General features: G+C 74.2%; 51 protein-coding genes (1 of these 51 running past the window's edge). 23 read left to right on the top strand and 28 right to left on the bottom strand.

Annotated features, from left to right (window positions below; all coding sequences use genetic code 11):
- Positions 1 to 169, top strand: partial view of a citrate synthase 2 gene (locus tag ABZ135_RS15630; RefSeq protein WP_356695874.1) — the 3' portion only. 932 nt of this gene lie to the left of the window's left edge; only the last 169 of its 1,101 coding nucleotides appear in the window; its start codon lies beyond the left edge, outside the window; the stop codon is at positions 167 to 169.
- Positions 170 to 200: 31 nt separating this feature from the next.
- Here ABZ135_RS15630 and ABZ135_RS15625 read toward each other — a convergent pair whose 3' ends face one another.
- The 4 genes from ABZ135_RS15625 to ABZ135_RS15610 all read right to left on the bottom strand — a co-directional run bounded on the left by ABZ135_RS15625 (position 201) and on the right by ABZ135_RS15610 (position 4,404).
- Positions 201 to 1,265, bottom strand: coding sequence for a 2-oxoglutarate and iron-dependent oxygenase domain-containing protein (locus tag ABZ135_RS15625; RefSeq protein ID WP_356695872.1), 1,065 nt, complete (start codon positions 1,263 to 1,265; stop codon positions 201 to 203).
- 219 nt (positions 1,266 to 1,484) lie between these two features.
- Positions 1,485 to 2,102 carry a TetR/AcrR family transcriptional regulator gene (locus tag ABZ135_RS15620; RefSeq protein ID WP_356695870.1) on the bottom strand — a complete coding sequence of 206 codons (618 nt, stop codon included), beginning with the start codon at positions 2,100 to 2,102 and terminating at the stop codon, positions 1,485 to 1,487.
- Positions 2,090 to 2,812: an enoyl-CoA hydratase family protein gene (locus ABZ135_RS15615; RefSeq protein ID WP_356695868.1), complete on the bottom strand. Its 723-nt coding sequence runs from the start codon at positions 2,810 to 2,812 to the stop codon at positions 2,090 to 2,092. Before ABZ135_RS15615 ends, ABZ135_RS15620 begins: the two co-directional genes overlap by 13 nt.
- Complete coding sequence (locus ABZ135_RS15610) at positions 2,809 to 4,404, bottom strand: 4-coumarate--CoA ligase family protein (protein ID WP_356695866.1); 1,596 nt, start codon at positions 4,402 to 4,404, stop codon at positions 2,809 to 2,811. The genes ABZ135_RS15615 and ABZ135_RS15610 overlap by 4 nt, the downstream gene beginning before the upstream one ends.
- Positions 4,405 to 4,622: 218 nt before the next feature.
- Here ABZ135_RS15610 and ABZ135_RS15605 point away from each other — a divergent pair, with 218 nt between their 5' ends.
- Genes ABZ135_RS15605 through ABZ135_RS15595 form a run of 3 tightly spaced genes read left to right on the top strand, consistent with a single transcriptional unit; the run spans position 4,623 to position 8,787 of the window.
- Entirely contained in the window at positions 4,623 to 6,131 is a 1,509-nt protein-coding gene (locus ABZ135_RS15605; protein WP_356695864.1) for a hypothetical protein, read from the top strand.
- Between the two features lie 56 nt (positions 6,132 to 6,187).
- Positions 6,188 to 7,462 (top strand): AAA family ATPase, encoded by a 1,275-nt coding sequence (locus tag ABZ135_RS15600; RefSeq protein WP_356695862.1) that lies wholly within the window; start codon positions 6,188 to 6,190, stop codon positions 7,460 to 7,462.
- Positions 7,459 to 8,787 (top strand): VWA-like domain-containing protein, encoded by a 1,329-nt coding sequence (locus ABZ135_RS15595; RefSeq protein ID WP_356695860.1) that lies wholly within the window; start codon positions 7,459 to 7,461, stop codon positions 8,785 to 8,787. The genes ABZ135_RS15600 and ABZ135_RS15595 overlap by 4 nt, the downstream gene beginning before the upstream one ends.
- 20 nt (positions 8,788 to 8,807) lie before the next feature.
- Here ABZ135_RS15595 and ABZ135_RS15590 read toward each other — a convergent pair whose 3' ends face one another.
- Positions 8,808 to 9,263 (bottom strand): nuclear transport factor 2 family protein, encoded by a 456-nt coding sequence (locus tag ABZ135_RS15590; RefSeq protein WP_356695858.1) that lies wholly within the window; start codon positions 9,261 to 9,263, stop codon positions 8,808 to 8,810.
- Between the two features lie 140 nt (positions 9,264 to 9,403).
- Between ABZ135_RS15590 and sigJ the strand changes: the two genes are divergently transcribed.
- Positions 9,404 to 10,339, top strand: a complete 936-nt coding sequence (sigJ, locus tag ABZ135_RS15585; protein WP_356695856.1) for an RNA polymerase sigma factor SigJ — start codon at positions 9,404 to 9,406, stop codon at positions 10,337 to 10,339.
- On the opposite strand, the gene ABZ135_RS15580 is transcribed toward sigJ, so the two are convergent.
- From ABZ135_RS15580 to ABZ135_RS15545, 8 genes are all read right to left on the bottom strand, one after another.
- A complete protein-coding gene (locus ABZ135_RS15580) occupies positions 10,302 to 10,859 on the bottom strand; it encodes a hypothetical protein (protein WP_356695854.1) in 558 nt (185 codons plus the stop codon). The two genes, sigJ and ABZ135_RS15580, sit on opposite strands and share 38 nt — an antisense overlap.
- 154 nt (positions 10,860 to 11,013) lie before the next feature.
- Positions 11,014 to 12,147, bottom strand: a complete 1,134-nt coding sequence (locus ABZ135_RS15575; protein ID WP_356695852.1) for an acyl-CoA dehydrogenase — start codon at positions 12,145 to 12,147, stop codon at positions 11,014 to 11,016.
- On the bottom strand, positions 12,144 to 14,063 hold the full coding sequence (locus ABZ135_RS15570) for a biotin carboxylase N-terminal domain-containing protein (protein ID WP_356695850.1): 1,920 nt from the start codon (positions 14,061 to 14,063) through the stop codon (positions 12,144 to 12,146). The genes ABZ135_RS15575 and ABZ135_RS15570 overlap by 4 nt, the downstream gene beginning before the upstream one ends.
- Before the next feature lie 7 nt (positions 14,064 to 14,070).
- Entirely contained in the window at positions 14,071 to 15,675 is a 1,605-nt protein-coding gene (locus tag ABZ135_RS15565) for a carboxyl transferase domain-containing protein (protein ID WP_356695848.1), read from the bottom strand.
- Positions 15,672 to 17,363: an acyclic terpene utilization AtuA family protein gene (locus ABZ135_RS15560; RefSeq protein WP_356695846.1), complete on the bottom strand. Its 1,692-nt coding sequence runs from the start codon at positions 17,361 to 17,363 to the stop codon at positions 15,672 to 15,674. The genes ABZ135_RS15565 and ABZ135_RS15560 overlap by 4 nt, the downstream gene beginning before the upstream one ends.
- On the bottom strand, positions 17,360 to 18,166 hold the full coding sequence (locus ABZ135_RS15555; protein ID WP_356695844.1) for a TIGR03084 family metal-binding protein: 807 nt from the start codon (positions 18,164 to 18,166) through the stop codon (positions 17,360 to 17,362). The genes ABZ135_RS15560 and ABZ135_RS15555 overlap by 4 nt, the downstream gene beginning before the upstream one ends.
- Before the next feature lie 171 nt (positions 18,167 to 18,337).
- Entirely contained in the window at positions 18,338 to 18,517 is a 180-nt protein-coding gene (locus ABZ135_RS15550; protein WP_356695842.1) for a DUF1272 domain-containing protein, read from the bottom strand.
- A gap of 53 nt (positions 18,518 to 18,570) precedes the next feature.
- A complete protein-coding gene (locus ABZ135_RS15545) occupies positions 18,571 to 19,506 on the bottom strand; it encodes an EamA family transporter (protein WP_356695840.1) in 936 nt (311 codons plus the stop codon).
- A gap of 167 nt (positions 19,507 to 19,673) precedes the next feature.
- On the opposite strand from ABZ135_RS15545, the gene ABZ135_RS15540 reads away from it, so the two are divergent.
- Together ABZ135_RS15540 and ABZ135_RS15535 are read left to right on the top strand one after the other, a co-directional pair.
- The gene (locus ABZ135_RS15540) at positions 19,674 to 20,576 is read left to right on the top strand and encodes a LysR family transcriptional regulator (RefSeq protein ID WP_356695838.1); all 903 of its coding nucleotides are present in this window, start codon (positions 19,674 to 19,676) and stop codon (positions 20,574 to 20,576) included.
- Between the two features lie 95 nt (positions 20,577 to 20,671).
- Complete coding sequence (locus tag ABZ135_RS15535) at positions 20,672 to 21,280, top strand: DUF4232 domain-containing protein (RefSeq protein WP_356695836.1); 609 nt, start codon at positions 20,672 to 20,674, stop codon at positions 21,278 to 21,280.
- 64 nt (positions 21,281 to 21,344) lie between these two features.
- Here ABZ135_RS15535 and ABZ135_RS15530 read toward each other — a convergent pair whose 3' ends face one another.
- Positions 21,345 to 24,212, bottom strand: coding sequence for an FAD-binding and (Fe-S)-binding domain-containing protein (locus tag ABZ135_RS15530; RefSeq protein ID WP_356695834.1), 2,868 nt, complete (start codon positions 24,210 to 24,212; stop codon positions 21,345 to 21,347).
- 51 nt (positions 24,213 to 24,263) lie between these two features.
- On the opposite strand from ABZ135_RS15530, the gene serC reads away from it, so the two are divergent.
- Positions 24,264 to 25,382 (top strand): phosphoserine transaminase, encoded by a 1,119-nt coding sequence (gene serC, locus ABZ135_RS15525; protein WP_356695832.1) that lies wholly within the window; start codon positions 24,264 to 24,266, stop codon positions 25,380 to 25,382.
- Between the two features lie 93 nt (positions 25,383 to 25,475).
- On the opposite strand, the gene ABZ135_RS15520 is transcribed toward serC, so the two are convergent.
- Positions 25,476 to 25,841: a hypothetical protein gene (locus ABZ135_RS15520; protein ID WP_356695830.1), complete on the bottom strand. Its 366-nt coding sequence runs from the start codon at positions 25,839 to 25,841 to the stop codon at positions 25,476 to 25,478.
- 127 nt (positions 25,842 to 25,968) lie between these two features.
- Entirely contained in the window at positions 25,969 to 26,967 is a 999-nt protein-coding gene (locus ABZ135_RS15515; protein ID WP_356695828.1) for a WD40 repeat domain-containing protein, read from the bottom strand.
- 114 nt (positions 26,968 to 27,081) lie between these two features.
- Here ABZ135_RS15515 and ABZ135_RS15510 point away from each other — a divergent pair, with 114 nt between their 5' ends.
- A complete protein-coding gene (locus ABZ135_RS15510; RefSeq protein WP_356695826.1) occupies positions 27,082 to 27,813 on the top strand; it encodes a GDSL-type esterase/lipase family protein in 732 nt (243 codons plus the stop codon).
- A 1-nt stretch (position 27,814) separates the two neighbouring features.
- Here the strand turns inward: ABZ135_RS15510 and ABZ135_RS15505 are convergent, their stop codons facing one another.
- The 3 genes from ABZ135_RS15505 to thpR all read right to left on the bottom strand — a co-directional run bounded on the left by ABZ135_RS15505 (position 27,815) and on the right by thpR (position 30,051).
- On the bottom strand, positions 27,815 to 28,207 hold the full coding sequence (locus ABZ135_RS15505) for a RidA family protein (protein ID WP_356695824.1): 393 nt from the start codon (positions 28,205 to 28,207) through the stop codon (positions 27,815 to 27,817).
- A 59-nt stretch (positions 28,208 to 28,266) separates the two neighbouring features.
- On the bottom strand, positions 28,267 to 29,256 hold the full coding sequence (locus tag ABZ135_RS15500; RefSeq protein WP_356695822.1) for an aldo/keto reductase: 990 nt from the start codon (positions 29,254 to 29,256) through the stop codon (positions 28,267 to 28,269).
- Between the two features lie 210 nt (positions 29,257 to 29,466).
- The gene (thpR, locus tag ABZ135_RS15495) at positions 29,467 to 30,051 is read right to left on the bottom strand and encodes an RNA 2',3'-cyclic phosphodiesterase (protein ID WP_356695820.1); all 585 of its coding nucleotides are present in this window, start codon (positions 30,049 to 30,051) and stop codon (positions 29,467 to 29,469) included.
- A 32-nt stretch (positions 30,052 to 30,083) separates the two neighbouring features.
- On the opposite strand from thpR, the gene ABZ135_RS15490 reads away from it, so the two are divergent.
- Positions 30,084 to 30,608 carry a GNAT family N-acetyltransferase gene (locus ABZ135_RS15490; protein WP_356695818.1) on the top strand — a complete coding sequence of 175 codons (525 nt, stop codon included), beginning with the start codon at positions 30,084 to 30,086 and terminating at the stop codon, positions 30,606 to 30,608.
- A 36-nt stretch (positions 30,609 to 30,644) separates the two neighbouring features.
- Here the strand turns inward: ABZ135_RS15490 and ABZ135_RS15485 are convergent, their stop codons facing one another.
- The 3 genes from ABZ135_RS15485 to ABZ135_RS15475 all read right to left on the bottom strand — a co-directional run bounded on the left by ABZ135_RS15485 (position 30,645) and on the right by ABZ135_RS15475 (position 33,126).
- Positions 30,645 to 31,142 carry a lamin tail domain-containing protein gene (locus tag ABZ135_RS15485; RefSeq protein WP_356695816.1) on the bottom strand — a complete coding sequence of 166 codons (498 nt, stop codon included), beginning with the start codon at positions 31,140 to 31,142 and terminating at the stop codon, positions 30,645 to 30,647.
- Between the two features lie 155 nt (positions 31,143 to 31,297).
- The gene (locus ABZ135_RS15480; RefSeq protein ID WP_356695814.1) at positions 31,298 to 32,656 is read right to left on the bottom strand and encodes an MFS transporter; all 1,359 of its coding nucleotides are present in this window, start codon (positions 32,654 to 32,656) and stop codon (positions 31,298 to 31,300) included.
- Between the two features lie 26 nt (positions 32,657 to 32,682).
- Complete coding sequence (locus ABZ135_RS15475) at positions 32,683 to 33,126, bottom strand: MarR family transcriptional regulator (RefSeq protein ID WP_356695812.1); 444 nt, start codon at positions 33,124 to 33,126, stop codon at positions 32,683 to 32,685.
- Between the two features lie 131 nt (positions 33,127 to 33,257).
- Between ABZ135_RS15475 and ABZ135_RS15470 the strand changes: the two genes are divergently transcribed.
- Complete coding sequence (locus ABZ135_RS15470; RefSeq protein ID WP_356695811.1) at positions 33,258 to 33,458, top strand: ribbon-helix-helix protein, CopG family; 201 nt, start codon at positions 33,258 to 33,260, stop codon at positions 33,456 to 33,458.
- Here the strand turns inward: ABZ135_RS15470 and ABZ135_RS15465 are convergent.
- Positions 33,451 to 34,881: an NCS2 family permease gene (locus ABZ135_RS15465; RefSeq protein ID WP_356695939.1), complete on the bottom strand. Its 1,431-nt coding sequence runs from the start codon at positions 34,879 to 34,881 to the stop codon at positions 33,451 to 33,453. The genes ABZ135_RS15470 and ABZ135_RS15465 overlap by 8 nt on opposite strands.
- Positions 34,882 to 35,075: 194 nt before the next feature.
- Here ABZ135_RS15465 and ABZ135_RS15460 point away from each other — a divergent pair, with 194 nt between their 5' ends.
- From ABZ135_RS15460 to ABZ135_RS15450, 3 genes are all read left to right on the top strand, one after another.
- Positions 35,076 to 35,348 carry a DUF2530 domain-containing protein gene (locus tag ABZ135_RS15460; RefSeq protein ID WP_356695809.1) on the top strand — a complete coding sequence of 91 codons (273 nt, stop codon included), beginning with the start codon at positions 35,076 to 35,078 and terminating at the stop codon, positions 35,346 to 35,348.
- Between the two features lie 88 nt (positions 35,349 to 35,436).
- The gene (locus ABZ135_RS15455; protein ID WP_356695807.1) at positions 35,437 to 37,938 is read left to right on the top strand and encodes an HAD-IC family P-type ATPase; all 2,502 of its coding nucleotides are present in this window, start codon (positions 35,437 to 35,439) and stop codon (positions 37,936 to 37,938) included.
- Positions 37,939 to 38,044: 106 nt separating this feature from the next.
- Positions 38,045 to 40,555: a hypothetical protein gene (locus ABZ135_RS15450; RefSeq protein ID WP_356695805.1), complete on the top strand. Its 2,511-nt coding sequence runs from the start codon at positions 38,045 to 38,047 to the stop codon at positions 40,553 to 40,555.
- Positions 40,556 to 40,654: 99 nt separating this feature from the next.
- Here the strand turns inward: ABZ135_RS15450 and ABZ135_RS15445 are convergent, their stop codons facing one another.
- Together ABZ135_RS15445 and ABZ135_RS15440 are read right to left on the bottom strand one after the other, a co-directional pair.
- Positions 40,655 to 43,867, bottom strand: a complete 3,213-nt coding sequence (locus ABZ135_RS15445; RefSeq protein ID WP_356695803.1) for a molecular chaperone Hsp90 — start codon at positions 43,865 to 43,867, stop codon at positions 40,655 to 40,657.
- 699 nt (positions 43,868 to 44,566) lie between these two features.
- Entirely contained in the window at positions 44,567 to 45,490 is a 924-nt protein-coding gene (locus ABZ135_RS15440) for a DUF3027 domain-containing protein (protein WP_356695801.1), read from the bottom strand.
- Between the two features lie 356 nt (positions 45,491 to 45,846).
- Here ABZ135_RS15440 and ABZ135_RS15435 point away from each other — a divergent pair, with 356 nt between their 5' ends.
- From ABZ135_RS15435 to ABZ135_RS15420, 4 genes are all read left to right on the top strand, one after another.
- Entirely contained in the window at positions 45,847 to 47,226 is a 1,380-nt protein-coding gene (locus ABZ135_RS15435; RefSeq protein WP_356695799.1) for an MFS transporter, read from the top strand.
- A gap of 73 nt (positions 47,227 to 47,299) precedes the next feature.
- The gene (locus ABZ135_RS15430; RefSeq protein ID WP_356695797.1) at positions 47,300 to 47,776 is read left to right on the top strand and encodes a DUF2771 domain-containing protein; all 477 of its coding nucleotides are present in this window, start codon (positions 47,300 to 47,302) and stop codon (positions 47,774 to 47,776) included.
- 1 nt (position 47,777) lies between these two features.
- Entirely contained in the window at positions 47,778 to 48,533 is a 756-nt protein-coding gene (locus ABZ135_RS15425) for a futalosine hydrolase (RefSeq protein WP_356695937.1), read from the top strand.
- Entirely contained in the window at positions 48,530 to 49,381 is an 852-nt protein-coding gene (locus ABZ135_RS15420) for a 1,4-dihydroxy-6-naphthoate synthase (RefSeq protein ID WP_356695795.1), read from the top strand. Before ABZ135_RS15425 ends, ABZ135_RS15420 begins: the two co-directional genes overlap by 4 nt.
- Positions 49,382 to 49,386: 5 nt before the next feature.
- On the opposite strand, the gene ABZ135_RS15415 is transcribed toward ABZ135_RS15420, so the two are convergent.
- Complete coding sequence (locus tag ABZ135_RS15415) at positions 49,387 to 49,770, bottom strand: cold-shock protein (RefSeq protein ID WP_031073201.1); 384 nt, start codon at positions 49,768 to 49,770, stop codon at positions 49,387 to 49,389.
- Between the two features lie 165 nt (positions 49,771 to 49,935).
- On the opposite strand from ABZ135_RS15415, the gene ABZ135_RS15410 reads away from it, so the two are divergent.
- Positions 49,936 to 50,214 (top strand): hypothetical protein, encoded by a 279-nt coding sequence (locus tag ABZ135_RS15410; protein ID WP_356695793.1) that lies wholly within the window; start codon positions 49,936 to 49,938, stop codon positions 50,212 to 50,214.
- Here the strand turns inward: ABZ135_RS15410 and ABZ135_RS15405 are convergent.
- Positions 50,202 to 50,825, bottom strand: a complete 624-nt coding sequence (locus tag ABZ135_RS15405; protein ID WP_356695791.1) for an HAD family hydrolase — start codon at positions 50,823 to 50,825, stop codon at positions 50,202 to 50,204. The genes ABZ135_RS15410 and ABZ135_RS15405 overlap by 13 nt on opposite strands.
- Positions 50,826 to 50,916: 91 nt before the next feature.
- Here ABZ135_RS15405 and ABZ135_RS15400 point away from each other — a divergent pair, with 91 nt between their 5' ends.
- From ABZ135_RS15400 to ABZ135_RS15390, 3 genes are read left to right on the top strand one after another with little or no spacing between them, the layout of a single operon-like run.
- Positions 50,917 to 51,930 carry an iron ABC transporter permease gene (locus ABZ135_RS15400; protein WP_356695789.1) on the top strand — a complete coding sequence of 338 codons (1,014 nt, stop codon included), beginning with the start codon at positions 50,917 to 50,919 and terminating at the stop codon, positions 51,928 to 51,930.
- Positions 51,927 to 52,982 (top strand): iron chelate uptake ABC transporter family permease subunit, encoded by a 1,056-nt coding sequence (locus ABZ135_RS15395; RefSeq protein WP_356695787.1) that lies wholly within the window; start codon positions 51,927 to 51,929, stop codon positions 52,980 to 52,982. The genes ABZ135_RS15400 and ABZ135_RS15395 overlap by 4 nt, the downstream gene beginning before the upstream one ends.
- Positions 52,979 to 53,803 (top strand): ABC transporter ATP-binding protein, encoded by an 825-nt coding sequence (locus tag ABZ135_RS15390; protein ID WP_356695785.1) that lies wholly within the window; start codon positions 52,979 to 52,981, stop codon positions 53,801 to 53,803. Before ABZ135_RS15395 ends, ABZ135_RS15390 begins: the two co-directional genes overlap by 4 nt.
- Before the next feature lie 191 nt (positions 53,804 to 53,994).
- On the opposite strand, the gene ABZ135_RS15385 is transcribed toward ABZ135_RS15390, so the two are convergent.
- Positions 53,995 to 54,987: a zinc-binding dehydrogenase gene (locus ABZ135_RS15385; RefSeq protein WP_356695783.1), complete on the bottom strand. Its 993-nt coding sequence runs from the start codon at positions 54,985 to 54,987 to the stop codon at positions 53,995 to 53,997.
- A gap of 104 nt (positions 54,988 to 55,091) precedes the next feature.
- On the opposite strand from ABZ135_RS15385, the gene ABZ135_RS15380 reads away from it, so the two are divergent.
- On the top strand, positions 55,092 to 55,433 hold the full coding sequence (locus ABZ135_RS15380) for a transcriptional regulator (protein WP_356695781.1): 342 nt from the start codon (positions 55,092 to 55,094) through the stop codon (positions 55,431 to 55,433).
- The last annotated feature ends 28 nt before the right edge of the window (positions 55,434 to 55,461 follow it).

Genomic DNA, 55,461 nt, shown 5'->3' with positions numbered 1-55,461 from the left:
GGCGCACATGTTCACCTCGATGTTCACCTGCGCCCGCACGGCCGGCTGGTCGGCGCACATCCTGGAGCAGAAGCGCACCGGCCGCCTGGTCCGCCCGTCCGCGCGCTACGTGGGTCCCGGCCAGCGCGACCCGCGCGAGATCGAGGGCTACGCCGACATCGTCGGCTGACCGCACGGGTCACGACGCCGGCCGCCGGCGGTCAGTGCGACATCGCCGGCCGGCCCGCCGCCGCGAGCAGGTCGGCGTGGTGGCGGGCCGCCGCCAGCGGATGGGCGCGCAGCTTGCCCTTGAGCTCGTTCCGGCCGTACTCGGCGAACAGCGGGTTCGCCGGGTCGGCCGTGACGCCGGGCGCGGCGGCGGCGTACGGGAACTCCAGCGGGGCGATCCTGGCGTCGAGCCGCGGGTTGTAGAAGAACGGGACGGAGAACCGTTCCGTCGCCCCGGGCGGCGACACCACGCGGTGGTGGGTGGCGACGAGGTAGCCGTTCGTCGCCACCTCCAGCAGCTCGCCCAGGTTCACCACGAACGCGCCCGGCAGCGGCGGCACGTCGTGGAAGATCCCGTCCTCCCGCTCCACCTGCAGCCCGCCGACCTGGTCCTGGAGCAGCAGTGTGAGGAAGCCGTAGTCCTTGTGCGCGCCGACGCCCTGGTCGTCGCCCTCGCCGCTGCTGCCCGGGTAGCGGACCAGTTTGAGCTGCGGGTGGGCGCGGGAGCCGAAGGCGTCGTCGTAGAAGTCGGGCCGGGCGCCGATCGAGGCGAGCAGCTCGTGCAGCAGCCGCTCGGCCACCCCGGAGAGCCGCTCGATCCAGTTCAGCGCGGCGAGCCGCAGCTCCGGCAGGGCCTCGGGCCACTGGTTCGGGCCCTGGAGCCACCAGTAGGGCGGCTCCCCGGGCCCCGGGATGTGGGCCGGGCGCTCGGCCCCGATGTCGAGCTGGTCGCGCCAGTCCCGCGCCCCGCCGGTCCGCTCGTCGCCGATCCGGGTGTAGCCGCGGAAGTGCGGCGAGTTCGTGGTGTCCAGGGCGAGCCGCTCGGCCTCCGGCAGCGCGAAGAAGGCCCGCATGGCGCTGGTGAGCGCCCGCGTCTCGGCCTCCGTGACCCCGTGCCCGACGAGCTGGAAGAAGCCCACGTCATGGGCGGCGGAATGCAACTGCGCGTGCAGCAGACGACGGGCCCGGGGCCCCCGGTCGGCGGCGGAGAGGTCGACGATGGGGAGCTGGGAGGCGTACGACGGATACGGCGAGGGGGGCTGCGTCGGATGGCTCATGGCGTGCGTCCGCGAAGGTGTACGAAGGTGTACGAAGGTTCGAGGAAGGTGTACGGGAAGGGGCCGGGCGACGGGCTCAGAGGCGGCCCGTACACCCCATGCTCGCGACGCGGAGCAGGTCCACGTGGCGGCGACGTACGAGCGCAGGCATGCGACCAGCGTACTGCGGGGCCCTCGGCTCCGCCCCGGAGCGGGAGGCCCCGGCCCGGAGCGCGGGGCTCAGCCCAGGGCCTCGTCCAGGAGGGTCGCCCACTGGGCCACCACCCGCTCGCGGCGGGCCCGGTCGTCGGTGAGGAGGGTGGCCAGGCCCAGGCCGCGGGCCATGTCGAGCAGGCCCTGGACGCACTCCCGGACGCCCGGCCGGGACTCGTCCGCGCCCAGCAGCTCGACGGCGATGTGGTGGGACTCGCGGCCCACCTTGGCCTCCAGCTCCGTGACGCGGGGGCGGAGCTGCTCCTCGTTCGAGGCGGCCACCCACAGGTGGAGGGCGGCGCGGAACAGGGGGCCGGTGTAGAGGCCGACCAGGGCCGCGACCACCGAGCGGCGGTCCTGCGTGGGCAGGGTGCGCAGCGCCTGGGAGCGTTCCTCGGCGACGTACTCGACGGCGGCCGTGAACAGGTCCTCGCGGGTCGGGAAGTGGTGCTGGGCGGCGCCGCGCGACACCCCGGCCCGCTCGGCGACCACCGCGACGGTGGAGCCCGCCCAGCCGCGCTCGGCCAGGCAGGCCACCGCCGCCTCCAGGAGCCGCTGCCGGGTGGCGCGGCTCCTGTCCTGCTTGGGGCCGGCCTTGGCGCCGCCGTTCCTGGCGCCGTCCTGAGGGCCGGTCACATCCGCCATGCTGGGTCCCGTCGTTCGAGGAAGGCCGTCATCCCTTCGCGTGCCTCGGCCGAGGCGAACAGCGAGGCGGACAACTGGACCAGTTCCTCCGCGTCCCGCTCGAAGGCTGCCAGGACTTTAGCCGTGACCAGCCGCTTCGCCTCGCGCAGCCCCTGCGGGGAGGCGGCGCGCAGACCGTCGAGGATGTCCGGCAGGTCGGCCGCGCCGGCCGTGACGAGGCCCATCGCGCGGGCCTCCGGGACGCCGAAGCGCTCGCCGGTCAGGTAGTAGCGGGCTGCCGCGCGGGGCTCCAGCTTGGGCAGCAGGGTCAGCGAGATCACGGCGGGGGCGACCCCGATCCGTACCTCCGTGAGCGCGAAGTCGGAGCCGTCCGCCGCGAGGACCACGTCGCACGCCCCGAGCAGCCCGAGGCCGCCGGCGCGGGCGTGGCCGGAGACGAGGCCGACGACCGGCTTGGGCAGCTCGACGATCTGCCGGAGCAGGTCGACGAAGGCGTACGGGCCGGGCGGTGCCTTCAGGTCGGCGCCGGCGCTGAAGGTGGAGCCGGTGTGGGTGAGCACCAGGGCCCGGACCGACGGGTCCTTGGCGCAGGCGGTGAACGCCTCGGCGAGCTCGGTGACGAGCGGCGCCGACAGCGCGTTGCGGTTGGCCGGGGAGTCCAGGGTCAGGGTGGTGATCCCGCGGTCGGATTCCGTACGGACGAGGCTCATGCGCGGTTCCTCAGTTCCCGGCGCAGGATCTTGCCCGACGCCGCTCGGGGCACGGTGTCGACGAACTCCACCTGCCGGATCTTCTTGTACGGGGCGACCCGCTCGGCGACGTGGGCCATGACGTCCTCGGCGGTGAGCCCGGCCGCCGCCGGCTGGCGCACCACGAACGCCTTCGGTATCTCGGTGCCGTCGGCGTCCCGCACGCCGATGACGGCCGCGTCGGCGACGCCGTCGTGGGTGAGGAGCAGGGCCTCCAGCTCGGCCGGGGCGACCTGGAAGCCCTTGTACTTGATGAGTTCCTTGACCCGGTCGACGACGAACAGCCAGCCGTCCTCGTCGACGCGCCCGATGTCGCCGGTGTGCAGCCAGCCGTCCGCGTCGACCATGGCGGCGGTGGCCTCGGGCCGGCCGAGGTAGCCCTTCATGACCTGCGGGCCGCGGATCGCGATCTCGCCCTCCTCGCCGGGGGCGGCGTCCGCCGCCGGGTCGGCGAGCGAGACCAGCCGCATCTCGGTGCCGGGCAGCAGCTTGCCCACGGTGCCGGGCGGCGGGTTCTTCGCGGCGAGCGGCACGAGGTGGGTGGCCGGGGAGAGTTCGGTCATCCCGTACGCCTGGAGGATCGGCGGCAGCCCGAGGCGCGCCGAGCACGCCTCGGCGAGCGCGGCGTCCAGCGGGGCGGCGGAGCAGACGATGTACCGCAGCGAGGACAGGTCGTAGGCGGCGACCGCCGGGTGCTTGGCGAGGGCGAGGACGATCGGCGGTGCCACGTACAGGGCGGTGATGCGGTGCCTCTCGACGGCGGCGAGGAAGCCGTCGAGCTCGAAGCGGGGCAGGACGACGACGGTGGCGCCGCGCCGCAGCGGGGCGTTCATCAGCGCCGTCAGGCCGTAGACGTGGAAGAACGGCAGGACGGCGAGGATCCGGTCGCCGGGGCCCATCGGCATGAGGGGTTCGAGCTGGGCGAGGTTGGTGGCGACGGAGGCGTGGGTGAGCATCACGCCCTTGGGGGTCCCGGTGGTGCCGGAGGAGTACGGGAGGGCGGCGACGTCCGTGGCGGGGTCGATGTCCGGGGCCGGGTCGGGCGCGGTCGAGCCGAGGAAGCTCTGGAGCGAGCGGACGCCGTCGCCCTCGGGCCCGGCCGGCGGCTGGTCGCAGACGAAGATCTCCCGGATCCCGCCCACGAGTCCGGCGGCGGCGCGGGCGGTCGCGAGCAGCGGGGACACGGTGACGATCCAGCGGGCGGAGGAGTCGCGCAGTTGCCGGGCGAACTCCTCGGGCGTGGCCAGCGGATGCACGGTGGTGACGGACGCCCCTGCGCGCGTGGCGGCGTAGAAGGCGATTGGGAACAGCACGGTGTTGGGGCTGTGCAGGGCGAGGACGTCGCCCTTGCGGACACCCGCCTCGGCGAGCCCGGCGGCGACCCGCCGGTGGAAGGCGTCGACCTGCGCGTACGTGAGGGTGAGCGCCCCCTCCCCGCCGGTGCCGTCGATCAGGGCCGGGGTGTCGCCGCGTTCGGCGGCGCGGCCGAGGACGGCGTCGTGGATGGGGAGGGACACCACGGGAACATCCGCGAACTCGCTCTGGAACACCATGCGTGTGGGCCCCCTGACTCTGGGTAGGTGGTGGCGACAGGATGGCTGGTGCGGGTGCGGCTTGGGGAGACCCTGGCAGCAGAGCGGGAAACAATCAAGCGTGCATGCATGGTTCGGGAATTGCCTGGCGCGGCCGCGCGGGCGAGGGCTACGATCGCCGCGATGACGACTCTTCCGCTGATCAGATTGGGGGACCCGTCCGCGCAAGGTGAGTGCTGATGGCCACTCGATCCTTCGCCGCGAACGGTGATTCCCGTTCCCTCTCCCGTCTCTCCTTCTGGCCGCGCGTACGCGAGTTCGCCGTGCCGGCCACCATGATCGAGACCGCGACCGCCCGCCGCCTCGCCGGCGACTGGGCCGGTGCGTGCGCCGCCGCGGGCTTCGACGTCGACCTGGACCTCACGTCGCTCGCCCGTGCCCGCGGGGCGGAGCTCGCCGCCCGCGTCCGTTCCGATCTCCGGCACCTGGCGCCCGACCTGCTGCGCTGGCACCTGCCGAGGATCGCCCCGGACGGACTCCTCCGCCCCGGCCTCACCGTGCCGCTGGCCCGCTACGGCGAGGTGCGCCTCGTGGTCCGCACGGCGCCCGCCTGGGCGGACGGCGGGCAACGGCTCAGCCTGGCCCTGTGGGACGGCACGCCCACGTTCCGGCCCCCGGGCCGGCACCCGCACCCCCGCCCCAGCCGCCGCTTCCGCCTCGACCTCCACCGCCACCTCTGGGACGCCCGCCGCACGAACGACCTGCGCGCCCGCTCGGGCGCGGACCGCGACCCGACGTGGTCGGAGCCGGAAGGACTCACCGGCCTCCAGGAGCGCGAAGAGCTCCCGGGCCTTGAGGGGCGCGGGGGTCTTGGGGATCTCGCGGCCCTCGCGGGCCCCGGGGATCTCGCGGTCCTCGGGGGCCCCGGGGGCCCCGGGGGCCTTCCGGGGCTCGGCGGGGCTTCGTACGGGTCGCGGGCGGCCGTCGGGCGGTGGGCGGAGGAGGCCCGGATCGTGCTCCGTGCCGAAGGCCGCTCCCACGGGACCGTGGCCGTACGGGCCGGGGCCCGGCGGCTCGTCCTCGACGTCGGACCGGACGGCGTACGGGTCGGCGCACCACCCGTGCCGCTCCCCCTCGCCCTGCCGCTGCTGCCCGACGCGGCGACCTGGGTCCCGCCCGACCTGGAGCTGCTGCGGGCCGGCGCGATCGAGCCCGGCCGGCTGCACCCGCTGGTCGCCGCCGCCCTCGTACCGGGGTACGCGCCGGACGCGGCCCCTCCCCCGGCGCCGTACGATCCGGGGCGCCCCCGGGCCGTCGAGTGCCGCGGGGCCCTGCACCGGATCGGCCTGGTCGACGGCGCCCTGGCCCCGCTGAACCACGACCCCGCCGAGATCCGGCGGGAGGAACTGCTGGCCGCCCTCTCCGGGTCCCCGCTGCCGTGTCTGCGGGCCATCGACGAGGCGCACCGCCGCCCCGACTGCCTCGCCGGTGTCCGCGAGCGCCTGGACCACGGCGACACCGCCGGGGCCCTGGCCGTCGTCGAGGGGCTGCTCGGCCCCGAGGCGGTGCTGCGGGACGGCGCGCTCCGGGAGGCCCTGGAGGCGGCGGCCCGCCGGCGGACCACGTACGGGCTGTACCGGGCGGGCCTCGTCGAGCCGCCGCGCGCGGCGCCGGGCCGCACCCGCCACAAGGACCACCGCCCGCGCCCCCGGCACGCCTACGCCCACCCGTACCGCCCCGGCCACTGACCGCGCCGGCACCTCCGTCTTCTCCCCTCTCCGCCTCACACCCTCAGGTGACCCTTATGACCACATATGCTCCCTCTGCTCCCGCGCCCGCGCCCGCTTCCGCCTCCACCTCGCGGCTCGACGTCGCCGCCGACCTGCTCGCCCTGCTGCGGGACACGACCACCGAACCCCGCCCCCACCCGCCGCTCGAAGCCCTGACCCTGGCCGTCGCCGCCGACCTTCCGGTGCTGCTGTGGGGCGAGCCGGGCATCGGCAAGACCGCCGCCCTGACCCAGCTCGCCGAGTCCCTGGACCTGCCGCTGACCACGGTGATCGCCAGCGTGCACGAGCCGTCGGACTTCTCCGGCCTGCCGGTCGTCGGCGACGACCCGGCGGAACAGGGCGTGCCGCTGGCCCCGCCGGACTGGGCCGTGCGGCTCGTCCGGGCCGGCCGCGGGCTGCTGTTCCTGGACGAGCTGTCCACCGCCACCCCGGCCGTCCAGGCGGCGCTGCTCCGCCTCGTCCTGGAGCGGCGCATCGGGTCGCTGCGGCTCCCGCCGGACGTGCGGATCGTGGCTGCCGCCAACCCGAGGGCCTCGGCCGCCGACGGCTGGGAGCTGAGCGCTCCGCTGGCCAACCGCTTCGTGCACCTGCAATGGACCCACGACCACGAGGTGGTGGTCCGCGGCCTCGGCGGCACCTGGCCCCGGGCCACGCTGCCGCGGCTCGACCCCGCGCGGCTGCCTGAGGCCGTGGACGTCGCCCGCCGGGCGGTGTGCGGGCTGCTCACGACACGGCCCGCGCTCGTGCACCGGCTGCCGGACGGCGAGACCCGCCGGGGCGGGGCGTGGCCGTCGCCGCGCAGTTGGGACATGGCCCTGTCGCTGATCGCCTTCGCCACCGCCGCCGGTGCCTCCCGGGACGTGCTCTCGCTGCTCGTACGCGGCACCGTGGGCGACGGCGCCGGGCTCGAACTCCTCGCCTGGCTGGACCGGATGGACCTGCCCGACCCGGAACTGCTGCTCGCCGACCCGGCGAACGCCGAGCTGCCCGAGCGGGGCGACCGCCGCCAGGCCGCCCTCGAAGGGGTGGTGGAGGCGGTCAAGGCACGCCCGGAGCAGGCGCGTTGGGACGCGGCCTGGCGGCTGCTGGTGCGGGCGCTGGAGACCGGGGCGCCGGATCTGGTGGTGGTGCCGGCCACGACCCTGGCGGCGCTGCGGCGGGAGGAGTGGGACGTCCCGGCGGAGATCGAGCGGCTGGCCGGCGTGGTGTCGCTGTCCCGGCGGACGGACCGCTCGGTGGCGCGCGCGGCGATCCCGGGCGCCACCGCCGGGAACGGGGCGGCCCGATGACCCCGGCGACGCCCCCCGCCCCGACGTCCCTTGACCGCCCGGACCCCGACCGCCCGGACCCCGACCGCCCGGGACCCGCCCGGACGTGCCCCACCCCCACCCCCCTCGACCGCGAGAAGCTGTTCGCCGCGCGCCTCCACGCCGTCCGCGTGCGGCCGTATCTGGCGACGGCGCTGTTCGCCCTGCACGTGGTGGAGTCGCGGCGGGTGCCGACGATGGCCGTCGACCGCCACTGGCGCTGTTACGTCTCGCCCGCCTTCGTCGCCCGCACGCCCGTCGAGCAGCTCGCCGGGGTGTGGGTGCACGAGGTGTCCCACCTGCTGCGGGACCACCACGGCCGGGGCGACCGGGTCGCCCGCGAGCGCGGGCTCGCCGGTGCGGGCGACCGGTTGCGCATCAACATCGCCGCGGACTGCGAGATCAACGACGACGTGTACGGGGAGGGTCTCGTACGGCCCGAGGGCGCGGTGCTGCCCCGGACGCTGGGCCTGCCCGACGGCGAGCTCATGGAGGACTACCTCCGGCTGTTCCGGCTCGGGGCGTGGCTGCCCGACGCGGCCGCCTGGCTGGACTGCGGCAGCGGCGCCGACGGCCTGGAGCGGGACTGGGAGCTCGGCCCCGACGGCGCGCACGGCCTGAGCGAGCAGGAGCAGGACGCGGTCCGATTCCGGGTCGCGCAGGGCATCACCGGCGCCCCGGGCGACACGCCCCGAAGCTGGCGGCGCTGGGCCGAGGAGGTGTTCCATCCGCCGCAGGCGTGGCGGCAGTTGCTGGGCGCGGCGGTGCGGTCGGCGGCCTCCGGGTCGGGGGCGGGCCAGGACCACAGCTTCGGCCGGCCGTCCCGCCGCCAGGTGGCCCTGCCCGGCGTCGTCCTGCCGAGCCTGCGCCGCCGGCCGCCCCGGGTGTCGGTGATCATCGACACCTCGGGGTCGGTCAGCGACGCCGAGCTCGGCAGCGCCCTGCTGGAGGTGGCGGCGATCTCCCGCGCCGTCGGCGGTCGCCGCGACCTCGTCAGCGTGCTGCCCTGCGACGCGTCGGCGAACGTGGTGCATCCGCTGTGCGCGGCGGAGGGCATCCCGCTGCTCGGCGGCGGCGGCACGGATCTGCGCACCGGTTTCGCCACCGCCCTGCGCGCCACGCCCCGCCCGGACGTGATCGTGGTCCTCACCGACGGGCAGACGCCCTGGCCGTCCTCACGTCCGCCGTGCCGGACGGTCGTCGGCCTGTTCCCCCGGCTCGGCCCGGCCCGCCGGGTGAACGAGGACGACCCGGACTACGTCCCGAAGGGCCCGCCGGACTGGGCCCGGGTGGTCCACGTCGGGTGAGGGCCCGTGGCGCGGGCGGCTCAGGACCAGGCGGGGGCGGGCTGGTCCTTGTCGGCCGGGAGCCAGACGCCCATCGTCGTGGGGTCGAGCGGGATCGAGATGTGCTCGTGCGTGATCGACCAGGTGCCGTCCTCCGACCGGCGCAGGCAGACGCTCTCCCGGACCCAGATCGACGCCTGGAGCCCGCCCTTGCGCTCCCCCGAGTCCAGGTGGAGCATGTGCGCGAACGCGGTGTCCGCGCCGGCCGCGAGGGTCAGGTCGTGGGTCTCCAGGCCGATGGGGCCGACGTATCCGTCGAACCAGCGCAGGAAGTTGCGGCGGATCTCGTCGGTTCCGGTGAACCGGAGCGGCGGGACGACGTCGTAGTAGACGGCGTCGGGGGCGTAGAAGGACATGAGCCGGTCGATGTCCTTCGTCCGCTGGGCGTCGGCGCGGCTCGCCAGGAGGGCCCGGATCTCGGTCTCGTGGGTGGTCATCGCGTAACTCCTTCGGTAGGGGTGTGCGGCTGTACGACGAGACGGCCCGGCGGGATGTGAGGCGGGGCGCCGGCCTCACATTCCGGGGCGCCGTCCCGTCGTAGGGGTGGGGGACGTTCCGACCGAGGGAGCCGCGAGACATGACGACCATCCCGTCCGCGCAGGACGACGGCCTGCTCGACCCGCGTACGGGCGCGGTCACCGGCGAACGGCGCCGGCTGATCAACCTCGCCTACCGGATGCTGGGGTCCCTGGCCGAGGCCGAGGACGTCGTCCAGGAGACGTACGCCCGCTGGTACGCGATGTCCCGGGAGCAGCGGGAGGCGGTGGCGTCCCCCGGCGGCTGGCTGACGAAGGTCGCCGGGCGCGTCTGCCTGGACGTGCTCCGCTCGGCCCGGGCCCGGCGGGAGCGCTACGTGGGGGAATGGGTGCCCGAGCCGCTGCCCGCGCGCGACGACTGGCCCGCCGGGGCGGCGGACGGCGGCACGGCCGATCCGGCGGACCGCGTCACGCTCGACGAGTCGGTCGCCATGGCCTTCCTGGTGGTGCTCGAATCGATGACGCCGGCCGAACGGGTCGCGTTCGTCCTGCACGACGTCTTCCGCTATCCCTTCGCCGAGGTCGCCGACATCGTCGGGCGCAGCCCGGCGGCCTGCCGCCAGTTGGCGTCCTCGGCCCGCCGCCGCATCGACGCCTCGCGTCCGCCCGCCGCGCCGCCGGCCCAGCGGGCCCGGGTCATCCGGGACTTCAAGCAGGCGTGGCAGGCCCAGGACATCGACGCCCTGATCGGTCTGCTCGATCCGGACGCCGTGGCCGTCGGAGACGGCGGCGGTCTCGTCACGGCCACGCCCCACCCGATCGAGGGCGCCGAGACGATCGCCCGCTTCTTCGCCTCCCGGACCGTCCCCGGCCGGCTGTCGGTCCACGAGTGCACGGTCAACGGCCAGCCCGGCCTGGCGGCCCGCCTCGACGGCGTCGTCGTGTCGGTCTACGCCTTCGACATCGCGGACGACCGGATCCGCCGCATCTGGGCCGTCCTCAACCCCGAGAAACTCCGCCCCTGGACGACGGCCTGACCCCGCCGCCGCCCGCCAGGCGCCGGTCCAGCGCCCGCTGGCCCTTCGCCAGCAGGCGGACCGGCCAGTGGAGGAGGACCGCGAGGCAGAGCAGCCAGCCGAGCGCGTGCACGGACCAGACGCCGGCCATGGTGGGGCCGCCCCACGCCTGGTGGTAGTCGGTGTCGAGGTACCACAGGGGATAGGCGAAGTTGCGGCCGGAGTTGAACAGGGCGTAGCCGATCAGGACGAAGGCCGCCGCGTCGAGGGGCAGGCCGAGCACCGTACGGGCGAGGGCACGGCCGCCGGTCCAGGCGGCGCCGCCGCCCGTGAGCCGGGCCCGCAGCCGGGCGGCCCGGGCGGGGCGGCCGAGGAGGACGAGGGCGGCCGCCGCGAGGCCGGCGGGGAGGGCCAGGAAGGCGTACCCGGCGGTACGGAGGTCGGCGCGGGCGGCACGGGCGACGCGGGTGACGCGGGTGACGCGGGCCGTACCGCCGGCGGCGGGGTGGGGGCCGGTGCTGGTGCTGGGGGCCGGGGACATCGGGGCTCCTCCTCGCTGGGCTGACACCGCGCACCGTCCCACCCGCACGGCCCCGCCGGCGTCGTACCAGGGAGCCAACCCCCGTCTCGTACCCCGGTATGAGCCCCTGCGGGCCGCGCCCGGTCGGCGCGGACCCGCGGCTCGAACCGCCGGTTCAGTACGACTTGGGCAGCCCCAGGGAGTGGATCGAGACGTAGTTCAGGATCATCTCCCGGCTGACCGGCGCGATCCGCGCCACCCGGGCCGCCGTGACGAGCCGGGCGAGGCCGAACTCCTTGGTCAGGCCGTTGCCGCCGAGGGTGTGCACGGCCGTGTCGACCGCCCTCACGCACGCCTCCGCCGCCGCGTACTTCGCCATGTTGGCGGCCTCGCCCGCGCCCGCGTCGTCCCCCGCGTCGTACAGGACGGCCGCCTTCCGCATCATCAGGCCGGCGAGTTCGAGTTCGATGTGGGCCTGGGCGAGCGGGTGCGCGATGGCCTGGTGGGCGCCGATGGGCGCCTTCCAGACCTGCCGCTCCTTCGCGTACGCCACGGCCCGGCCGAGGGCGTAGCGGCCCATGCCGATCGCGAAGGCGGCCGTCATGATCCGCTCGGGGTTGAGGCCGGCGAACAACTGGAGCAGTCCGGCGTCCTCGTCGCCGACGAGGGCGTCGGCCGGCAGGTGCACGTCGTCCAGGGTCAGCTCGAACTGCTTCTCGTGGGCGTCGAGTTCCATCTCGATGTGCCGGCGGCCGAAGCCGGGCGTGTCCGTGGGGACGATGAAGAGACACGCCTTGAGGCTGCCGGTGCGGGCGTCGGAGGTGCGGCCGACGATCAGGGTCGCGTCGGCGATGTCGACTCCGGAGACGAAGACCTTGCGGCCGTTCAGGACCCAGCCGTCCTCGGTGCGGGTGGCGGTGGTGGTGATGCGGTGGGAGTTGGAGCCGGCGTCGGGCTCGGTGATGCCGAAGGCCATCGTGCGGCTGCCGTCGGCGAGCCCGGGCAGCCAGGCGGCCTTCTGCGCGTCGGTGCCGAAGCGGGCGATCACGGTGCCGCAGATCGCCGGCGAGACCACCATCATCAGCAGCGGCGCGCCGGCCGCGCCGGCCTCCTCCAGGACAATGGACAGCTCGGCCATGCCGCCGCCTCCGCCGCCGTACTCCTCGGGCAGGTTCACGCCGAGGTAGCCGAGCTTGCCGGCCTCGGCCCACAGGGCGGCCCGGTCGAAGCCCGGTCCGTGGCGCCGGCCGAGGGCGGAGACGGCGGCGCGCAGGGCGGTGTGCTCCGGGGATTCCACGATCGTGCTCATGCGGGGGCTTCCTCCTGGGCTTCGGTCGGTACGTCGGCCCGTTCCCCGGGCTGGACGACGGCGAGCAGGGCACCGACCTCGACCTGGCGGCCGGGGGCGGCGTGGAGCGCGGTGAGCGTGCCGGAGGCGGGCGCGGTGACCCGGTGTTCCATCTTCATGGCCTCCAGCCAGAGCAGGGGCTGCCCGGCCTCGACCCGGTCGCCGACGGCGAGGCCCTCGGCGACGCGGACGACGGTGCCGGGCATGGGGGCGAGCAGGGAGCCGGGGGCGGTCTGCTCGCGCGGGTCGGTGAAGCGGGGGCGGGCGATGAGCCGGTGCGGGCCGGCGTGGACGGTGCCGTCGGGGTACGCGGTGACGTCGACGTCCCGGACGACGCGGGCGACTTCGAGGCGTACGCGGTCGGGGGCGGCCGCGAGGACCCGGACGCCCGGCGGGGAGGTCACCTCGTAGCCGCCGCCGCGCGCGGGCCGGTAGCGGACCTCGTGCGTGCCGTAGGCGCGGGTCTCGTCCTGGGAGCGGACGTTGCGCCAGCCGCCGCCGAACCGGCCCCGGCGGGCGGCGGCCCCGGCGAGCGCGGCGGCCACGGCGGCGTACTCCTCGCCGTCCCGGGGCCGGGTCAGCGCCTCCAGGTGGCGTCCGTAGAAGCCGGTGTCGAGCCGGGCGGGGTCCTGGACGTCGGGGTGGCGGAGCGAGGCGACGAGCAGGTCCCGGTTGGTGACGGGACCGTGGATGCGGGCGCGCTCCAGGACCCGGGCCAGCGTGCGCAGGGCGGCGGCCCGGGTGGGGGCGCTCACGACGACCTTGGCGAGCATGGCGTCGTAGTGCACGGGGACGGAGTCGCCGGAGGCGTAGCCGGTGTCGACCCGTACGCCCGGTCCGGCCGGGAACTCGAGGGCGTGCAGCACACCGGTCTGCGGGGTCCAGCCGGCGGCCGGGTCCTCCGCGTAGAGCCGGGCCTCGACGGCGTGGCCGCGGGGGGCCGGGGGCTCCGGGTCGAGGGCGGCGCCCTCGGCGACCGTGATCTGGAGGGCGACCAGGTCCACTCCGTGGATCTCCTCCGTCACCGGGTGTTCGACCTGGAGGCGGGTGTTCATCTCCAGGAAGTGGGCCCGGCCGTCGGCGACCAGGAACTCGACGGTGCCGGCGCCGACGTAGCCGACGGCCTTCGCGGCCGCCGCCGAGCGCGCGTACAGCTCGTCGACGAGCGCGGGCGGCAGGCCGGGCGCCGGGGCCTCCTCGACGACCTTCTGGTGGCGGCGCTGGAGGGAGCAGTCGCGGGTGCCGAGGGTCCACACGGTGCCGTGGGTGTCGGCGAGGATCTGCACCTCGACGTGGCGGCCGTTCTCCACGTACGGCTCGACGAACACCTCGCCGTCCCCGAAGGCGCTCGCCGCCTCGGCCGAGGCCGCCGCCAGCTCCCCTTCCAGGGCGGCGAGTTCGCGGACGACGCGCATGCCGCGGCCGCCGCCGCCGGCCGCCGCCTTCACCAGGACCGGCAGGTCGGCCTCGGTGACGTCGGTGAGCGGCCGGACGCCCATGAGCTCCTTCGCGCGGGTCTTCGACGCCATGGCCTCGATCGCCTCCGGCGGCGGCCCGATCCACACCAGGCCCGCGTCGATCACGGCCCGCGCGAACGCCTCGTTCTCGGAGAGGAATCCGTAGCCGGGGTGGACGGCGTCGGCGCCCGCCGCGAGGGCGGCCGCCACCACCAGGTCGCCCCGCAGATACGTGTCCGCGGGGGCCGTCCCCGGCAGGCGTACGGCCGCGTCGGCCTCCCGTACGTGCAGGGCCTCCGCGTCCGCGTCGGAGTACACCGCCACCGTCGCGATGCCGAGGTCACGGCAGGTGCGGAAGACCCGGCAGGCGATCTCGCCCCGGTTGGCGACCAGCACGCTGGAGATCGGTCGATCGGTCATCGGTGCCTCACATCCTGAAGACGCCGAAGCCGCCGCGCGCGCCTTCGACCGGTGCCGTGTGGATCGCGGACAGACAGAGCCCGAGGACGGTGCGCGTGTCGCGCGGGTCGATGACCCCGTCGTCGTACAACCGCCCGGACAGGAACAGCGGCAGCGACTCCGACTCGATCTGCGCCTCCACCAGGGCGCGCAGCCCCGCGTCGGCCTCCTCGTCGTAGGGCTGCCCCTTCGCCGCCGCCGAGGCGCGGGCGACGATCGACAGCACGCCGGCGAGCTGCTGGGGGCCCATGACGGCGGACTTGGCGCTCGGCCAGGCGAAGAGGAAGCGCGGGTCGTAGGCCCGGCCGCACATGCCGTAGTGCCCGGCGCCGTAGCTCGCCCCCATGAGGACGCTGAGGTGCGGCACCTTCGAGTTCGACACCGCGTTGATCATCATGGCGCCGTGCTTGATGATGCCGCCCTGCTCGTACTCCCTGCCGACCATGTAGCCGGTGGTGTTGTGCAGGAAGAGCAGCGGGATGTCGCGCTGGTTCGCGAGCTGGATGAACTGGGCGGCCTTCTGCGACTCGGCGGAGAAGAGCACCCCCTGGGCGTTGGCGAGGATGCCGACCGGGTAGCCGTGCAGACGCGCCCAGCCGGTCGTGAGCGAGGGCCCGTACAGCGGTTTGAACTCGTCGAAGTCGGAGCCGTCGACGATCCGGGCGATGACCTCGCGCGGGTCGAACGGGGTCTTGAGGTCGCCGGGGACGATCCCGAGCAGCTCCTCCTCGTCGTACTTCGGCGGCTCCACGAGCCCGGGGGCCGGATCGGGGTGCGCCTTGCGGTGGTTGAGGCGGGCGACGATCCGGCGGGCCTGGCGCAGGGCGTCCGGCTCGTCGAGGGCGTAGTGGTCGGCGAGTCCGCTGGTCCGCGCGTGCATCTCGGCGCCGCCGAGCGACTCGTCGTCGCTCTCCTCGCCCGTCGCCATCCTCACCAGCGGCGGCCCGCCGAGGAAGACCTTCGACCGCTCCTTGATCATCACGGTGTGGTCGGACATGCCGGGGACGTACGCCCCGCCGGCCGTCGAGTTGCCGAAGACGACCGCGATCGTCGGGATGCCGGCGGCGGAGAGGCGGGTGAGGTCGCGGAAGAGCGCGCCGCCCGGGATGAAGATCTCTTTCTGGGAGGGAAGATCCGCGCCGCCGGACTCGACGAGCGAGATGACCGGCAGCCGGTTGGCGTACGCGATCTCGTTGGCCCGCAGCGCCTTCTTCAGGGTCCACGGGTTGGAGGCGCCGCCGCGCACGGTGGGGTCGTTGGCGGTGATCAGGCACTCGACGCCCTCGACCACCCCGATACCGGTGACCAGCGAGGCGCCCACCGGGTAGTCGCTGCCCCAGGCGGCGAGCGGGGACAGCTCCAGGAACGGCGAGTCCGGGTCGACGAGCAGCTCGATCCGCTCGCGGGCGAGCAGCTTGCCGCGCCGCCGGTGCCGCTCCGTGTACTTCTCGCCGCCGCCGGCGAGCGCCTTGGCGTGCTCGGCGTCGAGCGCGGCCAGCTTCTCCAGCATGGCGTCCCGGGCGGCGGTGTAGTCGGGCCCGCCGGTGTCGAGGGCGGAGGGGAGGACGGTCACAGCAGTACCTCCGGAAGGTCGAGGTGGCGGGAGCGCAGCCACTCCCCGAGGGCCTTGGCCTGCGGGTCGAAGCGGGCCCGGGAGGCGACGCCCTCGCCGAGGATCCCGGCGACGGTGAAGTTCAGCGCCCTGAGGCGGGGCAGCACATGACGGGTGACCGGGAGTTCTCTCGTCTCGGGGAGCAGTTCCCGGAAGAGGTCGACGGTGAGGGTGTGGGCGAGCCAGCGCCACTCCTCGTCCGTGCGCACCCACACGCCGACGTTGGCGTCGCCGCCCTTGTCGCCGCTGCGGGCCCCGGCGATCCGCCCCAGTGGCAGCCTCCGGACCGGCCCGGGCGGCAGCGGCGGCGGAAGCTCCGGTTCGGGCACGGGATCCGGTACGGAGGCGAGGGCCCGGCTCCTCGGCGGCGGGGGGACGGGGACGCGGGTCCCGTCCGGCAGCACCGCCGTGTGCGGGACCTCGCCGACGGGCACGTACACGCTCTCGAAGACCCCGTAGGGGTCGCCCTTCCCGGGCGGGGCGGTGACGTGGAAGCCGGGGTAGCTCGCGAGGGCCAGCTCGATCGCGGCCCCGGTCAGGGTGCGGCCGACCTTCTCGGGGTCGGGGTCGCGGACCACCAGCCGCAGCAGGGCGCTCGCGGTCTCCTCGGTGGCCGCGTCCTCGCGGTCGGTGCGCACCAGCTCCCAACGCACGTCGCGCGGGGCCGCCTTGGCCAGGGCGTCGTCGACCTGGGCGCGCACCAGGGCCGCCTTCGCCTCGATGTCGAGACCGGTGAGCACGAAGACGACCTCGTTGCGGAAACCGCCGAGCCGGCACAGCCCCGCCTTGAGCGTCGGCGGCGGCGCCTCGCCCCGCACGCCGTCGATCCGGACCCGGTCCTGGCCCTCCTGCGTGAGCCGTACGGTGTCGAGCCGGGCGGTCACGTCGGGCCCGGCGTAGCGGGCGCCGGCCGTCTCGTAGAGGAGCTGCGCGGTGACGGTTCCGACGTCGACGAGACCGCCCGTGCCCGGGTGTTTGGTGATGACGGCGCTGCCGTCGGCGCGCAGCTCGGCGAGCGGGAAGCCGGGGCGGCGGAGGGCGGCCGGGTCGTGGCCGGTGAAGAAGGCGTAGTTGCCGCCGGTGGCCTGGGTGCCGCACTCCAGGACGTGCCCGGCGACGACCGCGCCCGCCAGCTCGTCGTACGCCTCCGGCCCCCACCCGAAGAACCACTGCGCGGGCCCGGTGACGAGCGCCGCGTCGGTGACCCGGCCGGTGACGACCACATCGGCGCCCGCGCCGAGGCAGGCGGCGATGCCGGCGCCGCCGAGGTAGGCGTTGGCGGCCAGGACGTCCGGCCCGGGCGGCAGCCGGTCGCCCTCCACGTGGGCGATCCGGGCGGGGACGCCCAGCCGGGCGGCGAGGGCGCGCAGGGCCTCGGCGAGACCGGCCGGGTTGAGGCCGCCCGCGTTGGCGACGATCCGCACCCCGCGCTCGTGGGCGAGGCCGAGGCCCTCCTCCATCTGGCGCAGGAAGGTCTTCGCGTAACCGGCGGACGGGTCCTTGAGGAGGTCCCGGCCGAGGATGAGCATGGTCAGTTCGGCGAGGTAGTCGCCGGTGAGGACGTCGAGCTCCCCGCCGGTGAGCATCTCGCGGACCGCGTCGAAGCGGTCGCCGTAGAACCCGGAGGCGTTGCCGATCCGCAGGATCACGACCGGGCCCCCTTCGGGGCGCGCCCCCGGCCCGCCGGACCGGCGAATGCCTGGGCGATGGCCAGCCACGCCTCGGCGTCGGGCCCGTGCGCGACGAGCGCGGTGTCGGCGCGGTGCACGCGCTGGGTGACCAGGAGGCAGAAGTCGAGGGCCGGTCCGGTGACCGCCTGCGGGGCGTCCTCGGGCCCGAACGACCAGACCGCGTCGCCGGACACCCCGTCGGGCGCGGTGAGTTCGAGGCGGAAGGGGTCGGCGGGCGGGGTGAGGCCGCGCACCAGATAGGCGTAGTCGCGGGCCCGCAGCCCGATCCAGGCCACGTGCCGCAGCCGCGCCGTCGGCGCCCGTACGACTCCGAGGGCGTCGGCCACGTCCTGCCCGTGCGCCCAGGTCTCCATGAGCCGGGCGGTGGCGAGCGACACGGCGCTCATCGGGGGCCCGTACCAGGGGAACCGGGTCCCGGGCGGCGCCTCCCGCAGCACCCGGTGCAGCCGCTCGCGGCCGTCCCGCCAGCGGGCGAGCAGCACACCGGGCGCGAGCGCCGCGCCCTCCTCGGCCCCCTCGTCGACGAAGCGGTCGGGTGCGGCGAGCGCCTTCTCGACCTCGACGGCGAACGCCCCGGGATCGGTCGCGGCCAGCAGCGCCGCCGCGTCGGTCCAGGCGAGATGCGCGATCTGATGGGCGACCGTCCACCCGGCCGCGGGCGTCGCCGCCGCCCACCGCTCCTCGCTCAACTCCCGTACGAGGAGGTCGAGCTCCTCGCTCTCGGCACGCAGGTCGGCAAGAACGCCGGCGGGGTCGGACACGGAGCGCTCCCCTCGGGGACGGGCGGGTCACGGACGTGCGTGAGGAGCATGGCAGCCGGGCCAGAAACAATCAAGCGTGCTTGCTTTAAAGATTCGGTGCGCGCGGGGGCGGGACTCCGAGCCGGAGCCGGCCGGGGTCCGAGCCCGGGGGACGCGCCGCGTTCTCCGGGGTCAGGCCGCGCGGCGGGGGCGGGCGACCAGTTCACCGCCGCAGTTGGGGCAGATGTCGGCCATCGCGTCGGCGCAGGGCACGCAGAAGGTGCACTCGTACGTACAGATCCGGGCGGGGGCGTCGACGGGCAGGGTGGTCGTCTCGCAGCGTTCGCAGCGTTCGCGCATCTCAAGGGCCATGCCCTCATCCTGCGGACGGCCCGCGCGCCGGGAAACCGGCTGCGGGCCAAAGATCAACGGGATCGGGACACCTGGGTCCGCACGGCCCCCATGCTGGCCGCGATGACCAGCGCGATCGCGAGCGCGTCCGTCAGACCCAGCGCCTGGTGGAGGACGAGGAAGCCGGCGGTGGCGGCGATGGCCGGTTCCAGACTCATGAGGATGGCGAAGGTGGGCGCCGGGAGGCGGCGCAGGGCGAGGAGTTCGAGGGTGTAGGGCAGCACCGAGGACATCAGCGCGACGGCGAGGCCGAGGCCGATCGTCGACGGGACGAGCAGCCGGTCACCCGCCTCCACGATGCCGAAGGGCAGGCTGAGGACCGCGCCGAAGGCCATCGCCAGGGCCAGACCGTCGGCCTGCGGGAAGCGGCGGCCGGTGCGGGCGCTGAAGACGATGTACGTGGCCCACATCGCGCCCGCCGCGAGGGCGAAGCCCGCACCGGCCGGATCGAGCCGGTCGAAGCCGCCGCCGCTGAGCAGGACGACGCCGCCGAGGGCGAGGCCCGCCCACAGGAGGTTCACCAGGCGGCGCGAGGCGAACACGGACAGGGCGAGCGGGCCGAGCACCTCCAGGGTGACGGCGGCGCCGAGCGGGATCCGGTCGACCGCGAGGTAGAAGAGGATGTTCATGCCGGACATGGCGGCGCCGAAGGCGAGCACGGTGCCCCAGTCGGCACGGCCGTAACCCCTGACCTTGGGGCGGCAGACGGCCAGCAGGACGACGGCGGCCAGCACGAGTCGCAGGGTGACGACGCCGAGGGCGCCGGCCCGGGGCATGAGCAGCACGGCGAGCGCGGAGCCGAACTGGACGGACAGACCCCCCGCCACGACGAGGGCGACGGGCCCGAGGCGCCCGGCCCGCCCGGGCGCGGGGGCGGGCGCGGCAGCGGCCTGGGCGCCGGGGACGGCGGCCGAGGCCGCGGCGGGTATGTCCTTGACCGGGCTGTCCACCGGCGTACTCCTTGCCTAGCTGCTCTTGCTGTCGCTGTTGCTATTTGTTGCTGCCGTCGATCATGAGTCCATTACGTTGGACCGTGCAGTCCAGAGTAATGGACTCCCCCGGTCTTTCTTCGCCACCCCTCCCCTCTCACGCTACGAGCCGCCGCGCGGCGCGTGAAATGCCGATTGCGCTGCGGTTATGCTCCGCACGCATGAGCCGTACGAGCATCGAGCTCCGCCACCTCCGCTGCTTCCTCGCCATCGCCGACGAGGGCAGCCTCACCCGGGCCGCCGTCCGCCTCCACCTCACCCAGCCCGCCGTCTCCCGCACCCTCGCCGCCCTGGAGAAGCACCTCGGCGCCCGGCTCGTCGACCGCTCCACCCACCATCTCGCCCTCACCCCCGAGGGCCGGGCCTTCCACGAGCGGGCCGCCGCCGCGGTCGCCGCCTTCGACACGGCCGTCGACCCCGACCGGCTGCACCACCGGCCCCTCCGCCTCGGCCACGCCTGGTCGGCCTTCGGCCCGTACACCACACCCCTCCTGCGCCGCTGGCGGCACGACCACCCCGAAACGCCCCTGGAACTGCTCCGCGTCGACGACCGCACGGCCGGACTGCTGCGCGGTGAGGTCGACGCGGCGCTGCTGCGGGGCCCGGTGGAGATCCCGGGCCTGGCCACCGAGGAACTGCTCACCGAGGGCCGGGTGGCCGCCCTGCCGGCCGACGGCCCGCTCGCCGCGCGGCCGTCGCTGGTCCTGGCGGACCTGTCCGCCGAGACGGCGATCCTCAACCCGGTCTCCGGCACCACCACCCTCGACCTCTGGCCGGCCGGGGCCCGCCCCCGCTCCACCCTGACCGTCGCCAACACCGACGACTGGCTCGCCGCGATCGCCGCGGGCCGCGGCATCGGCGTCTCGGCCGCCTCCACGGCCGCCCTCCACCCGCACCCCGGCGTCGTCTACCGCCCCCTCACCGACGCCCCGCCCCTCCCCGTCCTCCTCGCCTGGCGGGACACCGCCCGTCACCCGGCGACCGGGGCCCTGCTGGAGCTGGCCCGGCGGATCGCCCGCGAACCGTGGTGAATTCGGCGAACCGCCGTCACCAAGCCGTGAAGCTCGGGCGGGACCCTGGGGCTCACCACAGCACGTCCGCGCTTCGTCATCGGGGGAGCATCGCCATGAGCACCGTTCGCAGAGACACCGCCACCGGAACCGCCGTCCTCCTCGTGGCCCTGTCCGCCCTCGCCCTCACCGCCTGCGGCCCCTCCGAGGACGGCGCCGCCCCACCGGCCGCGCCCACCGCCCCGACCACGTCGCCGGTGAAGCCCGCCCCGACCACGCCGCCCGCGAAGCCGTCGACCGACCCCGACGCCGACGTCTTCCCGTGCAGCACCTTCGACGTGACCTTCAGCGCCCACCTGGCCGAGCCCACCACCAGCAGCTACCTGCTGAAGATCACCAACAAGAGCGGCAAGCCGTGCCGGGTGCTCGGCCACCCCGTCGTCACCTACGGCGAGCTCGACGGAGCGGCCACGGAACGCGGCGAGGCCCCCGCCCTCGAGGACGCCATCCGGCTCGCACCGGGCCGGTCGGCCTACGCCGGCCTCATGGGCGGCCCGCTCACCGCGCAGAGCAAGACCGTCCCGTACATCCGCATGACCCTGACCACCGATTCGGACCTGGAGCAGGCGCCGCTCAAGGCCACCACGCCCGGCCTCCACGTCACGCCGGACAAGGACTCCGTCACGCCGTGGGTCGACAACGCCGAGGACGCGCTCAGCCTCTAGGCGGCGTACGCGAGGCCCGGCGGCCGGCGGCGCAGACGCCCGCCACCGCTGACCTGACGCCCGGTCACTCGTCCAGCGCCTCCGCCAGGACCTCCGCCAAGTGCCGTGGGTGCCGGCGCGGCGCCAGGTGGGTGATCTGGGTGCGGCAGGAGTAGCCGTCGGCGAGGATGACGGCGTCCCGGTGCGCGGTCCGCAGCGCGGGCAGAAGCTGGTCCTCGGCGCAGGCGACGGACACCGCGTAGTGGCCGGGCTCGAAGCCGAAGTTGCCGGCCAGGCCGCAGCAGCCGCCCGACAGCTCACCCTCCAGGCCCGCCTGTTCGCGGAGGCGGCGGTCGGCCGTGTCGCCCAGGACGGCGTGCTGGTGGCAGTGGGTCTGCCCGGTGACCGGGCGGTCGAGGCGCGGCGGGGTCCAGTCGGGGGCGAGTTCGGCCAGGGCCTCGGCGAAGGTGCGGACGGAGGCGGCGAGGCGGGTGGCGCGCGGATCGTCCGGGAGGAGTTCGGGCAGGTCGGTGCGCAGGGTCGCCGCACAGGAGGGCTCCAGGACCACGACGGGCCGCCCGCCCCGGCCCAGGCCGCCGCCCCCGCCGCCGTCCGCGCCCGGGCCGCCCTCCATGTCACCGCCCTCGCCCACGGCCTGGTCCATCACGTCGAGCGTGCGGCGCATCACCCGCCGGGCCGTGTCGAGGCGGCCCGTCGAGACGTAGGTGAGCCCGCAGCAGACCCGGCCGGGCGGCAGGGCCACCCCGAGACCGGCGGCCTCCAGGACCCGTACCGCCGCCCGGCCCACCTCGGGCGCCAGGTGGTCGGTGAAGGTGTCCGGCCACAGGGTGAGGGCCGGCACCCGGTCCGAGGCCCGCTCGCCGAACCAGGACACGAAGGACCGCCGCGCGACCCGGGGCATCGTCCGCTCCGGGGCGACGCCCGCGAGCCGGGCCGCGTAGGGCAGGCGCAGGGCCGTGTTCAGGCCCCGCCCGAACAGGTCGAGCCAGCGCGGCAGGCCGCCCATCGTCCAGTGCGAGCGGGGCCGCTTCAGCGCCCGGAGCGGGCCCGCGTAGTAGCCCGCCAGGAACTCCGCCTTGTACGCGGCCATGTCGACGCCCACCGGGCAGTCGCTGCGGCAGCCCTTGCAGGACAGGCACAGGTCGAGCGCTTCGTGGACCTCCTCCGCACGCAGGCCGCCCGTGACGGTCTCGCCGAGCGCCATCTCGTGCAGCAGCCGCGCCCGCCCCCGGGTCGAGTGCCGCTCCTCCCCCGTCGCCCGGTACGAGGGGCACATCACCCCGGGTCCGGAACTCGGGCCGTCCACACGGCACTTGGCGACGCCGACGCAGCGGGCGGCCTGCCGTCCGAGGACGGCCACCCGCTCCGGCGCGCCCCGCCGCCCGGACTCCCGGCCCACGAGCGGCAGCCCGGTGAACCGCAGCCCGGAGTCCAGCGGTTCGGGCCGCACCAGCATGCCGGGGTTGAGCCCGCCGTCCGGGTCCCACAGGTCCTTGACCTCGCCGAACAGGGCGACGAGCTCCTCCCCGTACATCCTCGGCAGCAGCTCGGCCCGCGCCTTGCCGTCGCCGTGCTCGCCGGAGAGCGAGCCGCCGTGGGCGACGACGAGGTCGGCGACCGCCTCGGAGAACCGGCGGAAGTCCCGTACGCCCGGCTCCGTCCACAGGTCGAAGTCGATCCGCACATGGACACAGCCGTCACCGAAGTGGCCGTACGGGGTGCCCCGCAGCCCGAACTCCCGCAGCAGGGAGCGGAATTCCCGCAGATACGCGCCGAGCCGGGCCGGCGGCACCGCGCAGTCCTCCCAGCCCGGCCACGCCTCCGTGCCGTCCGGCATCCGGGTCGCCGTCCCGGCCGCGTCCTCCCGGATCCGCCACAGCGCCCGCTGCCCCGCCGGATCGCGCACCACGGCGGTGCCGACCGCGTCCGCCGCCCGCACCAGGGCCGAGGCCGCGCCCTCCCCGTCCACCTCGCAGAAGAGCCAGGCCGCGCCCCGGGGCAGCCCCTCGGCGCCCCGCACCAGGTCCGCCGCCATGCCCTCCACGGTGAGCGGCCCGTACGGCAGGAGCCCGGCCGCCGCGTCCGCCGCCGCGCTCTCGTCGGCGTACCCGAGGACCACCAGGATTCTCTCCGCGGGAAGCGGCACCAGGCGCAGTTCCGCCTCCGTCACCACGCCGAGCGTGCCCTCGCTGCCGCAGAAGGAGCGGGCGACGTCCGTGCCGCGCTCGGGCAGCAGCGCGTCGAGGGCGTAACCGGAGATCCGGCGCGGCAGCCCGGCCGGGTAGCCGGTCCGCAGCGGCGCGAGCCGGCGGCCCACCAGGTCCAGGAGCCCGGGCGGCGCGCCCCGCCCGTCCGGCCCCGGCGTCAGCCGCTCACCCCGGTACGTCACCACATCCAGCGAGCGCACGTTGTCCGCCGTGGTCCCCCAGGCGACCGAGTGCGCACCGCACGCGTTGTTGCCGATCATCCCGCCGAGGGTGCAGCGGCTGTGCGTGGACGGGTCGGGTCCGAAGGTCAGCCCGAACGGGCGGGCCGCCTCCCGCAGCCGGTCGAGGACGAGCCCCGGCTGCACGATCGCCGTCCGCGCCTCCGGATCGAGCAGGACGAGCTCGTTCATGTGCCGTGTGAAGTCGAGCACGACGCCCGTGCCGGTGGCCTGGCCGCCGATCGAGGTCCCCGCGCCGCGCGCGACGACCGGTGTCCCGTGCGCCCGGCACACCGCCAGGGCGGCGGCCACGTCGTCGGCGTCGCGCGGAGCCACCACACCGACCGGCACACGCCGGTAATTGGAGGCGTCCATGCTGGTCAGGGCGCGTGCCGTGACGGAGAGGTCGACCTCTCCCGCGACGGCGGAGCGCAGGTCGGCGGCCAGTTCCCGGGCATGATCGTCGTGTGTTCCCACAAGCCCAGGATGTCTCAGTGCTCGTCTCATCCGGCGGACATCCCGCGACCGGCCCCGCCGTGAACCGATACGCTCCGCCTCGTGGCCGATATCCAGATTCCCGCTGACATCAAGCCCGCCGACGGCCGTTTCGGCGCGGGCCCCTCCAAGGTGCGTACGGAGGCGCTGGACGCCCTGGCCGCCACGGGCACCTCCCTCCTCGGCACGTCCCACCGCCAGGCTCCGGTCAAGAACCTGGTCGGCGAGGTGCGTGCCGGCATCCGTGACCTCTTCTCGCTGCCCGAGGGCTACGAGGTGATCCTGGGCAACGGCGGATCGACCGCCTTCTGGGACATCGCGACCCACGGTCTGATCGAGAACAAGTCCCAGCACCTCACCTTCGGCGAGTTCTCCTCCAAGTTCGCGAAGGCCGCGAAGCTGGCCCCGTGGCTGGCCGAGCCGACCGTGATCTCCTCCGAGCCGGGCACGCACCCGGAGCCGGTGGCCGAGGCGGGCGTCGACGTCTACGCGTACACCCACAACGAGACCTCCACCGGTGTCGCCGCCCCGCTGAAGCGGGTCGCGGGCGCCGACGAGGGCGCGCTCGTCCTGGTCGACGCGACCTCGGGCGCCGGCGGTCTGCCGGTCGACATCGCCGAGACGGACGTCTACTACTTCGCCCCGCAGAAGTCCTTCGCCGCCGACGGCGGCCTGTGGCTGGCCGCGTTCTCGCCGGCCGCCCTGGAGCGGGCGCAGCGGATCCACGCGTCCGGCCGGCACATCCCGGAGTTCTTCAGCCTGCCGACCGCGATCGACAACTCGCTGAAGAACCAGACGTACAACACCCCGGCGCTCGCGACCCTCTTCCTGCTCAACGAGCAGCTCAAGTGGATCAACGGCCAGGGCGGTCTGGACTGGGCCGTGGCCCGGACGAAGGAGTCCTCGCAGGCGCTGTACACCTGGGCCGAGGAGTCCAAGTACGCGACGCCGTTCGTCACCGACCCGGCGAAGCGCTCGCAGGTCATCGGCACGATCGACTTCGCGGACGAGATCGACGCGGCCGCGGTCGCCAAGGTTCTGCGCGCCAACGGCATCGTGGACACCGAGCCGTACCGCAAGCTGGGCCGCAACCAGCTCCGCATCGCGATGTTCCCGGCGATCGACCCGGCGGACGTGCGGGCGCTGACGGCCTGCATCGACCACGTCATCGAGAAGCTCTGACCTTCTCGCGTACGAAGGGCCCGGCGGCGGACACGACCGACGCCGGGCCCTTCGCCGTGTCGGTGTCCGGCTGTCTCCGGCGGCTTCAGCCGGTCAGCCCGCCTGCGCCTTCACGTGGTCGATCACCGCGTTGAACTCGGCCGTCGGCGAGAACTCCACGACGTCGGTGTCCTCCAGGGCCTCCGGCGCGTGCCCGGGCCCCCAGTAGTACGCCTGCCCGGCCTCGTACATCTCCTCGCCCGTGGCCGTCCGCATCCTGATCCGGCCCTTGAGGAGATAGCCCCAGTGCGGGCACTGGCACAGGTCGCCCTCCAGGCCCTTGAGGGCCGGCGCCATGTCGGTGCCCTTCGGGAGGTGGATGAAGGCGACGGTCATGTCACCGCCGGCCTCCTGCATGCGGAAGTCCAGTCCGTCGCCCTCCATGGCGACCGGTGTCTGCCCGCGCGTGAATGCCGTCATGACTCCTCCGCACTCTCGGTCCCCGCGGTGCTCTCGGTCCCCTCCGCCCGCTCTTCGTCTCCTTCCAGTCTCGACCCGGGGGCGCGCCGGGTCGACGCGGGCGCCCGGAGGAGGCGAAAGGGCCTGGTCAGTCGCGGCGGCGCAGGAGACGCTTCCCGCCGATGACGGCGACGGTGGCCAGGCCGAGGACGAGGAAGCCGGTGGTGACGTCCCCCTCCTCGCCCGGCGTGCCCGCCGCGCCCCCGCCGGGGGACTTCGCGTCGCCGCCGGGGGTGGTGCGGCCGGGGGCCGGGGTGGCGCCCGGCCGGTCGACGCGGATCACCCGGCTCTGTCCCCCCTCCGAGCCGAACATGAGGGCCGAGCCGTCCCGCGTGTACGTGACGGATTCCGCCTGCCCCTGGAAGGGCGCGCCGACGGACGTGCCCGCGCCGGCCGGGCGGCCGTCCTTCCAGGCGTACTCCTCGGCCAGGAGGTAGCCGCGCAGGACGAGCCGGTCGCCGGACGGGGAGAAGGCGCCGTCGGTGACCCATGGCACCTCGGCGATCCGCCGGAAGACGTTGGTCCGGGAGGCGGACAGGCGCGCGGGGCCCTCGTAGAGGCCGCCGCCGGCCTTGTTCTTGCTGGCGATGTAGACCCGGCCGGTCTTCGGATGGACCATCAGGGCCTCGGCGTCGCGGGCCCCGTCGGCGTACCGCACGTCGTACTGCGTGGCCCGCACGGTCTGGTCGCGCAGCTCCTTCGGCTCGGGGAAGCGGTAGATCCAGACGTGGTCCCAGGTGCCGTCGAGGTTGTCGCCGATGTCGCCGACGTAGACGCTCCCGTCGGGGCCGACGGAGATCGCCTCCATGTCGCGGGGGGTGCCGACGCCCTTCAGGGTGAGGGTGGCGACCGTCCGCCCGGTGCGGGAGTCGACGCCGTAGATCAGCGGCGCGTCCTGGTCGTTGTGCGTCCAGTAGATCCCGGGGTGGGCCCGGCTGGCGGCGAGACCGCTGGACTCGGTGATCCGGGGGTCCTGGAGGGTGAAGTCCCGGTCGGCGTCGCCGCCTTCCACCGCCGCGGCGGGGGCGGTGGCGGCGAGGACGGCGAGGGCCGCGGCCCCGAGCACGCGCAACACAGCAGTTCGCATGCCCTCCAGCCTGCCACGGCGGCGGCACCGGCCCGCCGGGCCGCGTTCCCTGGTGGCCGGGATCACGTCACCGCCCCGCTCCGCCCCGGTCGGGCGTCGGTGATGATGTCCTCCATGCGTTTTCTGTTCGTCGGCGACAGCATGACCATCGGACGCGCCGGCGACTTCACCTGGCGCTATCGGATGTGGCGGCACCTGGAGGCGGTGCTGCCCGGCGGGTACGAGATCGTCGGCCCGCGCTCCGCGCTGTACGAGGCCGCGACGGACGCCGCGACCTCCCACGCCTACGCCGACCCGGAGTTCCCCGCCGCCGCGCGCCGCCATCTGGCCGGATGGGGCGAGGGCTGGCTGCACATGGCGCCGCTCGTCGGCGAGACGGTGGCGCGGACCCGCGCCGACGTGCTGCTGATCTCGCTCGGCCTGATCGATCTCGGCTTCTACACCAACAGCGACCAGACGGCCGGGAACGTCCGCGCCTTCCTGGCCGCCGCCCGCGCCGCCAACCCGCGCGTCCGCGCCGTGCTTCTGCCCGTCATACCGAACATACGGGCCACCTACGACGCCCCCTTCGCCGCCGAATGCGTCCGCTTCAACGAGCTGCTCGCGAAGACGGTCGCGGACCTGGACACGGCGTCCTCGCCGCTGCTCCTGGCGTCGGTCCCGGAGTCGTACGCCATCGACCACGACACCTACGACGGCACCCACCCCGGCCCGACCGGCGAGCACAAACTGGCGGCGGCCTTCGCGACCGCCCTCCACCAGGCGTGGGGGGTGGGCGGGCCGTACCGGGGCCTGCCGGCCGGCCTCCCCGCCGGCCGGCCTGCCGACAGGCCGAGCGAGGGTTGAGCTAGCCCGCGACGGCGTCGACCTCGATCTCGACCAGCCACTCGGGATCGATGAACCGCGAGACCTCCACGAAGGTGGTCACCGGCCGCACGGCGCCGAACCGTTCGCCGTGCGCCCTGGCCGCCTCCTTCCAGGTCGTGATGTCGGTGAGCATGATCCGGGTCCGTACGACGTCGTCGAGCGAGGACCCGGCGGCCTTGAGGGCCGCCTCGGCGATGTCGATGCAGCGCACGGTCTGCGCGTGGACATCGCCGACACCGGCGGTTCCGCCGCCCTCGGCGATGGGCGCGGTGCCGGCGACGGCGATGTGGGCGCCCTTGCGGACGGCCCGGGAGAAGCCGATCTCCGGTTCGAGCGGCGATCCTGAACTGACGTTCTGCCTGGCGTTGTTCATGCCGCCATGATGCCCGGAGGTCCTTCGGCGCCGAGGCCCGGGCGGGACCGGCGCCGCCGTCACCAGGCGAATGCCTCCGGCGACGGGCCCGGGCCGGGGAAGATCTCGTCCAGGGAGGCCAGGAGCTCCTCGCCGAGCGTCAGCTCCAGGGCGCGCAGGGCGCCCTTCAACTGCTCCGGCGTGCGCGGGCCGATGATCGGGCCCGTCACCCCCGGCCGGGTCAGCAGCCAGGCCAGCGCCGTCTCACCCGGGTCGAGGCCGTGCTCGTCCAGCAGGTCCTCGTACCGCTGGATCCGCTCCCGCGTCGCCGGGTCCGCGAGCACGCCCGCACTCCGGCCGCCCGCGCGGCGGCCCTCCTGCACCGACTTGCGGAGGACGCCGCCGAGCACGCCCCCGTGCAGCGGGGACCACGGGATGACCCCGAGCCCGTACTCCTCGGCCGCCGGGATCACCTCCATCTCGGCACGCCGCTCGAAGAGGTTGTAGAGGCACTGCTCGCTGACCAGGCCGACCATCCCGCGCCGCGCGGCGGCCTCGTTGGCCTGGGCGATCTTGTAGCCGGGGAAGTTGGAGGAACCGGCGTAGAGGATCTTGCCCTGCTGGATCAGCACGTCGACCGCCTGCCAGAGCTCCTCGAAGGGGGTCAGCCGGTCGATGTGATGGAACTGGTAGAGGTCGATGCGGTCCGTGCCGAGCCGCTTGAGGCTGCCCTCGACGGCACGGCGGATGTTCACGGCGGAGAGCCGGTCGTGGTTGGGCCAGACCTGCCCCTCCCCGCCCATGTTCCCGTACACCTTCGTCGCCAGGACCACCTTGTCGCGGCGCGAGGGGTCCTTCGCGAACCAGGAACCGATGATCTCCTCGGTGCGGCCCTTGCCCGCGGTCTGCCCGTAGACGTTCGCCGTGTCGAAGAGGTTGAGGCCCGCGTCGAGCGCGGCGTCCATGATGGCGTGACTGGTGGCTTCGTCCGTCTGCGGTCCGAAGTTCATCGTCCCGAGGACGAGCCGGCCGACCTTGAGTCCCGTGCGTCCGAGCTGCGTGTACTCCATGACGCCCCAGCCAACGCCTTCGAGCGCACTCGAAGCAAGGGCTGCGCCCTCGACGCAGGGGCTGTCCACGGCTCGCCGGGGAGGGCGACGGCTCGCGGGGCCTGCTGGGGGCTACTGGCCGGTCACCGACGCCACCGCGATGATCGCGAACATCAGGACGAGCACACCGGCCATGATCCGGTTACGGGTCTTCGGGTCCACCCTTCGAGGTTAACCCGCCGGTCGGGCCGCCCCGCCCAGGGGCCAGGTGGCGACCGTCTCATAGCGGGGCCGCGCCCCCGGCGCACCGCCGCCGGGCAGGTTGCTGCGGACGAGGGCGAGCTCCGCGACCTCCCACCGGGAGCCCTCGAAGGACTCCAGGGCGGTGACGAAGGGCCGCAGGTCGAGGTCGGCGGCGCGGGACCGGGCGACGGTGAGGTGGGCCCGGTAGCGGCGGTGCTCGTCCATCGGCACCCCGGCCCGGCGGGCGGCGGCGTCGGCGCGCTCGGCGAGCAGCCGCATCTCGTCCAGGCCGCCCGCCGCCCCCGTCCACAGCACCGCCCGGCCGAAGTGGCCGCCGCCGTGCAGCCGCAGCGGGAAGGGCGAGGTGCGGCCGGCGGCCCGCCCGAGCCGGGCCGTGAGGTCCGGCAGCAGGGCCTCGTCGACCTCGCCCATGAAGGCGAGGGTGAAGTGCCAGCCGGGCCGGGAGGTCCAGCGCAGCCGGTCGGCGCCGGGCAGGCGCCCGAGGAGGTCCACCTCCCGGGCGAGCTCGGTGAGCTGGGCGGGCGGCGGGAGGACGGCGGCGAAAAGCCTCATGGGACGAGTGTGGCAGGGCTAGGGTCGGCGGGATGGACACCGGGAACAGGACCCAGATCAGGATCAGGCAGGGCGCGGCGGAGGACGTCCCCGCGATGCTCGCGATATTCGACAGCGCCGTGGTGTGGCTCAACGGGCAGGGCATCACCGCGCAGTGGGGCACCGAGCCGTTCAGCGCGCGGCCCAGGACGGTGGAGCTGATCGAGCGGATCGTCGTCGAGGGCACGCCGTGGATCGCCGAGATCGACGGGGTGCCGGCGGGCACGCTCACCCTGACCCCGCACCCCGGCTCGTACGTGGCCCCGGCCGGCGAGCCGGAGCGCTATGTCCGCTTCCTCGCCACCGACGGCCGCTTCCACGGCCACGGGGTCGGCGCGGCCCTCCTCGCCCACGCCGCCGAGGAGACCCGCCGCGCGGGCGTCCCGCTGCTGCGGGTGGACTGCTTCGCGGGCAGCGAGGGACGCCTGGTGCGGTACTACGAGCGCCAGGGCTTCACCCCCACGGAGTCGTTCACGGTCGGCGACTGGCCGGGCCAGGTCCTGGAACGGCGGGTCTGACCCGCCGTTCCAGCACCTGCGCCGGGGGTCCGCCGATCAGCCGTGGAAGGTGATGTAGCCGTTCCCGTCGCGGTCGTTGCCGCTCTTGGTGTACGCGTGCACGTCGGCGTAGGCGCCGCCCGGCTTGATCAACTTGATGGTGTCGCGGTCGTTGTTCCAGATGAAGTTGCAGTTGCTGCGGTAGGCGACGTTCTTGGCATCCGACTCGGTGCCGTAGTTGCCGCGCAGCGAGACGTAGTCGCCCGGCTGGAGGTAGTGGTTGATCCGGAAGACGTACGTGTTCCCGGTCGCGTCCTTCACGGTGTAGCCCTTGAGGTTCACCGTGGCCGTCCGGGAGTAGTTCTTGATCGTCACGAACTCGGCGGCCGTGTTGCCGCCCGAGCACCGATTGGAGTCCCGGCCCGGGGCGTCGTACTGGACACCCTTGATCTTGAGGGCCGAGGAGTACTCGGTGGCCTGGGCCGGAGCGGCGGAGGCGAGGGCGGCCAGGGTGCCGACGGCGAGGGCCGCGGCTATGGCGGAGCGCTTGCGCAAGAGGAACCTCCTGTGGTTCTTGAGCACTTGAGCGGCGCTCAACATACACAGAATCTTCACGTTCGCGCGGCGGAATGGTCAGATTCGGCCAGTCGGACATACGTGCGGAGACGGGTACGAGAACGGGGCCGGGGCCCGTGAGGGCCCCCACCCCGTTACGCCGCCGTCGCCAGGCTCTCGCGGCGCTCGTGCGGGACGAAGCGGACGCTCGGGTGGCCGTGGTGCCAGCCGAGGGCCAGCTTCAGGCCGCCGACGCGGGCCAGGACCAGGCCGATCACGACCGCCGCCAGCAGCGAGACCAGGCCGCCGGTCGCGAAGCCGACGCGCGGGCCGTAGGTGTCGGTGACCCAGCCGAGCAGCGGGGCGCCGATCGGGGTGCCGCCGGCGAAGACCATCATGTAGAGGCTCATCACCCGGCCCCGCATCGCCGGGTCCGTCGCCATCTGGACCGCCGAGTTGGCGCTGACGTTGACCGTCAGGCCGATCATGCCGATCGGGACGAGCAGCAGCGCGAACAGCCAGAAGGACGGCGAGAGCGCCGCCGCGATCTCCAGGACGCCGAAGGCGCCCGCCGCGATCACCAGCATCCGCAGCCGGGTCGAGCCCCGCCGGGCGGCGAGCAGCGCGCCCGCGAGGGAGCCGGCCGCCATGAGGGTGTTCAGGAAGCCGTACGTACCGGCGCCGACGTGGAAGATCTCCTCCGAGAAGGCGGTCAGCCAGATCGGGAAGTTGAACCCGAAGGTGCCGATGAAGCCCACCAGGACGATCGGCCAGATCAGCTCCGGCCGCGCGGCCACGTAGCGCAGCCCCTCCCGGAGCTGGCCCTTGCCGCGCGGGGCGCGCTCCACCTTGTGGAGTTCGCTCGTCCGCATCAGCAGCAGGCCGGTGATCGGGGCGAGGAAGGACAGGCCGTTGAGGAGGAAGGCCCAGCCGCTGCCGACGGAGGCGATCATCAGGCCCGCGACGGCGGGGCCGACGAGCCGGGCCGACTGGAAGTTGGCCGAGTTCAGCGAGACGGCGTTGCGCAGGTGGCCGGGTCCGACCATCTCGGAGACGAAGGACTGGCGGGTCGGGTTGTCGACGACGGTGACCATGCCGAGGAGGAAGGCGACCAGGTAGACGTGCCAGACCTGGACGTGCCCGGACAGGGTCAGCACGGCGAGGGTCAGTCCGCACAGGCCGAGCGCGGCCTGGCTGGCGAGCAGGATGCGGCGCTTCGGGTAGCGGTCGGCGAGGACACCGCCGTACAGCCCGAACAGCAGCATCGGCAGGAACTGGAGCGCCGTCGTGACGCCGACGGCGGCGGCGGAGCCGGTGAGGCTCAGGACCAGCCAGTCCTGGGTGATCCGGGCCATCCACGTACCGGTGTTGGAGACGATCGCTCCGGTGAAGAACAGCCGGTAGTTCCGGATCGCGAGCGAGGAGAAGGTTCCCTGGCTCCGGGGGGTGCGCGGGTGCGCGTAGGTATCGGGTTTGTGGACGGGTGCGGAGTCTGCTCCGGGTCCCGTACTCAAAGTGCGTCGCCTCCTTGGCTCCGGGTCTACAGGTGGGCGAGCTTCTCCAGGACGGGGGCGGCCGCGCGCAGCTTGGCCCATTCGTCCTCGTCCAGGCCCTCGGCGAGGGTGGCCAGCCACGCGTTCCGCTTGCGGCGGGACTCCTCGAGCATGGCCTCGGCCCGCTCGGTCTGGCTGACCACCTTCTGCCGGCGGTCGTCGGGATGCGGCTCCAGCTTGACCAGGCCCTTGGCCTCGAGCAGCGCGACGATGCGGGTCATCGACGGCGGCTGTACGTGCTCCTTGCGGGCCAGCTCCCCGGGGGTGGCGCGGCCGCAGAGCGACAGGGTGCCCAGCACCGACATCTCGGTGGGGCTCAGCGATTCGTCGACGCGCTGGTGCTTCAGGCGCCGGCTCAGCCGCATGACGGCGCTGCGGAGGGCGTTCACGGCCGCGGCGTCGTCGGCGGTGCCGTGGGACAGGTCAGGCATGTTCCTTAGCGTAACTCATTACTCTAACTAAAGACCAATCGAAAACCTCTGGCCGACATTTGTCACCCATACGAGTGAGACCGATCCGAAAAGTGACGCACTCGGGCGGCTCATGGCGCGAACCTGACGGCATGGAATCGACCGTGCTCAGCCTGCGTATCGACGGAGAGCTGCTCGAACGGCTCCGCGGACACGCCGCCAGAAGAGGAATGAGCGTCCAGGACTATGTCGTCCGGACGCTCATTCGGGAGGATTTCGACGAGCGGTTCCAGACCGCCGTCGAGGAGACGGAGAAGTTCTACGGGGCGGCCGCGCGCCCCGCGGTCACGTGAGGCCGAGGGCCGGCATCGCGTAGTAGAAGACGAAGACCGCCGACACCACGTACATGGCCACGGGCACCTCGCGCCCCCGGCCGGCGGCGAGCCGCAGCACGCTGAAGGCGATGAAGCCGATGCCGATGCCGTTGGTGATCGAGTACGTGAACGGCATCATCAGCATCGCCAGGAAGGCCGGCACGGCGATGGTGAAGTCGCTCCAGTCGATCTCCTTGATCGACCCGGCCAGGATCAGGAAGCCGACCGCCAGCAGGGCGGGGGTCGCCGCCTGCGAGGGCACCATCGTGGCCAGCGGCGTGAGGAACAGCGCGACCGAGAACAGACCACCGGTCACCACCGAGGCCAGACCCGTGCGGGCGCCCTCGCCGACACCGGCCGTGGACTCCACGAAGCAGGTGGTGGCGGAGGACGAGGTGGCGCCGCCGGAGGCGACGGCGAGGCCGTCGACCAGCAGGACCTTGTTGATGCCCGGGAAGTTGCCGTCCGCGTCCGTCAGCTTCGCCTCGTCGCCGACCCCGAGGATCGTGCCCATGGCGTCGAAGAAGCAGGACAGCAGCACGGTGAAGACGAACAGGACACCGGTCAGGACGCCGACCTTCTCGAAGCCGCCGAACAGGCTGACCTGGCCGACCAGACCGAAGTCGGGCGAGGCGACCGGGTTGCCGGGCCACTCGGGGGTCGTCAGACCCCAGGAGGGGACGGTGGCCACCGCGTTGACGACCATGGCCACGATCGTCATGACGACGATCGAGATCAGGATCGCGCCCGGCACCTTGCGGACGATCAGCGCGAGGGTGAGCAGGGTGCCCAGGATGAAGACGAGCACCGGCCAGCCGGTGAGGTGACCGTCGCCGCCGAGCTGCAGCGGGACGGTGGTGTGGGCGGCGTCGGGGATACGGGAGACGAAGCCCGAGTCCACCAGGCCGATCAGCATGATGAACAGGCCGATGCCGATCGCGATGCCCTTGCGCAGACCGACCGGCACGGCGTTCATCACGCGCTCGCGCAGGCCCGTCGCGACGAGCAGCATCACGACCAGACCGGCGAGCACGACCATGCCCATCGCGTCCGGCCAGGACATCCGGGGCGCGAGCTGGAGCGCGACGACCGTGTTGACGCCGAGACCGGCGGCGAGGGCGATCGGCACATTGCCGATGACGCCCATGAGCAGGGTCGAGAAGGCGGCGGTCAGGACGGTCGCGGTGACGAGCTGGCCGCCGTCGAGCTGGTGCCCGTACATGTCCTTGGCGCTGCCGAGGATGATCGGGTTCAGCACGATGATGTAGGCCATCGCGAAGAAGGTGGCGAAGCCGCCGCGGACCTCGCGGGCGACGGTGGAGCCGCGCTCGGAGATCTTGAAGAAGCGGTCGAGGGCGGAGTGCGGACCCTGCGGGGTCGGGGGCTCCGGGGGCGTGGGCATGGCCTTGGCGGCGGCCGTGGTGCTCATGGAGGGGGTTCCTCTGCGGAGGTTTGAAAGACGTCCATTTGGCGGTTCATACGAGGGGAACCCGCCAGAGGCAAACCGTTTCAGTATGAACACATGAACGAGCGGGCGTCCATCTCCGCGCGTAGACCGTGCGGGGGATCGAAAACCGGCCGCCTAGACTGACCCGCATGGCGAAGTGGACACCGAAGCACGAGGCACCCGAGCCCCTGGAGGGGCCCGTCGTCGCCACCATCACGGGCGGCACGATCCTCTGGTTCGTCCTGTTCCTCGTCCAGGTCCCCTTCTACGGCTGGTTCGACGACCGCGACCTGACCTGGTGGGTGTGGACCTGCCTGGCCGGCGCGGGCCTCGGGCTCATCGGCATCTGGTACGTACGGAAGCGGGACGCGGCGCTCAAGCGCCACGCGGCCGAGCGCGAGGCGGGGCACCCCGCCCCGTAGTACCTGGGGACCATTCGTGTCCTCCCCCGGTCCGATCTTCGGCCCTCTCGGCGGGTGAGCGGCCCCGTCCCGCCGTAACGTCGGGAACATGAGTCAGCGGGCGAAGATCGACACCGACGGCGGCGAGGCGGCGGGCGGGACCAGGGCCGGCACCGGTGCGGGCACCGGGACCGGGGCGGGGGCCGGGACCGGGACCGGGGCCGGGACCGGCACCCGGGCCGGGGAGCCGGAGGCGCCCCCCGTCGTGCACCGGATCGCCGGACTGACCTCCGCCGAGGTCGCCGAGCGGGTCGCGCGCGGCGAGGTCAACGACGTACCCGTCCGCAGCTCCCGCTCCACCGCCGACATCATCCGCGGCAACGTCTTCACCCGCTTCAACGCGATCATCGGCGTGCTGTGGGTGATCATGCTCTTCGTCGCGCCGATCCAGGACAGCCTCTTCGGCTTCGTGATCATCGCCAACACCGGCATCGGCATCATCCAGGAACTGCGCGCCAAGAAGACCCTCGACGGGCTCGCGGTCATCGGCGAGGCACGGCCCACCGTCCGCCGGGACGGCGTCTCCGGCGAGATCTCCACCTCCGAGATCGTCCTCGGGGACCTCATCGAGCTCGGCCCCGGCGACAAGGTGGCCGTCGACGGCGAGGTCGCCGAGGCCGACAGCCTGGAGGTCGACGAGTCGCTGCTCACCGGCGAGGCCGACCCCGTCGTCAAGCAGCCCGGCGACCGGATGATGTCGGGCTCGTTCGTGGTCGCGGGCGGCGGCGCCTTCACCGCCACCAAGGTCGGGCGCGAGGCATACGCCGCCCAGCTCGCCGAGGAGGCGTCCCGCTTCACCCTCGTCCACTCCGAGCTGCGCTCCGGCATCTCCACGATCCTCAAATACGTGACCTGGATGATGGTCCCCACCGCCATCGGCCTCGTCATCAGCCAGCTCGTCGTCAAGGACAACGACTTCAAGAACTCCGTCGCCCGCACCGTCGGCGGCATCGTCCCCATGATCCCCGAGGGCCTGGTCCTCCTCACCTCCGTCGCCTTCGCGATCGGCGTGATCCGCCTCGGCCGCAAACAGTGCCTCGTGCAGGAGCTCCCCGCCATCGAGGGCCTCGCCCGCGTCGACGTCGTCTGCCTCGACAAGACCGGAACCCTCACCGAGGGCGGCATGGACGTCACCGAGCTGCGCCTGCTGAACGGCGCCGACGAGGCGTACGTACGGAAGGTGCTCGGCGCGCTCGGCGAGTCCGACCCGCGCCCCAACGCCTCCCTCCAGGCCGTCATCGACGCCTACCCCGACGCGGTCGACTGGCGCTGCACCGAGGCGCTGCCCTTCTCCTCCGCCCGCAAGTACAGCGGCGCCGCCTTCAGCGAGGGCGACGGCGAGACCTCCACCTGGCTGCTCGGCGCGCCCGACGTGCTGCTCCCGCCCACCGACCCCTCCCTCGCCGAGGTCGACCGGCTCAACGAGCAGGGACTGCGGGTGCTGCTCCTGGCCCGCACCACCCGCGAGCTCGACTCCCCCGACGTCGCCGCCGACGCCCGCGCCACGGCCCTGGTCGTCCTCGAACAGCGGCTGCGGCCCGACGCCGCCGACACCCTCGCCTACTTCGCCGACCAGGACGTCGCCGCCAAGGTGATCTCCGGCGACAACGCGGTCTCCGTCGGCGCCGTCGCCGGAAAGCTCGGCCTGCCCGGCGCCGAGACCACCATCGACGCGCGCGGGCTGCCCGCCGAGCGGGAGGAGATGGCGCGGGCCCTCGACGAACACGCGGTCTTCGGCCGGGTCACCCCGCAGCAGAAGCGCGACATGGTCGCCGCGCTCCAGTCCCACGGGCACACCGTCGCCATGACCGGTGACGGCGTCAACGACGTGCTCGCGCTCAAAGACGCCGACATCGGCGTCTCCATGGGCTCCGGCTCGGAGGCCACCCGCGCGGTCGCCCAGATCGTGCTCCTGAACAACTCCTTCGCGACGCTGCCGTCGGTGGTGGCGGAGGGCCGGCGGGTCATCGGCAACATCACCCGCGTGGCCACCCTCTTCCTGACGAAGACGGTCTACTCCGTCCTCCTCGCCATCCTGGTGGTCTGCTCCCAGGTCGAGTACCCCTTCCTGCCCCGGCACCTCACCCTGCTGTCCACCCTCACCATCGGCGTCCCCGCCTTCTTCCTGGCCCTCGCCCCCAACAAGGAACGCGCCAAGCCCCACTTCGTACGGCGGGTGATGCGGTACGCGATCCCGGCCGGCGTCATCGCCGCGGCGGCCACCTTCAGCACCTACCTCCTGGCCCGCCACCACTACACGGGCCCCGGCGCCCTCGACGCCGAGACCAGCGCCGCCACCCTCACCCTCTTCCTCGTCTCCATGTGGGTCCTCGCGATCATCGCCCGCCCCTACACCTGGTGGCGCGTCACCCTGGTCGCCACCATGGCCGGCGCCTTCCTCCTCGTCCTCGTCGTCCCCTGGCTCCAGGACTTCTTCGCCCTGAAGCTCGTCGGCGTCACGATGCCGTGGGCCTCGGTCGCGATCGCGGCGACGGCCGCGGCGGTCCTGGAGCTCACCTGGCGGTGGGTGGGACGGAGGTTCCCGGCCTGACGTTTTCCCGTCCCCGTACAACCTTTCGCCTGTTCGTACGTCTGCATGTGCGATACCAGCGACAAGTGGGGGGCGCGGAATGCGTCGGACAAGACGATGGGCCCGGGTGACGGGAGTGGTGTGCGGGGCGGCCGTGGCGGCCGCGACGCTCACGGCACCGGCCGGCGCGGACGAGAACGGTCCCGCGACGGGTGCGGGGCCCTCGTGGGCCACCGGCACGGCACCGGGCAGCAAGACAGTGCTCAGCACCGGCGAGACGGCGGAGCTGGACCGGACCGGACTGCGCGTGACGGGCCGCGAGGGAGCACCCTCCGGCTCCTACGCCTTCACCACGATCGACGGCAGCACCGCGGTGACACCGACCGGACGCAAGACTCCGCAGGCCACGACCGTCCTCGGCGGCGCGGACACCGCGCAGCAGCCCCTCGCGGCCACCGCCGGCCTCCAGCGGGTCAAGATCGACCTGGTCAACGCCTATCACTGGGGCGGCCTGATCCACGTCTGGGACCGCCGCACCTGGCAGTACATCGACGTACGCGAGGAGCAGTGGGACGACTTCGGCACCGTGGACCTGCCGGCCGGCGACTACCTCGTCATCGGCCAGTGGAGCAACTGGCAGCAGCCGAGTCACATGCTGGCGAAGACCTTCACCGTCGGCGCGGCCCCGATGACCGTCACGCTCGACGCCAGGACGTCGAAGCCGACGCGGGTCGCCGTCGACGACGCCCCGGACGCGGTGCGCCAGTCGTCGTCTGTCTGGTACACGCTGCCGGACAGCACCGGCCCGCTCCAGGACATCGTCGGCTTCGCCGGCGGCTGGGGCGAGCAGGTCTACGTCAGCCCGCTGTCCTTCCCCGGCCTCACCCTGACCCTGCACGACGTGCTGGGCCGCAAGGGCTCCACGCTCAACCGCCCCAGCCCGTACCGCTACGACGTCGTGCACCGCTTCCGCGACGGCATACCGGCCGACCCGGTGGCCCATGTGCGGACCACCGGCCTGACCAGGACCCGGACGACGGTCGCCTCGCCGGGCGCGGGCATCACCGCGCGCCTCTCCGTCCACCCGCAGACCGGCGGGTGGACCGGGACCTCTGCCTCGGGCACGATCCCCACCGGCGGCACGTTCGCGCACTACCTCACGCCCGGTCTCGGCTACAGCCGCATGCTGGAGCAGGACGGCCAGAGCACCACCCTCCCCGACCTCCAGACGGGCAGCACGGCCGGCGAGCTGCCTGCCGAGAGCTTCGGCCAGGCGCCGTTCACGGTCGCCGGAGGACGCTATCCCGCCTCCTCCTGGAGCCGGAACACCTTCCGACTGCGCGAACACGGGCCCGTCAACCGCACCGGCGGCGTCTACGGCACGGACTACGGCGCCCGGCACACCTTCGAGGTGACGGCCGAGGGCCAGTCGCTTGGCAACTCCCCGGTCCTGGACTGGACCGACAGCTACCAGCTCCCGGTGAACCAGTACGCCGCCTACGGCATCCGGCACACGGTCACCCGGGGCGGCGCCGGCAGCCGGCTCTCCCCGCGCGTCATCACCGACTGGCTCATCTCGAGCAGCAGCCTCAGCCCGGACGGCCCCACCGGACTCCCGGTCGTCGACGTCGACGTGCAGGTCCCGTCGCTCGACGTGCGCAACCACGTCGCCGCAGGACCGGTCGCCGTCCACGCCTCCGTCGCGAATCGGACCGGCTCCAACACCGCCACCCTGACCTCCGTCGAATACTCCTTCGACGACGGCGCGACCTGGCGGACCGCCCCGCTCTCCGGCGACGGCGGCCCCTCCGGGACGGCCACCGTCGACGTACCCGCCGAGGCCGCCTTCGTCTCGCTGCGGATCGCGGGCGGTGACCGCAGCGGCGGCAAGGTCACCCAGACCGTCACCCGCGCCTTCGCCGGACCGGCCCCCGCGACCGCCCTGCGCGGCGGTGCCCTCGCGGTCAGCGGAGTCACCGTCAACAACGGCGCGTCGCTCGTCGCGCCGCAGACCGGCAGCGCGACGTTCCCGGCCCGGTTCGTCGTCAACAGCGCGTCCGGCGTCGAGTCCGCCGTCGTCACCCTCCACCACGGCAGCTACGACCGGCCCGACGGCCTGCTGTCCGCGCCGGCCACCTGCACCCGGCGTTCCACTACCACGTATTACGACTGCACGGCCCAGTTCACCGTCAGCGGCCCGGAGCTGGGCCTCAACAAGCTGGTCGGAACCTGGTCGGCGGGCGTCCTCGTCCAGGGCACCGACCGCGCGGCCCAGTACCAGGGCCCGGCCCCGGCCGGCGGCATCCTGATCCGGCGCGCCTCCGCCCTGTCCCTGACCTCGGTCACCCCGCAGCCGGTCACCCGCGGCGGCACCCTCACCGTCAACGGCCGGCTGACCGGCGCCGCCTGGGAGTACGGCGCGCAGAACGGCCTCGCCGGCCAGAAGGTGGAGTTGCAGTTCAAGAAGGCCGGCACCGGCACCGCCTGGTCGGTCGTCGCGACCGGCCTGACGGGCTCCACCGGCGCCGTCACCATCAAGCGCGCCGCCTGGAACGACGGCTCCTGGCGGCTGGTCTACGGCGGCAGCGCCACCTCGACCTGGGCGCCCTCGCCCGCGGACTACGTCGACGTGCGCTGACCCCCGCCACGACGACGGCACACCGCCGACCGGGCCCGGCCGCGCACGCGGCCGGGCCCCCGTCGTTCCGGCCCCCGGCGACGGGAGCCCGTCGACGACCTAGTCGAACCACCTGTCCCGGGCCAGCTCCGCCGTCCGCGACGGGTCCTCCAGGAGGGCCGCCACCTCGAAGCGGCGGGGCCACTGGCCCGCGGCCCAGGCCAGGCCGGCGGCGACGCCCTCCAGGGTGGCGGCGTGGATGACGCCGTCGGGGGTGCGGCGCCAGTCCAGGTCCGTGCCGGCGGCGCGGAGTTCCTCGTGCTCGATGTACGTGGCGGGGGTGGCCGGCCCGAGGAGGGCGTGGACCGCCGTCGGCACCTCGTGCTCCTCGCCGACCGTCGTGACCTCCGCCTCCACCGCCTCGCTCAGCCGCCGGACCTGGAACAGCTCGGCCAGGTCGGCCGCGCGGGACGGGGCGACCGGGAGGAGCGGCAGGCCCGTCGCGAGGGGCAGCAGGTCGGGGGCGTCGGCGACCAGCGCCTCGGCCGCGTCGACCACCACGAGCTCGCCGTCCACGACCGCGCGCAGCTCGTCCGGCAGGGTGACCTGCTCCGGGTCCAGGTCGGCCAGGGCCGTGTACAGGGCGTGCAGTTGGGCGCCGGACACCTCGCGGGACGGGTCGGCGAGCCGGGACAGGAGCTCGGCCGCGCCGCCCGGTTCGTCCAGGAGCGCCGCCACGGAGGTCCGTACGCCCAGCACCCGCAGCACCTGCTCGTCCTCGAAGCCGGTCGCGTCGGCCGAGTCGTACAGGCCGATGAGCAGCGGGTCCGTGCCCGCCGCCCGCAGGCCCGCCGGGCGGCGGCCGTCCAGGACGGGGTGGTCGCGCAGCCACCAGGCGGTGTACGGGCGCACGGTCTCCGTGGTGCCGTCCGGCAGCAGCACCCGCACCGGCTGCGTCAGCGCGTCCCGCAGCGGCGGCCGCGCGAGCAGGGCCAGCGCCCGCGGCCAGGCGTCGTCGTCGACCAGGTCCAGGTCCCGTACGGCCACGATCTCCGTCGCCACCGGCGGCACCGGCGCCTCCGGCAGCCGGTCCAGGACGTCCTCGCACCACACGTCGACGGCGTCGAGCAGCCCCGCGTCGTCCGGCTCCGCGAAGTCGCCCTCGCGCGGCTCCAGTTCGTCCGGGTCGAGCACCAGGTCGGCGGCCCGCACCAACTGGAAGTTCGCCAGCACCCCGCAGGCGGCGAGCGGCTGTTCGCCCCAGCGCTCGGCCAGCTCGGCGTCCACGAGCGCGAGTTCACCCTCCCGCATCACGGACGCGAACGGCGAGCCGGGCAGCACCAGTTCCCCGGCCGGGGCGAGCTCGCCGTCCTCGTCGGGCAGCGCGAGCGCGCCCAGCCACGGCTCGTCCCCGGGCTCGAGGTCCGCGTCCCGGACCAGGGTGAGCACGGTCTCCGCGAGCTCGTCCGCGTCCAGGGTGTCGGCGTCCTCGTCCCAGATCTCGCCCGCGTCGAGCGAGGCCGCGACCGCCGCCCGCACCTGCGGAGTCGTGAGCACCGCCCGCGGCGTCGCCGGTACGGCCCCGAGCTTCTCCAGGATCGGGTGCGCCGCGTCCGGGTGGGCCACCTTCAGACCGAGCCGGGCCAGGTCGACGGGCGTGTGGTCCTGCGGGAGGAGGACCTGACGGGGGCCGATGGTGGTGCGGACCCGGGCCGCGGGCGGAATCTCCTCGTCCTCCCCGGCGGCCGGCGCCGGCGCCTCGGGGGCCGTGTCCGCCGCGCCCATCAGCGGCACCGGCAGGCCCGTCAGCCGGTCCGGGTCGACGCCCGCGAGCGAGTCGTAGAGCCGCCACCACCACCCGGGCGAGCGGTGCACGCCCGCCAGCCGGTCGATCGCCTCCGTCAGCGGCAGCCGGCCCACGCCCAGCGTCCGCAGCTCCGTCCGCCGCTCCAGACCGGCCGGCAGCAGCGTCGGGAACACCTCGGCGAGCACCGCGACCGTGTCGGCGCCCGCGCCCTCCACCACCTCCGCCTCGATCGGGCGCAGCGCGGGCAGCTCCTCCGACGCGGCGGCCGGGGCCAGGAACGCCACGCGCGGCAGCCGCTCCAGTACGGCGGCGCGCAGCGCCCCGTCGAGGGCGCCCTTGCCGAGCGGCCCGGGCACCAGGTCCAGGGTGCCGGTGGTCACCGGCTGCCAGTCGGCGAGCAGCTCGGCATACGCCTCGCCCGCCCGCTCCACCAGGAAGTCCGTCAGCGGGCCCGGCGCCGGGTGGCGGCGGGCCGTGTCCAGCGGGAAGGAGGCGATGAGCAGGGCGGGGATGCCGAGGGGCTCGTCGGTGGGGGTCGGGGCGTGGACGACGGGCGTGGTGTGCGGGTAGCGCGGCGCGCCGTCCGCGTCGACCGGTACGGCCCAGGTCACCGACCAGTGCGGGCGGAGCCGTTCCTCGACGGGGCGGTCCTTCAGCAGGGCCGCGTCCAGGGGGCCGCCGTGGCTGACGGTCCGCCAGCGGCGGGTGAGGGTGCCGGAGTCGGTGGTGTCGGTGAGGTGGACGTAGCCGTCGTCCTCGGTGCGGGTGAGGGTGCGCACCCGGCCGTCGGCCGTCTCGACGACGACCTCGGTCAGTCCGGGGAGGGTGAGCAGCAGGGCGTCGTCGACGGCGGCGAGGAGCCGCTCGGCGAGGTCGACGGCGGCCGAGTCGCGCAGCGGGAGGACGACGACGGTGTCGTAGCCGTCGGGCGCGCTGCCCTCGGCGGGCAGCGGGAGCCGCAGGAGGGGCACGTGGCCGTCGCGGCGGCGCAGTTCGTCGCCCAGGCCGGGGCTGTGCCGGGCGGTCTCGGCGGCCAGCTCGCGGGCCTCGGCGAGGGACCAGCGGACGCCGCCGTGGCGGCCGAGGACGGCCGGCTCGTCGGTGACGGCGAGCACGGCGGCGAAGCCGACGCCGAAGCGGCCGACGGCGCCGGAGTCGCGCTCCGACCGCTTGGCGGAGGCGCGGAGGGTCGAGAGCGACTCGACGCCGGTCGCGTCCAGCGGGGCGCCGGTGTTGGCGGCGGCGAGGGCGGCGGGGCCGTCGGCGTCGGCCGGGTGCAGGGTGAGGCGGAGCCGGCCGGTGACACCGGCGCGGCGGGCGGCGTCGGCGGCGTTCTGGGCCAGCTCGACGACGAGGCGGTCGCGGTAGCCGCCGAGGGCGAGGTCCTCCTCGGCGTTGGCGTCCTCGCGGAAGCGGGCCGGGGCGGCGCCCCACGCGTCGAGCACGCCTCTGCGGAGTCGTGCGGTACCGAAGGGGTCGGCTCCGTCGGTCGACGTCCTGACGCTGACGCTCACGTCTGACTCCACTCTGCGGTACGGGGATGTGGCCGGTGCCCGAAGGTACCGCGCCCCGCCCCGCCGAAACGCCCACCCTCACCCCCACGTGGGCCTTCCCCCTACGAGCGCGCCCTCCCGCCCCCTCCGTCGCGGGCCTTGGCCCCGCCGGGGCGGCACCCCGCCCCGCCCGCCCGTGTGGGCAATCGTCCCGCTGGGGCGGGACGGGTGGGCACACGGGACGGCGCCCTGGCGGGCGCGTTCCGCACCTGCACCTACCCGCACCACGACGGCGCCGCACTGGTGGTGCGGGTCAAGGCACCGGGAGCCTAGGCCCGGCAAAGGGCGCCGTTCCGTTGTGCCCACCCGTTCCGCCCCAGCGGAACGAATGCCCACAACGGAGTGGCGGTAGGGCACCGCCCCGGCGGGGCCGAGGCCCTGGCGCGCAGCGCCGGGAAGGGCGGGCACCGCACCAGTGGGACGAAGGCCCACAATGCACGGGCCGAAGGCCCGGCGCCGCCCAGCGGAGCGCGGCCCCACGCGGGCGCGGCCCCCACGGGCCCTGGGCCGAAGGCGCACCGCCCCCAGCGGGGCGCGGGCCCACGCGGGCGCGGGCCGCGCGGGCGCCGGGCCGAAGGCGCACCGCCCCAGCGGGGCGCGGCCCCACGCGGGCGCGGCCCCCACGGGCCCGAGGCGCGAGCGCACCGGCCCGCAGTCGGGGCGCCGGGGCCGTTACGAGTGGCCCAGGTCTTCCGAGGCGTCCGGTTCGGTCGTGGAGCCGGAGTCCTTGGCCGGGCGGAGGGGGAACTCGTCCGCCGCCATCGAGTCGAGGACCGGCGGGGCCGGCCGCGGCGGCTTCGGCATGACCGCGGCCTCGGAGTGGCCGCCGCAGCCGTAGGCGAGGGAGACGACCCGGCCGTCGGCCGGGGAGAACTCGTTCGCGCAGACACCGAACGCCTGCTTCAGGGACCCGGCCAGCGGCACCAGGAAGGCGCACGACACACAGCTCGCGGGAGCCGCCTGCGCCATCGGGGTCTTCGCGCCGAAGGACTCGTCCCAGCGGTCCGCGGCGATGTGCAGCCCGTAACGCGACAGCACCCGGGCCCGGCGCATGCCGAGCTCCTCGGCGACCGCGGCGATCGCGCCCCGCGACGGCGTGCGGGAGGTGATCTCGGCGTCCTCGGCGTCGAGGTGCTCCTCCATCTCCTCCGAGACGGCCGAGTTCGGCGGCGGCGCGTCCTCGCCCGTGTAGCCGGGCTCCAGGCGCAGGTCGTCCTGCTCGGTGGGCAGCAGGTCGCCCGGGCCCATGTCACCGGGCCGCAGCCGCTCGCTCCACGGCACCCACTCGGGGGCGAGGAGGGCGTCCGGGCCGGGCAGCAGGACGGTTTCGTCAAGCGTGACGTTCTTCGCGCGGGAGGCCCGGGTGACGGTGACGGCCCAGCGCCAGCCGCGGTAGCCCGGCTCCTTGCACTCGAAGAAGTGCGTGACGACCCGGTCGCCCTCGGCGACGACCTCCACGTGCTCCCCGACCACGCCGGGCGCGGCCGCCTCCTCGGCGGCCTCCCGGGCGAGGTCTACGGCCTCGGCGCACAGACGGTCGGGGGTACGCGTGGCTCGCGGGGTACGCGGGGTACGGCTTCGCGTCGTCGCACTCACAGGTCTCGCTTCTCTCCTACGCCGTCTCACGGGTGCGCCGGCCGAGGAACGGGAGCGAGCGGGAGCGAAGTCCGGGGCCGTGGGCGGAGCGGACCAGAGGGCCGCATCGACGTCCACGCCCGACATGTCTCTCGTGCTTCTCGCGTGTCTCGGGCACACCTATCGTCATCCATTCTGCGGGATGCCGAAGAGGCGCGCGGCCGAGAACATCCGCCGGTGGCGCGCTACGCACGCTACCCCGTTCGCAGCTCTCAGCCCACCTGCCCGACCCAAGTGGCCCGCATCGCGGACCTCCGGCTCCGGCTCGCGGGCCCTGTCATCGGTTCGTACGACGGGTCGTGGGGCACTATGACGGAGTGGCAGCCGCACGGTCTTCCGCACGATCCCATGATCATGCCGGGCCGCTCAGCCGAGCGGGCCGGCAGGTGGGGCGCGCCCTGCACCTGCCCTTCACGGGCACGGCACGGGGCATCAGGAAGGCGACGCACGCGCACGGGGCGGGCGAGTCGGGGCTCGGAAAACTGATCGAGCTGCACGCCGTCAACGGCGCCGGCGACGTCATGATCACCGTCGCCCTCGCCTCCACCGTGTTCTTCTCGGTGCCGACGGACGAGGCCCGCGGCCGGGTCGCGCTCTACCTGGCCATCACGATGGCCCCGTTCACCCTCCTCGCGCCGGTCATCGGCCCGCTCCTCGACCGCATCCCGCACGGCCGCCGCGCGGCCATGGCGGGCGCGATGCTGACCCGGGCGGTGCTCGCCATCGCCATGTCGGGGGCGGTCGCCACCGGCGGGATCCAGCTCTATCCGGCGGCGCTGGGCGTGCTGGTGGCGTCGAAGGCGTACGGCGTGGTGCGCAGCGCCGTCGTGCCCCGCCTGCTGCCACCGGACTTCTCGCTGGTGAAGGCGAACTCGCGGGTGACCCTCGCCGGCCTGCTCGCCACCGGCGTCGCCGCGCCGATCGGGGCGGGGCTCCAGCTCGTCGGGCCCGGCTGGCCGCTGTACGGGGCGTGCGCGCTGTTCCTGCTGGGCACGTTCTGGGCCTTCCGCATGCCGCACAAGGTCGACTCGGCGAAGGGTGAGCGGCGCGCCCATCTGCTGACGCACGGCGAGAAGCGGCCGAGTCTGCGGACGGTCGGCCCGTCCGTGCTGCACGGCCTCCAGGCGAACGCCTCGCAGCGCATGCTGTCCGGTTTTCTGATCTTCTTCCTGGCGTTCCTGCTGCGCGTGCATCCGCTGTCCGGGCAGAGCGCGGCGGTGTCGCTCGGCATGGTGGCGGTGGCGGCGGGCGTCGGCAACGCGTGCGGGACGGCCGTCGGCTCGCTCCTGCGGGAGCGGGGCCACGGCCCGGAGGTGATCATCGCCACGATGCTGTCGGTGGTGCTCGGTACCGCCATCTGCGCGGCGGTCTTCTTCGGCGGCCTGATGGTGGCGGTGCTCGGCGCGGTCGCGGGCCTCACGCAGGCCCTGTCCAAGCTGTCGCTCGACGCCACGATCCAGCGCGACGTGCCGGAGGCCGTACGGACCTCGGCGTTCGCCCGTTCGGAGACGGCCCTGCAGATGGCGTGGGTGGTGGGCGGTGCCATCGGCATCTCCCTGCCGCTCAACGGGACCCTGGGCCTGTCCGTGGCGGCCGGGCTCCTCGGCCTGGGCTGGCTGCTGTCCGTACGGGGTCTGCTCGCGGCCGCCCGCCGCCACGGCCGCCGCGGAGGCTCCGCGAAGGCCCGGGTGGCGTAGGCGACGGAGTGTGCGGTGCGGCACGCCGCACCCCCGCGTGGCACGGACGCGACGGCCCGATAGCCTTCGGCTCATGACCGTTGCGTTCCTCACCCGCAAGCACCGTCGGGCCGCCGCGGCCCTCGGGGCCGTCTCCGCCGGGCTCCTCGTCCTCTCCGCCTGCGACAAGCCGTCCCCGGTTGCGACCGTGACGGTCGGCTCCACGTCGGTGAACTCCGAGGCCGTCTGCTACGACGACGGCAAGGCGATCCCCGAGAAGCAGCTCGGCGAGTGCCTCAACAAGCCCGGCAAGGCCGTCTCCGTCGACCCGACCGAGCGGGTGCGCTTCGGCGTCGACCCGGACGTCGCCGAGAACGGCTGGACGATCTTCCTGAACGGCCAGAACGTCGAGCCGGAGCCGTTCACCAAGACGTACCGCTCCATCCAGGCCAGCGCCTTCTTCAGCAACCAGACCGGCGAGCCCTCGGACCGGACCAAGGTCACCATCGTCGAGAACTCCGGCAAGAAGGTGACCGGCATCTGGTCCTTCGAGTTCAAGAAGAAGTCCTGACCTGTCCCCTCGCATCCTGGTCGTGACGGCCGTGGCGGCGGAGGCCGACTCCGTCGCCGACGGCCCGGCCGTCGACGTCCCCCTGCCCGGCGGCTTCACCCTGCGCCGCCACGCGCCCGCGCACACCCGCCCGGGCACGGACACGGGCCCGGTCGTCGACGTCCTCGTCGCGGGCGTCGGCCCCGCAGCGGCGGCCGTGGCCACCGCGACGGCCCTCGCCCACGCCACGACCCACCGCCCCTACGACCTCGTCGTCTCCGCCGGCATCGCCGGCGGCTTCCGGCCCGGCGCGCCCCTCGGGACCGTCGTCGTGGCCGACGCCGTCGTCGCGGCGGACCTGGGCGTGCGGACCGACGACGGCTACCTGGCCGTCGAGGAGCTCGGCTTCGGCCGGTCGGCGCACCGCGTGCCGGAGGCGCTGACGAAGGCGGCCGCCGGCGCGCTCGCCCACGGCGGCCTTCCGCACGTCGTCGGGACCGTGCTCACCGTCTCGACCGTCACCGGCACCGCCGCACGCGCCGCCGAGCTGGCGGAACGTCACCCCGGCGCCGCCGCCGAGGCGATGGAGGGCTTCGGGGTGGCCGAGGCCGCCGCCGCGTACGGCCTGCCCGTCCTGGAGATCCGCGCCGTGTCCAACGCCGTCGGCCCGCGCGACCGCGCCGCCTGGCGGATCGGGGAGGCCCTCGACGCGCTGCGCCACGCCTTCCGGCTGCTGACCCACACCGTCTTCACGGACCCCGAGGGAATCCCGCAGTGAAGCTGAAGATCGCCTACTCGCCCTGCCCGAACGACACCTTCGTCTTCGACGCCTGGGCCCACGGCCGCGTCCCCGGCGCGCCCCGCCTCGACGTGACCTTCGCCGACATCGACCTCACCAACGGCTGGGCCGAGCGCGGCGGCGCCCCGTACGACGTCCTGAAGGTCTCGTACGCCGTGCTGCCCTGGATCCTCGACGAGTACGCCCTGCTGCCCTGCGGCGGCGCCCTGGGCCGCGGCTGCGGGCCCCTCGTCCTGACCCGCGAGGCGGGCGACCCGGCGGAGCTCGCCGGGAAGACCGTCGCGGTGCCGAGCGAGCGTTCGACGGCCTATCTGCTGTTCCGGCTGTGGGCGGCGGACGTCGTCCCGGACGGGGTCGGCGAGGTGGTCGTCATGCCGTTCCACGAGATCATGCCGGCCGTGCGCGACGGCAAGGTCGACGCCGGCCTGGTCATCCACGAGGCCCGCTTCACCTACCAGAACTACGGCCTGCACGCGCTCGCCGACATGGGCGCGCACTGGGAGCACACCACCGGGCTGCCCATCCCGCTCGGCGCGATCGTCGCCCGGCGCTCGCTCGGCGCCGACACCCTGCGGCTGCTCGCCGACTCGGCGCGGGCATCGGTCCGCATGGCCTGGGACGACCCGACCGCCTCCCGCCCGTACGTACTCGAACACGCGCAGGAGATGGACCCGAAGGTGGCCGACCAGCACATCGGCCTCTACGTCAACGAGTTCACCGCCGACCTCGGCGAGACCGGCTATGCGGCGGTGCGCGGGCTGCTCACCCGCGCCGCGGCCGAGGGACTCGTCCCGCCCCTCGGCCCCGGCGCGCTGTCGTTCCCCTGACGGACTCAGACGTCGAGCTGGTCCGCGACCGCCCGCAGCAGGCCCGCGATCTTCTTGCCGTGCACCTTGTCGGGGTAGCGGCCGCGCTCCAGCATCGGCGTGATGTTCTCCAGGAGCGTGGTCAGGTCCTGCACGATGGAGGCCAGCTCGTCGGGCTTGCGGCGCTGCGCCGCGGCGACCGACGGGGTCGGGTCGAGGACCGTCACGGAGAGCGCCTGGTCACCGCGCTGGCCGGCGACCACGCCGAACTCCACGCGCTGCCCCGGCTTGAGGGCGTCGACTCCGGCGGGGAGCACCGACGAGTGCACGAAGACGTCGCCGCCGTCGTCGCGGGAGAGAAAGCCGAAGCCCTTCTCGCTGTTGAACCATTTGACCTTGCCGGTAGGCACGTCCGTCCTCGTCCTCGTACTCGATGGGTGCGCCGGGATCCCGGCTCCGTGTGGGAAAAGAGATACAGCGGGTCACCGACCCGCCGCCACCAAGGCTAATGGGCTCAGGCCCGGTGACAAGACGCCACCGGTCCGTTCTTCCGGCCTGGGAACTACCCTGGCCGCATGCGTAGTGAAACCCCTCCGCCCCCGTCGGACGACAGCGCCCCCGGTGACGGGCTGGTGCGCGCCGGCGCGATCCTGTTCCTCGTCGGGGCGGTCGCGACCCTGGTCACGGTGGCTCCGCTGTTCCTCGGGACCGACCCGTTCCCCACGGTCGCGTACCTGGTGTCGATGCTGATGGGGGTCGGCTTCCTCGTCGCCGGGGCGGGCGTGCTCCGCTCGATCGCCGCCCAGCGCCGCCGGGCCAGGGCCGTACAGGCCGCGACGGCTCAGCCCCGGTAGCCCTCCCACCAGGAGCGGAAGTCCGTCAGGTCGGCCAGGACGACGTCCGCGCCGGCCGCCCGCAGCTCGTCCGGGTCACAGGGGCCGGTCGCCACCGCGACCGACAGCGCGCCCGCCGTACGGGCGCCGCGCACATCGCCGACGTGGTCCCCGACGTACACCCCGGCGTCGTGGGCGCGCAGCGCCTCCGCCTTGCCCTCGGCCCACAGGTCGCCGACGACGGCGTCCGGCTCCATGCCCAGGTGGGCGAGGTGGATCTTGGCGTGCGGCTCGTTCTTCGCGGTCACCACGATCGTGCGGCCGCCCGCCTCGCGAACGGCTTGGATCGCGTCCCGCGCACCCGGCATGGGCACCGTCGGCTCGATGGCGTACCGCCCGTAGAACTCGCGGTAGCGCTTCACCATCTCCGGGATCCGGTCCTCGGGGAACCAGTGGGCGAGCTCGTGCCGCAGCGGCGGGCCGAGGCGGGAGACGACCAGGTCGGCGTCGATCGGCACGCCGACGTCGACCGAGAACGCCTCGAAGGCGGCCTTGATGCCGGGCCGGGTGTCGAGGAGGGTCAGATCGAGGTCGAAGCCGACCGTGAGCGCGCTGGAATCCATGCGGGTCATTGTGCCCGGGCGATCGAAATCGGCCACTGTCTAGACTTGGCGGAGCCTTACCGAAGATCGCACCACTGCCCGCAGCTCCGATGGGTGTTCCTTGACCGCCATACGTTCCCGACGCGCCTCCCGGCGCGTCGTCGCGACCACGGCGGCGGTCGTCGCCCTGCTGCTCGCGATCCTCCTCAGCCTGGCGGTGGGCGCCCGCGCCGTCCCTCCCGCCACCGTGTTCGACGCACTGCTGCACGGGGCGACGAGCCCCGACGCCGAGGTCGTACGGGAGCTGCGGGTGCCCCGCACGCTCATCGGCCTCATGGTCGGCGCCGCCCTCGCCCTGGCCGGCACCGCCCTCCAGGGCATCACCCGCAACCCGATCGCCGACCCCGGCATCCTCGGCATCAGCCAGGGCGCCTCCGTCGGCGTCGTCCTCGCCATCGCCGTCGCGGGGGTGCGGACCCTCCACGGCTACGTGTGGTTCGCCTTCGCCGGCGCCGCGCTCGCATCCGTCGCCGTCTACGCCATCGCCTCCAGCGGCCGCGGCGGGGCCACCCCCGTGAAGCTGGCGCTCGGCGGCGCCGCGATCAACGCGCTCCTGCTGTCCGTCACCACCGGCGTGCTCACCACGCAGGCGTCGGCGCTCGACGAGTTCCGGTTCTGGCAGATCGGCTCGCTCGACGGCCGCGACACCCAGATCGTCGGCCAGATCTGGCCCTTCCTCCTGCTCGGCGCGCTGCTCGTGCTGTCGGTGGCCCGGGGGCTCGACGCGCTCGCGCTCGGCGAGGACGTCGCCAAGGGCCTCGGGCAGCGGGTCGCGACCGTACGGATCGTCGGCGGCGTCGGCGCGACCGTGCTGACCGGCGCCGGCGTCGCCGCGGCCGGCCCGATCGCCTTCGTGGGCCTCGCCGTCCCGCACATCGCCCGCGCCGTCGTCGGCAGCGACCACCGCTGGGTGCTGCCGATGGCGGCGCTCATCGGCCCCGTCATGCTGCTGGTGTCGGACGTCGCCGGCCGGATCCTGTTCCCGCCGGGCGAGGTGCCCGCGGGCGTGATGACGGCGCTGATCGGCGTGCCGTTCCTCGTGACGCTGGTGCGGCGCAAGGCGGTGCCGGCATGACGACGACGCTCCCCCGCCTCCGCCCGGCCGGCTACGGCCTCGTCCGCGCCGGACGCGCCTCCTTCCTCGTACACCGGCGCTCCGCCCTCGTCGCCGCGGGCCTCCTCGCCCTCCTGGCCGCCGCCTCCGTCGCGTACCTCTGCGTCGGCGAACGCTTCGTCCCGCCCTCCGACGTCCTGAACGCCCTCCTCGGCACGGAGCCGTCCTTCGTCGTCGAGGAACTGCGCCTCCCGCGCCTCGCGACCGGCCTGATGGCCGGCGCCGCGTTCGGCGTCGCGGGCGCCCTGATCCAGACCGTCGCCCGCAACCCGCTCGCCAGCCCCGACATCATCGGCATCAGCCAGGGCGCGGGCGCGGTGACGGTCGCCGCGATGACGTTCGGGCTCACCTCCTACGCGGTCATCCCCTACGTGTCGATCGCGGGCGGCCTCCTCGCCGCCGCGCTCGTCTACGTGTTCGCCTGGCGCGGCGGCCTGCACGCGACCCGGTTCGTGCTCATCGGCATCGGCTTCGCCATCGCGCTGCGCTCGCTGACCCACCTGTTCATGACGAAGGGCGACTACCTGGTCGCCCAGCAGGCCCAGATCTGGATGACGGGCTCCCTCAACGGGCGCGGCTGGGACGAGTCGCTGCCGCTGCGGCTGACGCTGCTCGTGATGCTCCCGGCGGTGCTGTGGGCGGCCCGCGCGCAGCGGACGGTGTCCCTGGACGACGACACGGCGACGGCGCTTGGCGTACGGCTGGGGCGGGTCCGGCTCGGGCTCGTCGCCGTGGGCGTGGTCCTGGCGTCGGTCGCGACGGGCGTCGCGGGCCCGGTGGACTTCGTGGCACTCCTGGCGCCGCAGATCGCCCGCAGGACCACCCGGACGGCGCAGATCCCGCTGCTGTGCTCGGCGCTCATGGGCGCGGCCGTCGTGATCCTGGCCGACCTGCTGGGCAGGCGGCTCCTCGCGCCCACCGAACTGCCGGTGGGCGTCCTGACGGCGGCGGTCGGCGCCCCGTACCTGATCTGGCTGATCGCACGCAGCCGCGCCGTGGGAGGCAAGTCGTGACCCAGGACGTCGAAGTGATCGGCGGCAGCCGACTGTCCACCCGCTCTCTCACCCTCGCCTACGAGGAGCGGACCGTCGTCCAAGAGCTCGATCTGGCGATCCCGGACGGCAAGGTCACCGTCATCGTCGGCCCGAACGCGTGCGGCAAGTCGACGACCCTGCGGGCGCTCGGCCGGCTGCTGCGGCCCCGGTCCGGGGCGGTGCTCCTCGACGGCGAGGAGCTGGCGAAGCTGCCCACGAAGCGCATCGCCCAGCAGATCGGCCTGCTCCCGCAGACCCCGGTCGCGCCGGAGGCCATCACCGTGGCCGACCTGGTGGCGCGGGGCCGGCAGCCGCACCAGGCGTGGTGGAGGCAGTGGTCCGACGAGGACGAGCGGGCCGTCGTCGACGCGATGGAGCGCACGGACGTCTCCGAGCTGGCCGACCGTTCGGTCGACGAGCTGTCGGGCGGCCAGCGCCAGCGGGTGTGGATCGCGATGGCCCTGGCGCAGGAGACCGACCTGCTCCTGTTGGACGAGCCCACCACGTACCTGGACATCGCCCACCAGGTGGAGGTCCTGGACCTGGTCCGGCGCCTGAACCACGTGCGCGGCCGGACGGTCGTCATCGTGCTGCACGACCTGAACCAGGCGGCGCGGTACGCCGACCACCTGGTCGCCATGAAGGCGGGCCGGGTGGTCGCGGAGGGCGCGCCGGGCGAGGTCGTCACGGCGGAGCTGGTGCGGGAGGTCTTCGGCCTGGAGTCGGTGGTCGTGCCGGACCCGGTGACGGGCTCACCGCTGGTGGTGCCGGGTGCGCCGTGGGCGGCGGCGGGGACGTGAGCGGGGGACGGGGCGGGGGCCGCGTTCCGGACGTAAAGCGTGATTTGTGGCGCGGAACGAGGGGCTCGGCCCCTCGACGTGGCAGCCCCGCGCCGTAAATCATGCAGTCCGGGACGCGGCCCCCGCCCCGGCCCCCGCGCCCCGTCCCACCCGCCCCGGCCACACCCGCCCCGGTCGCACCCGGCCCGCGCTCAGGCCACCTTGAGCAGCAGCTTCCCGGTGCTGGTGCGGGAGCCCATGAGCCGGTGGGCCTCCGCCGCCTCGGCGAGGGGGAACTCGGCGGTGACGGGCAGCACGACCGTCCCGTCGGCGACCTTCGTGAAGGCGTCCTCGGCGAGGGCGCGCAGGGCGTCGGGGGCGGTCTGGGCGAGCAGGAGGATCGAGAAGCCGGAGACGGTGACGCCCTTCGGGTAGAGCTCGGGCTGTCCCACCCGCCACGGCTCGGCGGAGCTCGCGTTGCCGTAGGAGACGAGCCGGCCGAAGACGGCGAGGGAGGCCAGCGAGCCCTTGAGGGTCTCGCCGCCGACCGGGTCGAGGACGAGATCGACACCCCGGTCGCCGGTCACCGTACGCACCGCCTTCTCCAGAGCCCCCGGGTCCCGCTCGAAGTCGCCGGCGAACACCTCGTCGTAGCCGTGTTCGCGGGCGTACGCGGCCTTGGCGGCCGACGACACCGTGCCGTACACCGCGCCCGCGCCGGCGGCCTTCGCGAGCCGGCCGACGGCGGTGCCGACGCCGCCCGCGGCGCCGTGGACGAGGACGGTCTCGCCGCGCCGCAGCCGGCCCACGGCGTGGACGAGGGCCTGGGCGGTCGGCAGGACGGTGGGGAGGGTGGCGGCGGTGCGCAGGTCGATGCCGGCCGGCAGCGGGAAGACGGTCGCCGCCTCGGCCACGGCGACCTCGGCGTAGGCGCCGCCGCCGGTGAGGGCGGTCACCTCCTGGCCGACGGCGAGTCCGGTGACGCCCGCGCCGAGGGCCCGGACGCGGCCGGAGACCTCGAGGCCGGGCCGGTAGGGCAGGGCCTGGACGCGGTAGCCCTCGGCGCGTGCCTTCAGGTCGGCGAAGTTGACCCCGGCGTAGGCGACGTCGATGCTCACCTGTCCCGGGCCGGGCTCGGGGGCCTCCACCTCCACCACCCTCAGGACCTCGGGACCGCCGTGCTCCGCCAGCTCGATCGCGCGCATGCCGTACCTCCGGCTCGACTGTTCAATGAAAAGCGAACACCGCCGACTGTATGATCCAGATCGAACACTCGGCAAGCCCCGGGCATCGAGACCGAGAGGACACCATGCCCCCCACCGGCCATCGGCCCGCCCCCGAACACACCCACCCCGACGAGGTCCCCGTCCTCACCGCCCTCGCCGCGCTCGCCGACCCCGTACGGCTCACCCTCGTGCGCGAGCTCGCCGGATCCGACGACTGGACCCGCGCCTGCGGCAGCTTCGACGTGCCGGTCGGCAAGGCGGCGCTCAGCCATCACTTCGCCGTCCTGCGCGCGGCGGGCCTCGTCGAACAGCGCGACCAGGGCCCCAAACGGGTCAACCGCCTCCGCCGCCCCGAATTCGACACCCGCTTCCCGGGCCTGCTCGACTTGGTCCTGCGCCCGGACGCTGCCGCCGCCCCGGCGTGATGGCCGCGCCGTACCGATCAGGCATCCG

Origin of the sequence: Streptomyces sp. NPDC006339 (assembly GCF_040612775.1) — a bacterium.
Classification (GTDB): Bacteria; Actinomycetota; Actinomycetes; order Streptomycetales; family Streptomycetaceae; genus Streptomyces.
The sequence above is the reverse complement of the archived record's forward strand: the minus strand, read 5'-3'. Positions and strand labels throughout refer to the sequence as shown.

Excerpts from the sequence above, each read along its gene's own strand:
- ABZ135_RS15625 (WP_356695872.1), bottom strand. The coding sequence starts at position 1,265 with ATGAGCCATCCGACGCAGCCCCCCTCGCCGTATCCGTCGTACGCCTCC.
- ABZ135_RS15520 (WP_356695830.1), bottom strand. The coding sequence starts at position 25,841 with ATGACGGCATTCACGCGCGGGCAGACACCGGTCGCCATGGAGGGCGAC.
- ABZ135_RS15410 (WP_356695793.1), top strand. The coding sequence starts at position 49,936 with ATGCGTAGTGAAACCCCTCCGCCCCCGTCGGACGACAGCGCCCCCGGT.
- ABZ135_RS15395 (WP_356695787.1), top strand. The coding sequence starts at position 51,927 with ATGACGACGACGCTCCCCCGCCTCCGCCCGGCCGGCTACGGCCTCGTC.
- ABZ135_RS15470 (WP_356695811.1), top strand. The coding sequence starts at position 33,258 with ATGGAATCGACCGTGCTCAGCCTGCGTATCGACGGAGAGCTGCTCGAA.
- ABZ135_RS15530 (WP_356695834.1), bottom strand. The coding sequence starts at position 24,212 with ATGAGACGAGCACTGAGACATCCTGGGCTTGTGGGAACACACGACGAT.
- ABZ135_RS15510 (WP_356695826.1), top strand. The coding sequence starts at position 27,082 with ATGCGTTTTCTGTTCGTCGGCGACAGCATGACCATCGGACGCGCCGGC.
- ABZ135_RS15385 (WP_356695783.1), bottom strand. The coding sequence starts at position 54,987 with ATGCGCGCGATCGAGCTGGCGGAGCACGGCGGTCCCGAGGTCCTGAGG.
- thpR (WP_356695820.1), bottom strand. The coding sequence starts at position 30,051 with ATGAGGCTTTTCGCCGCCGTCCTCCCGCCGCCCGCCCAGCTCACCGAG.
- ABZ135_RS15490 (WP_356695818.1), top strand. The coding sequence starts at position 30,084 with ATGGACACCGGGAACAGGACCCAGATCAGGATCAGGCAGGGCGCGGCG.
- ABZ135_RS15455 (WP_356695807.1), top strand. The coding sequence starts at position 35,437 with ATGAGTCAGCGGGCGAAGATCGACACCGACGGCGGCGAGGCGGCGGGC.
- ABZ135_RS15580 (WP_356695854.1), bottom strand. The coding sequence starts at position 10,859 with ATGTCCCCGGCCCCCAGCACCAGCACCGGCCCCCACCCCGCCGCCGGC.
- ABZ135_RS15405 (WP_356695791.1), bottom strand. The coding sequence starts at position 50,825 with ATGACCCGCATGGATTCCAGCGCGCTCACGGTCGGCTTCGACCTCGAT.
- ABZ135_RS15500 (WP_356695822.1), bottom strand. The coding sequence starts at position 29,256 with ATGGAGTACACGCAGCTCGGACGCACGGGACTCAAGGTCGGCCGGCTC.
- ABZ135_RS15535 (WP_356695836.1), top strand. The coding sequence starts at position 20,672 with ATGAGCACCGTTCGCAGAGACACCGCCACCGGAACCGCCGTCCTCCTC.
- ABZ135_RS15590 (WP_356695858.1), bottom strand. The coding sequence starts at position 9,263 with ATGACCACCCACGAGACCGAGATCCGGGCCCTCCTGGCGAGCCGCGCC.
- ABZ135_RS15550 (WP_356695842.1), bottom strand. The coding sequence starts at position 18,517 with ATGGCCCTTGAGATGCGCGAACGCTGCGAACGCTGCGAGACGACCACC.
- ABZ135_RS15610 (WP_356695866.1), bottom strand. The coding sequence starts at position 4,404 with ATGGTGTTCCAGAGCGAGTTCGCGGATGTTCCCGTGGTGTCCCTCCCC.
- ABZ135_RS15475 (WP_356695812.1), bottom strand. The coding sequence starts at position 33,126 with ATGCCTGACCTGTCCCACGGCACCGCCGACGACGCCGCGGCCGTGAAC.
- ABZ135_RS15620 (WP_356695870.1), bottom strand. The coding sequence starts at position 2,102 with ATGGCGGATGTGACCGGCCCTCAGGACGGCGCCAGGAACGGCGGCGCC.
- ABZ135_RS15570 (WP_356695850.1), bottom strand. The coding sequence starts at position 14,063 with ATGACCGATCGACCGATCTCCAGCGTGCTGGTCGCCAACCGGGGCGAG.
- ABZ135_RS15505 (WP_356695824.1), bottom strand. The coding sequence starts at position 28,207 with ATGAACAACGCCAGGCAGAACGTCAGTTCAGGATCGCCGCTCGAACCG.
- ABZ135_RS15600 (WP_356695862.1), top strand. The coding sequence starts at position 6,188 with ATGACCACATATGCTCCCTCTGCTCCCGCGCCCGCGCCCGCTTCCGCC.
- ABZ135_RS15515 (WP_356695828.1), bottom strand. The coding sequence starts at position 26,967 with ATGCGAACTGCTGTGTTGCGCGTGCTCGGGGCCGCGGCCCTCGCCGTC.
- ABZ135_RS15605 (WP_356695864.1), top strand. The coding sequence starts at position 4,623 with ATGGCCACTCGATCCTTCGCCGCGAACGGTGATTCCCGTTCCCTCTCC.
- ABZ135_RS15460 (WP_356695809.1), top strand. The coding sequence starts at position 35,076 with ATGGCGAAGTGGACACCGAAGCACGAGGCACCCGAGCCCCTGGAGGGG.
- ABZ135_RS15615 (WP_356695868.1), bottom strand. The coding sequence starts at position 2,812 with ATGAGCCTCGTCCGTACGGAATCCGACCGCGGGATCACCACCCTGACC.
- ABZ135_RS15380 (WP_356695781.1), top strand. The coding sequence starts at position 55,092 with ATGCCCCCCACCGGCCATCGGCCCGCCCCCGAACACACCCACCCCGAC.
- ABZ135_RS15540 (WP_356695838.1), top strand. The coding sequence starts at position 19,674 with ATGCCGATTGCGCTGCGGTTATGCTCCGCACGCATGAGCCGTACGAGC.
- ABZ135_RS15465 (WP_356695939.1), bottom strand. The coding sequence starts at position 34,881 with ATGCCCACGCCCCCGGAGCCCCCGACCCCGCAGGGTCCGCACTCCGCC.
- ABZ135_RS15575 (WP_356695852.1), bottom strand. The coding sequence starts at position 12,147 with ATGAGCACGATCGTGGAATCCCCGGAGCACACCGCCCTGCGCGCCGCC.
- sigJ (WP_356695856.1), top strand. The coding sequence starts at position 9,404 with ATGACGACCATCCCGTCCGCGCAGGACGACGGCCTGCTCGACCCGCGT.
- ABZ135_RS15595 (WP_356695860.1), top strand. The coding sequence starts at position 7,459 with ATGACCCCGGCGACGCCCCCCGCCCCGACGTCCCTTGACCGCCCGGAC.
- ABZ135_RS15430 (WP_356695797.1), top strand. The coding sequence starts at position 47,300 with ATGACCGTTGCGTTCCTCACCCGCAAGCACCGTCGGGCCGCCGCGGCC.